This is a genomic window from Enterobacter cloacae complex sp. P24RS, from assembly GCF_014982165.1.
GTDB classification, from domain to species: Bacteria; Pseudomonadota; Gammaproteobacteria; order Enterobacterales; family Enterobacteriaceae; genus Enterobacter; species Enterobacter quasihormaechei.
On record NZ_JADCKU010000001.1, the window covers coordinates 114,071 to 170,615 of the forward strand.

Sequence of the window (56,545 nt, forward strand, 5' to 3'; positions counted from 1 at the left end):
GCGCCAATCCCATAGCCCATCGGTACCGCGGTCTGACGGATACTCATCGCCAGACCGCGCTCCCCCTCCTGAAACCAGGCCATGATCGCCCTGCCGCTGGAGCCGTTTACGCTGCTGCCAAGCAGTCCGATAAACAACACTCCGGTAATAAGCAGGCCGTATGCGGGAATAAAACCGTTATGCGGCGCGGCAAAGGCCGCCATCAGCAGCAACATCGCGCCGGTACTTAACAAGCCGGTCAGCAGGATCGGGCGGTCGCCCCAGCGGTCGGTCAAAAGCCCCCAGGGCAGCTCGCTAATCGCGATCCCCAATCCCAGCATCCCAAGCACGAACCCCAGCTCGGCATTGCTGATGTTGTAATCGGCACGCATAAAGACCGCCGTCGCCGGCAAGCCTCCTACCACCATTGAGAAACAGGCGTTGGCCGCTACGCCAATACCCAACACTTTCCAGCGGTGGCGCGCGCCGCGCAGCAGAGTCGTTGCAACTTCTGTCATCAGAGGGCCTCCTGAGTGGCATTAAACGTCCGGCGAGCCGGGAAAAGATCGGCGGTTTTTCGCCGTTCAGCGGTACTGCCAATCACCTCCAGAGCCGCCAGATGTTTCACGTTATTCACCGCCGCAACGGCATCTTCCAGCACTACGACGTGAAAACCGCGATCGTGGGCGCTCATCGCCGTCGCCAGCACCACAAACTCGGTAGAAACACCGGCCAGCACCAGCGTGTCCACGCCCATGCTTCGCAGCGTCAATTCAAGGCTGGTCTGGTAAAACGGATCAACCCGATGCTTGCGGACAATGCTCTCCTCCGGCAGCGGTGCCAGCGCTTCGACGATATCCGTCGACCAGGTGTCAAAACGCAAAAGCCGGTTGCGACGTGCGATATCAAAAACCTCGGAGCCGGTTGGGCATTCAACGTAGTTTTCAGAAAAACCAACTACCACATGCACCACCGGAGTATGAGCGGCACGCGCCCCTGCCAGCGCCTGAGCAGCCTGTTTAATCACCCCTTTTTCCCGCACCTGCTGGTAGTAACCCATCTGCGCGTATACGCCATCGGGATGGACTATCTCATTGAGAAAATCCAACATCAGTAACGCCATTTTTTTCATCGTCTTTATTCCTGCTTAAGATCGGCAGCGGGTAGCGCCGTTAAGATGTGTTCTGCAATGGCATCCGCATCGCAGATAAAATCAGTCCAATAGCCCGGGCGGCTGCTGCCAGCGGACATAAACCAGCGCGTGTGTTCGCTGGGAATACCAATAACGTAAAGCTGGGGAACCGCCTTCCCCTGCTGGTTAAGGGGATGATATGGCGCGCGGGTAACCGCCACGCCGCCGGTCTGAAAGCGGGTATCGGCATCTTCCACGGTGAAGTTTTGCCAGAGACCACGCTGGCGCAGCGCCTGAGTCAGCGGCGATAGATCCCGCGTCAGATCCTGCCCCGGCACCCTGGCGTCCAGCAGCGTCTCTACGCGCCACACGGCCCCTTCTACCTGTGGGGAAGAGAGCTCAAAAGCAGCGCTTTCCACGCCGCAGGTGATCTGCATACGCGGCCCGACGACCGCCAGAATGCCGGCGTCAATCAGAGCGAGCATTTGTCGGGTTCGGTAGCGCGGCGGCCCGGCGGAAAGCAGCGCACTCACCGGGGAGTAGCGGGAGAGAAACGCATCGCGAAACGAGGCCGGAGCCAGACCGCCGAAATCCACCACTCTGCGCACCAGCCCGCGAGTATCGCGCAGCGTATCCAGCGCTGCCTTAAGCGGGTTATCCACGTTACCTCCCTCCGCGTGTTCACTATCGCGAACCAGCTCTTCGCGCAGCGCGGCGTGGAAATGGCTCGCGGAGATGAACCGGCGCTCACGAAAGGGATCGCCGAGCTGATAAATATCCAGTGCAGGCACATCGGTGAGGCCAAAGCGCGCGGCGATGTCCGGCAGGCTATCAAACGCCTCAACCTCCAGCGCCTGCGCGCAGGCACGAAATTCCAGCTCGGCGGAAAGGCCAAAACGCTGGCGCAGCGTGGTGGCGTACCAGGTCAGGTTGACCTCTGCCATCAGCAGCGGCAGCACGTCGCGATCAAAATCGAGTTGTCCGCGGGCGGCCAGGGCCTCGGCACGCTCCTGGGTAAAAAGCACGCTTTGATAGCGGAAGTTAGCGGGCTTCTGGTTACGCCCACGGCCGGGGATGGGCAGACTACTGCGTGAACCGGCCACCAGACGCGGCTCGCGCCCGGAGGGTTGATAGCGCAGTGAGCCATCGGCCTGCTCAATAAACTGGCCGCCGCGCCCGGTGGTTAACGCCGCCATGACATCCAGAAACGACAGCCCCAGTCCTAAAATGCCGACGGCGCTGCCGGGGGCGATCTCCTCCAGCGGCATATCGGCGGCTGAATCGCCAGGCACCCAGCGCAGCGACGGATGAGTGTCTGCATAGGCCTGCCAGCGCTGCTCCTGTTCGCTCAGGCTGTTACGGGGATGGCCGCTGGCAATAACCACGCGGTCTACCGTGAGGGTTTCACCATCGCGAAATAACAGCACCGCCCGGCTATTGTTCAACGGCACTATGTCTGTTACCTCCGCCTGTCGAGGGCAAAAGCGCTGCGCCGGGCTAAACGAGGCTTTGATGCAGTTCAGAACGAAGTGCATATATTCGCCATACAGCGCACGCGGCGCCCAGGCATTCTCGCCAGGGAAGTCGTCCCGCGTGGCACGCCACCAGGCGGCGAGCGAAGGGCCGCAGCCTGGACGAGCCGTTGCCACGTCGCCTTCGCCGGAAAAGGCGGAGACTTCTTCCGCTACGGTATTCATGACGAAAGCGGCATCCTGTTCCTGGCGCCAGATACGGCCCGTTCCGGGGTGCTGTTTATCGATATAGTGGATTTCCACCCCGGCGTCCGGCTGGTCCTGTAAACGCGCGGCGAGGCGTTCAAGTACCGAAAGCGCCCGAGGGCCATTGCCAATAATGGCGATTCGAAGCGCTTCGCTCATGACGCCACCTGCTTTAGCGGATACGGGCAGTCAGCGAGCGCCTGGCTGATGCTATCCAGCGCGGCGATAAGCGTGTCAGTCGCCCCGGCAAACGACAGGCGAATCGCGCTGGATTCCTCCTTGCCGAATGCGGTACCCGGCGTGACGGCAACATGGGCGTGAGTCAGCAGCCAGTGTGTTACAGCCCGGGCGTCCCCCATACCCAGGCCGCTGATGTCGGCGTAAACGTACAGTCCTCCCTCCGGCGCCCGGCAGGCGATCCCCGGAATGGCGTTTAGCCGGTTTACCACCAGATCCCTGCGCTGACGGTAGTGCGCCACCATATCCAGCATCGGCTGACGGTCACCAATCAGCGCGGCCAACCCGCCCTGCTGCACGAAGGAGCCGGCGCATCCCACGCTGTGCTGCTGAACTTTAAGAATTTCATTGAGCAGAGTTTCCGGCGCGCTGAGGTAGCCGAGCCGCCAGCCGGTCATCGCCCAGGCTTTGGAGAAACCGCTGATAGTGACGGTACGCTCAAACATGCCGGGTTCCGCCGCGAGGCTACGATGGCGTCCCGGCAGATAGCGGATATGTTCGTAAATTTCATCCATCACCACGAACAGGTCATGCTTCTGCGCGACCTGGCAGACCGCGTCGATCTCCTCTGTTGTTAACACCCGCCCGGTGGGGTTGTTCGGGTTATTAAGCAACAGCACGCGGGTTTTCGCGGTGATGCAACTTTCTAGCGCCTGACGGGTGAGGAAGAACTGATTCTCTTTTGCCAGCGGCAGGGTCACCGGCTTCGCCCCGGCCATTTCCGCCATTGCGATATAGCTCACCCAGCAGGGGGTGGGGATCACGATTTCATCGCCAGGATTCAGCAGCGTCATCAGCGTAATAAACAGCGCGTGTTTCGCCGAAGGCGTCACAATAATATTTTTATTCCACTGAACCGGCAGCTGGTTTTCTTCAAAGAGCTGGCTGGCGATGGCTTTTAATAATCCAGGCGTACCTTTACTGGCGGTGTAATGGGTCATGCCATTTTTCATCGCCGTTATAGTGTAATTAGTAATATGATTTGGTGTGGCGAAATCAGGCTCGCCGCCGCCTAAATCATAAATAAATTTCCCTTCCGCCTGCATGGTTTTAACTTTATCGAGAATGGCATAGGTTTCTGATAACCCTATACGCTTTACGCGATCGGCGACGTTTCTCATCGTACATGTTCCGTTAAATAAAGAAATAAATTTTGCGAAGCGGACTAATCTTCAACCCGGCCAAAAATACCGTTATGCCAGTGTTCCTGATATTTCTCGGCAGTTTGCCGATCGCGGAATGCATAGGTTTTTAATAGCCAGCGGCGCGCGGCATTCTCTTTATCCTTAATTTCAATTTTTTCCCGGTTGTGCAATCCATCCTGGTTGGCGAAGGTTAAAAGGTCGCCCTGCAAAATCCGGTGGCGCTGTTTATCCGCTTTGGTCATCGCCTGCATAAAAGCAATCAGGGCGTCTTTTGCCTCATTGGGCGCCTCTGGCGCAACGTGAGTCAACGTATCCAGGTAACGAATGCTATGGTGATTTTTCAAAATGGCGTGATCCGGCGAGCTCACCTGACGGCGGTTGGTTTCACGGGAGTAAACGTCAAACTGGGTGCGATACCACGGCTGGCGAAGCGCCGCCTGCTGGTCGTCCGTCAGGTGCGCCAGAATGGCTTTGCCGTCAATATAGCCGGTAAAAATCAGCTCCTCGTCCGGGCTGCGTAGACCCAAAAGCGTGACGAAATCAGCGCGTACCGCGTGAGCGGTACGGTCGTTATGGTAGACCAGTTCACTATCGCTAAAACCCGTTAATTGCCCGCTGTATTTGCGAATAGCAATAACATCGGTAAAGAAATCTCCATTATTACGGCTGCCGTAGGCTAATAACGGTGTATCGGTTAGCAGCGAAAAACATTCCAGCAGTACCTCGCCGATAAATGTTTTTTTCTTTTTATATTTATCGCTAATGGGATTTTCCGGATCCAACTCAGGCAAGTCGATATCCCGTGGGCAATTGCGTAATACATGAATATCACTTACGCCCGACTCGCGTTCATTTTTAATTGCGGTACAAATATCGACAAAAAAGCCTGGTACGCCTCTAAAATAACAAATCTCAGCAACCGCAAGCTTAAACGCCTGATAATCCGTATAAGGATTAACAACAATTTGCTGGAAGAAGCGGGTTAATTCTTTGTTTTCTTCATCCGAAAAATGATAAAACGGTTTCATGATGTCTTGCACCCTGTTAATGAGCTGATTGTAAGTAAGTAGAATTAACGGTACTGACGTTTTAAATCATTAAATGAGGTTATTTCACCCTTTATTGCGCTGGCGACCACCGTCGAAGGGCTGCCTAGCCAGACTTTCCCCGGACCTGAGCGGCCAGGAAAATTTCGATTAATGGCGCTGATAGTGACCTGCCCAGCATCCACCGACGATCCGGGGCCGCAGTTTGCGCAGGCACCGCAGGCAGGTTTGAGCAGTATCGCCCCAGCCTGATGGAACGTCTCCAGATACCCTTGCTCGCGACAGTAGTCGTAGACATCCATGGTGCCAAACTGTAGGTAGAGCGTCACATCCGGCGGCAGTTGTTTACCCCTGGATAAAGCCCAATCCAGCACCGCATGATATTCATCAAAATCATCCCGCTTGCCCGCAGTACATGAACCGCCGTAGGCAATATCAATTTTAACCGGCTCGCTCAAAGACGACAGCGCCAGTCCATTACCCGGATCGCCCGGCAGTGCAATCATTGGCGCAAGATCGATGCAGTCAATCACCATTGTTGAGGCGTAATGCGCGCCCTCATCGCTACGCATCCACGCTTCAATGGTGAAATCGATTCCGCGACGGGCCTTCAGGAAGGCAACAGTCTGCGCATCGGGCGCCACCAGTCCTGAAACGCCACCCAACTCTGCCACCATATTGGTGAGCGTGGCGCGTTCGTCCACCGATAATCCCTCGACGGCCTCACCACAAAATTCAAAGATTTTGCCAATACCACCTCCCTGACGGATCCACTCCGTTGCCAGCAGGTGCAGTACCATATCTTTCGCGCCAGTGCCTTCCGGCAGCGTACCGGTGAACACTACTTTCACCGTTTCCGGCGGCGTCATACGAAAAGCGCCGGTAACCATGCTGCCTGCCATATCGGTGCTGCCGACGCCCACAGCCAAACAGCCCAGCGCACCACAGTGTGGGGTGTGGGAATCGGTGCCGATGATAAGCTGCCCAGGCAGGGCGTGGCGCTCCGCCATCAGCGCATGGGAGATACCTTCTGCACCCTCGCCGTCCGGGTTGTATCGGTGTGCCGTCAATCCCCACGTTTGGGTAAACGCCCGGTGAGCCGCCAGCAGGTGTTCCAGGTCGCCGGTAAGCTGCCCGTCAATATGCACTTTGCTTTGATGCATGTACGGCAGGTGATCTTCAAAGGTGATGATCGAATCCGGCTGCCACAGGGTCAGCTCGCGGCCAAAAGTCCGTTTCAGCATATGGCCACACATGGCGGTGTAATACTCATGGATAAAGCGCCAGTCCGGGCGCAGCAGTAGCGCGGTGCCGGGGAAATCTCCCTGCTCCAGACGATGGCGGGCAATGATTTTCTCCCCCAGCGTCATCGGTTTCGGCTCGCTCGTGGCGGCTAAAGGCGGCAGACCGCTTTTCTCCATCTGTCCTTTCCACCAGGCCAGCAGCCCGCCGGACTGGATAACGCGTCGGGCGCTCTCTTCCCGGTCAGCAACAATCTCTTCAAGGGTGAGCGCTTCTCCGCGCGCCAGTTTGTCCACCAGCGCCATGTTAGTGGAGGTGAGCAAACCTATGTTATCGGCGTTTTGCCGGTAGATCCGTTCAAAACTTTCGGCGATGACCAGCTGTACGCCAGCTGCCTTCTCCGCAACCGGGCTATGCTCGCGGGATGAGCCTTTACCGTAGCGCAGTCCGCCAACCACGACGTTCATCCCTGCCTCAACGATGGCATTTTTTCCTATCGGATTTTCAGCGCCGCACTTCAGGCCCGTCCAAGCGAATGCTCCCAGTCGTTCGTCGTAGTAGGCTAGCGCCGGGATAGGGGTGATTTCATCGGTGGAAATGTTATCGCGCAGCGGCCTGGCCTGCGCCAGCGAAAGAGATTCGCCACGAAGCTGAGCCGTAATTTTGTTCGGGTCTGCCGCCAGGAATAATATTCTGGCCTGAGTTAGCATCAGTTTCATGCGGCGACATCCGTAAGAGCGGCTTCAACGCGGCCGCCCCAGACTGCATAGATGAGCGCGCCCTGCGGCGTTCGCCAGGCGTGCTCGCTGCCTGGTGCGTAGCAGATTAGCTCACCGGGGTGGTAAACACCGTTATCGTCTTCAAAGGTGCCATCCAGAATCAGAAACGTTTCATGCCCCGTATGGAGATGAGATTTTGCAGATGCCCCCGGCGCGCAATGCACTAGCGCGATGCGCTGCCCTGAATCATCCTGAAAAAGTTCGAAAATGCGCGCATCCTTGCGATCAAGCGTGCTGTGGGCTTCCCAGGCGACGCTATCAATATTCTTCAACACCGAAAACAAGTTCAGGGTAACGGGCAGACCGTTATTCATTCTCTCTTCTCCCAAAAGCCAGGCGGTATTTATTTGAGCATTGCGATCACTCCAGCAATAGCTTGTTTGTAATACGCTTCGGACTGGGTTGCCCTGGCGATAACAAACGCCCCCTGCATGACTGAAATGAGCGTTAATGCCGTTTGTTTTACATCCAGATCGGCAGAAAATTCACCGGAGGTTTTTCCCTCTTCCAGCACTTTTTCCAGCTCGCCGATCAGCCATTCAAAATTGTTCGCAATGGGTTCACGTAGCGTGTCGTCGCGAATCACTTCGCTATCCTGCGCTAATCCGCCCATCCTGCACCCAGCCAGTACTTCACGTTCACGCAGCAGATAGTCCTTAATTCGCTCACGTGCATTTTTCTCAGCATGCAAAATGGTGGAAATCTCTTTTTGTAGCTCCTCGGCGTTAAGCAGGATCGTCTGTCGGGCCAGATCCGCCTTGCCTTTGAAGTGGTGATACATGCTTCCTTGCCCAACGCCAGAAACCTGTTGTATCTCTTTCGGGCTAGTGTTGGAGTAACCACGGGTCCATAAAAGTTCCTGCATGGTTTTAATCAGTGCGTCTTTGGTTTTCATTTTTGTACCTATTAGTATGTAAAATGGCAATCACTAAATTAGCAAAAAGTTGTTAATATCGACCCTCTCAAATGTTACAGATGTTAATTTTATGTATATGCAATATTCCGATATAAAAATTCCATCACCCCTTTTTGCTCTGCAATAACCACAATAAATGTAGTAAATTCGTTGGGTTACGCTAAAAGTGCATAAGAAAAGCACAGACGAGGCGGTAGTAAAAGCCCTGAAACATGTTGTTTGATCAATATCACCTTCTGGTTTGCCCGATTGTTCTTAATCATCAGGCAAAAGCATAGTGCGATGGCGCTAAATAATATTGTAGTGATAGTAAACAAAACCGGAGGCGGGAAAGAAAAAAGCGAGGAGAGGAGAGACGGCGAGCGGTAAATCCCGCCCGCCGCAGGAAAATTATTTTGCGTCGGTGGCAGTACCGTTCGCATGCCAGTCAAACACGCCGAACTCGAAGCCCTTCAGGTCGCCCTTCTCATCCCATGAGAGCGGCCCCATCACGGTTTCTACCGAATTCGCTTTCAGCCAGGTGGCAATCTCCGCCGGATCGGCTGACTGGTTCAGGCCCGCTTGCAGAGACTGCAATGCTGCGTAGGTGGTCCACACGAACGCACCGCTTGGATCCTGTTTCTTCGCCTTGATGGCATCCACCACTGGTTTGTTCGCAGGTACCTGGTCGTAGTTCTTCGGCTTGGTCACCAGCAGGCCTTCGGCAGATTCACCCGCGATGTTAGACAGGGAAACGTTCGCCACGCCTTCTGGCCCCATGAACTGAGTCTTCAGACCCGCCGCACGCGCCTGACGCAGGATCTGCCCCATTTCCGGGTGATAGCCGCCGTAGTAAACGAAGTCGATATTCTCTTTCTTCAGACGCGCCACCAGGGTAGAGAAATCTTTCTCGCCGGCGGTGATACCGTCAAAGAACACCACGTTGGCGTTCGCTTTTTTCAGGTTGTCCTGCACCGCGCGCGCCAGGCCTTCACCGTACTGCTGTTTATCATGAACAATCGCGATGCGCTGCGGCTTCACTTTCTCCACGATGTATTTCGCGGCGGTTGGGCCCTGATCGGAATCCAGACCGGTGGTGCGCAGGATCAGCTTGTAGCCGCGCGCGGTCAGCTCGGGTGCCGTCGCTGCCGGGGTGATCATCAGAATGCCTTCGTCTTCGTAGATATCAGATGCGGGCTGCGTGGAGGAGGAGCACAGGTGACCGATAACATATTTGATGCCGTCGTTCACCACTTTGTTCGCCACCGCGACCGCCTGTTTCGGGTCACAGGCATCGTCATATTTTACGATTTGCAGCTTTTCGCCTTTGATACCGCCCTTAGCATTAATGTCTGCAACCGCCTGTTCTGCGCCCGTAAATTCCTGGTCGCCGTACTGTGCTACCGGACCGGACATCGCGCCCACCACGGCCACTTTAATATCGGCCTGCGCCATGGTGCTGAATGCCAACGCGATACATCCTGCCAGTAACGCTTTACCCTTCATATTCATCCTGAGATTCCCCATTATTATGGTTATAACGATTGTTGTGATGTTGTTGTGTAGCGCTTTATTTCAGTTATAGGCCTGCTGCTCGCGCTTTTTCAGCATACTCTGCTAAAACATACCCCATTTTTATGATTTTGGAATAGCTAATTTGAAATGAAAATATGATAGGCCCGACCGTTATTTCAGCCGGGCGTTTGGCTTTATCGTGTCAGCGAGGCGGAAATAATATCCAGCGCTTTACGGAACTGTGCTTCGGGGATGGTGAGCGGATAGAGAAAACGGATCACATTGCCGTAAACGCCGCAGCTCAGGAGCAGCAGCCCTTCCGTCAGCGCGCGCTCCTGAACCTGGCGGGTAAATTCCGGCGACGGCTGCCCGGTTTGCGGATCGCTAAATTCAACCGCCACCATTGAGCCCTGCGCGCGGATATCGGCGATATACGGACAACTATCCTTCGCTTTGTTCAGCACCTCGACCAGATGATGGCCGAGATGAGACGCGCGCGTGCAGAGGTTGTCTTCGTCAATCACGTCCAGCACCGCATGGGCCGCGGCGATCGCCAGCGGGTTGCCCGCGTAGGTACCGCCCAGCCCGCCAGGCGCAGGCGCATCCATCACCTCGGCACGGCCCGATACCGCTGAGAGCGGCATCCCGCCCGCCAGGCTTTTCGCCATGGTGATGAGGTCCGGCTTCACGCAGTGGTTTTCCATTGAGAACAGCTTGCCGGTGCGGGCGAAACCGGTTTGTACTTCATCGGCAATCAGCAAAATACCGTGCGTGTCGCACAGGGCACGCAGCGCCTGCATGAAATCAGCGGGCGCGACGTTGAACCCGCCTTCCCCCTGAACCGGTTCAATAATGATGGCCGCCACCTGATCGGGCGCGATGTCGGCTTTGAAAATGCGCTCCAGGCTTTTTAGCGCTTCGGCGGTACTGACCTCGTGCAGGTCGTTGGGGAATTGCGCGTGGTATACCGAGCCGGGGAACGGGCCGAAGCCGATCTTATAGGGCGCCACTTTGCCGGTCAGCGCCATGGTCATAAAGGTACGACCATGGAACGCGCCGCCGAAGGTGATGAGGCCGGGGCGTCTGGTGTACGCACGGGCAATTTTCACCGCGTTTTCGACCGCTTCTGCACCGGTTGAGAAAAAGGCGGTTTTGGCCGGCCCCTCTATCGGCACGCGCTGGTTGATGCGCTCGGCAAGCGCCACATAGCCTTCGTAGGGGACGATTTGATAAGCGGTATGGGTAAAGGCGTGAAGCTGTTTTTCGATGGCAGCGATAACTTTTGGATGGCGATGGCCGGTATTCAGCACGGCGATCCCGGCGGCAAAATCAATATACTCGTTACCTTCCACGTCCCACACCGTGGCGTTTTCGGCTTTATCGGCATAGAAGTGACACATGACGCCGATACCGCGCGGCGTTGCCTGCATACGTCGGTCATTCAGTTCGTTATTTTTCACCCTGCCCCCCTGAGAATGTCGCCTGCTTAGCGCATCAGTAAGTGTTTGCCAGGGGGGAGAAATTCGCCAGAGCGGGCGCTAAAAAAACAGAACCCCCGAATTTGCATTCGAGGGTTATCGGGGACTTCGCCTGAATTACGCTTCGATAGCGGCGCGAAGTTTTTTCATGGCGTTCTTCTCAAGCTGACGCACACGTTCAGCGGAGACGCCGTAGCGGTCGGCCAGCTCCTGCAAGGTGGACTTGTTATCTTCGTCCAGCCAGCGGGCACGGATGATATCCTGGCTACGCTCGTCGAGGCCTTCCATCGCGAAGGTCAGCTTGTTTGCCGCCTGGTCTTCCCAGTTATCCTCTTCAATGCCGTCAGCAAAGTTAGAGGTTTTATCCTGAAGATACAGGACCGGGGCCATCGGCTGGCTGTCGGACGCATCGTCGTCGGCAGACATATCAAACGTCATGTCCTGCGCGGCCATACGTGATTCCATCTCGCGGACGTCTTTGCTGGAAACGCCCAGCTCGCGCGCGACCATTTCCACTTCATCCTGATTGAACCAGCCCAGACGCTGCTTGGTTTTACGCAGGTTGAAGAACAGTTTGCGCTGCGCTTTCGTCGTGGCGACCTTCACAATACGCCAGTTACGCAGAACGTATTCGTGAATTTCCGCTTTGATCCAGTGCACGGCGAAGGAGACCAGTCGCACACCCACTTCCGGGTTAAAGCGACGCACCGCTTTCATCAGGCCAATGTTACCTTCCTGAATCAAGTCCGCCTGCGGCAGGCCGTAGCCCGCGTAATTACGAGCAACGTGAACAACAAAGCGCAGGTGAGACAGGATCAGCGTTTTAGCTGCTTCCAGATCGCCCTGGTAATGCAGCTTTTCAGCAAGCTCCTTTTCTTCCTCAGCCGTTAACATCGGCCAGGTGTTCGCAGCCCGGATGTAAGATTCCAGGTTACCAACAGGGGCTAAAGCTAAAGTTTGCATTTCTTTGGTCATTCATTCCTCTCAATGTTTCTTCTGGTCCAGGTTGTCCCCGTCAGGCAACAACCATGCCAAAGCGTTTGAGCAACGAGATTAGCATTCACTCTTTTATCAGACAGTGATTTTATCCACAAGTTCCAGGTGCAACCGTGAATAAATTACGCACAAAATGTGACATGAAGATGATTACAGGGGAAGAGACGACAGGGACGCTTTCCCTGCAAGCGAACATCTCGGTGCAGGGAAAGATTATATCACGCTTTTATTAGTCGGGAGTAAAGTGGCGTAAATGTTGAACTGTTGCCAGCCATGCCGCTATCCAGCCGATCATGGAGCAGACCAGCAGCAAAAGCAGGCACTCATCGAAGCCTAAGCCACTGATATCAAACTTCGTTCCGAAAACCTGCGCCACTTCGGTGACGGCAGACGAAAGCCGCATCACCAAAATTTCTGACAATATCAGTGAAAGAAATGCGCCGGAAAAACCGAGCAGCGCGCCACCGTAAAGGAACGGACGCAGGATGAAACCGTCCGTTGCGCCAATCAGCTTCTGCACGTTGATGGTATCGCGACGGGCGAAGATGCTCAGGCGAACGCTGTTACCGATGACGAGGAAGACCGCCGCCACCATCAGCACGCCAATCATCGCCGACACGCGTCCTACCAGCCCGGTCAGGGCGGCAAGACGGGCAAACCAGCTGTCGTCCATGCGCACTTCATCAATCCCGTTGATGCGGGTAATGCGGTCGCGCAGGGTGTTGAGCGAATCCGTGCCCTGGAAATCCAGCTTCGGGATCACCACCGCCACCGCAGGCAGCGGGTTCTCTTCGAGCATATCCAGCGCCCCGCCGAAACCGGACCAGTTGCGGAACTCGCCCAGCGCTTCATCGCGAGAAAGATAGTTCACCTTCTCCACGCCCTGTTCAGCCTGAATCTGCCCGACCACCTGCGCCGCCGCGTTATCGTCGAGCGCTTTATCCAGATAAACGGTGATCTGCGGCGACGGATAATACTGTGACGCCGCCTGGTTAACGTTTTTGTAAACCATGTAGCAGACGCTCGGCAGCGTCAGGGAGATGGCAATCACCATCACCGTCAGGAACGTCGCCAGCGGTTTGCTTTTCAGATCCTGCAACGCGCCCTGGAAGGCGTAGCGCACCTGTTCGTTAAAGACGTTGGTTTTGCGGGAGTTCGGCTTCGGTGTCGCTTTGGCACGCTTAGGCGCATGGCGATTGCCGTCCCCGCCGCCCTGAGGCTTGCGGAAACGGTCAAACCGGTTGCTGAACTGCCGAATCTGGTTCATTGCATCACGCTTATTCACCGTGGCCTCCGTGCAAATGTCCGTCGCTCAGGGTCAGCATGCGGTACGAACGGCGGGAGATCAGCCCCATATCGTGCGTCGCCATCAGTACCGTTACCCCCACGCGGTTAAATTCCTCAAACAGACGCAGGATGCCTTCGGAGAGGGCATCGTCCAGGTTACCGGTCGGTTCATCCGCCAGCAAAACGGCTGGCTTGTTCACCACCGCACGGGCAATGCCCACGCGCTGCTGCTCACCGCCGGACAGCTGGATAGGGAAGTTCTTCGCTTTGTCCAGCAGCCCGACCTTATCCAGCGCCGCAGAGACGCGACGGCGGATATCATCGTAACTGGCGCCAGCAATAATCAGCGGGATCGCGACGTTATCGAAAACCGTGCGATCCATCAGCAGGTGGTGATCCTGGAAAATCATGCCGATCTGACGACGCAGAAACGGCACTTCACGGTTCTTAAGACGGCTAATGTCATGGCCGCTGAACCAGATTTTCCCGGCGCTTGGCCGCTCGATCCCACAGATCAGCTTGAGCAGGGTACTTTTCCCCGCGCCGGAATGGCCGGTCAGGAATGCCATCTCGCCTGGCTGGAGATGAAATGTCACCCCCTGTAGCGCTTGTCTCCCACCGAGATAGGCCTTGCTGACGTGTTCAAAGCGAATCATTGTTAGTCCTCTCGGGCAAAAAGTGCCTCAATAAAGTCGTCCGCTTTAAACGGACGTAAATCCTCAATACGCTCGCCCACACCGATGTAACGGATAGGAATGCCGAACTGGTCGGCCACGGAGAAGATCACCCCGCCTTTCGCGGTGCCGTCCAGCTTGGTCAGCGTGATCCCGGTCAGTCCTACCGCTTCATGGAACAGCTTCGCCTGGCTAATGGCGTTCTGTCCGGTGCTGGCGTCGATAGTCAGCATAATTTCATGCGGTGCCTCTTCGTCCAGCTTCTTCATGACGCGAACGATTTTCTTCAGTTCTTCCATCAGGTGCGATTTGTTCTGCAAACGCCCTGCGGTATCCGCAATCAGCACGTCCACGTTACGCGACTTCGCCGCCTGGATGGCATCGAAAATCACGGACGCAGAATCCGCGCCGGTGTGCTGGGCAATCACCGGAATGTTGTTGCGCTGGCCCCACACCTGGAGCTGCTCCACCGCTGCCGCACGGAAGGTATCGCCCGCCGCCAGCATCACCGATTTGCCCTGCTGCTCAAACTGGCGCGCCAGCTTGCCGATGGTGGTGGTTTTACCCACGCCGTTGACGCCAACCATCAGAATAACAAAGGGCATTTTGCCTTCAATATTAAGCGGTTCGTCAACTTTTGCGAGAATTTCGCCCATCTCGTCTTTCAGCAGGCCGTACAGCGCCTCGGCGTCACGCAGCTGCTTGCGGCTCGCCCCTTCGGTCAGGTTGGTGATAATCTTCCGAGTGGTTTCCACGCCCACGTCCGCGATCAGCAGCTGTTCTTCCAGCTCCTCAAACAGATCGTCGTCGATTTTTTTGCCGCGGAACAGACTGATAAATCCGGAACCTAAGTTTTCTTTGGTTTTTAACAGGCTGCGTTTCAGGCGCGCGAAGAAACCTTCTTTGGTTGGTTTTTCCTGCTCCTGAGCGATCTCGTCTTCGGCCTGCTCTTCTACCGGCACAACAATGACCGCTTCTTCAGCGGCTTCCGCCGCCAGCGCCTGGGCTTCCAGCTCTTCGTCGGTCAGTTCAGGCTCAAGGGCCGCTTCTTCTTCCACCGCCTCAACAATTTCAACGGTTTCCGCTTCGGCCTGCCACTCTTCGGCAGATACTTCTTCGGTGTTCACCTCTTCCGGCAGCGGCAGCGCTTCGTGTTCGATAGCGGCCTGCGGCGCTTCGGTAAGGGTTTCTACGATAACCGGCTCTGGTTTTTCGCTCTCCTGAACCTGTTCAGTAACCTCAACCACCTCTTCAGCAAAGGATTCAATCTCTTCTTTGCTGTGCGCTGGTTCTTCCGCTTCGACAATCGCAGCGGTTTCGACAGGCGTTTCAGGCTGTGACTGCTCTTCTACAACCTGTTGTTCTTCGGTTTTCTGTTCTGTTTCTTGCTCTTTTTCACCGAAACCCAACCAGGAAAAGAAGCCACGTTTTTTTTGTTTTGCCATCTGCGACTACACTCCTCGCGGCGCTATATACAGGGAAGCTAAAAAAATGATGAAATAGTCTAACACTTTACTTAATTGACATCACCGCCCGCAATCGCAGGGCATTGTTAACAGAGCTTTCCTGAGATGAAGAAACCCACCCGCGCCCCGGCCGGTCAAATTCGAATTATCGGCGGTCAGTGGCGAGGCCGGAAATTACCGGTGCCGGACAGCCCCGGTTTACGCCCTACCACGGACCGCGTACGCGAGACGCTGTTTAACTGGCTTGCCCCGTCAATGGTAGACGCCAACTGCCTGGACTGCTTCGCCGGAAGCGGCGCACTGGGGCTGGAAGCGCTGTCTCGCTATGCCGCCAGCGCCACGCTGCTGGAGATGGAGCGCGGCGTCGCGCAGACGTTACAGCAAAATTTGGCTACGCTGAAGGCAACCAACGCGAAGGTAGTGAACACCAACACGCTGAGCTTCCTTGCGCAAAAGGGGACGCCGTTCAACGTGGTGTTTGTCGATCCGCCGTTCCGTAAAGGGCTGCTGGAAGAGACGTTATCGTTGCTGGAAAAAAATGGCTGGCTGGCAGACGACGCGCTGATTTACGTTGAAAGCGAAGTGGAAAATGGCCTGCCGCCCGTTCCCGTTCACTGGGATCTGCACCGCGAAAAGGTCGCCGGTCAGGTGGCTTATCGTCTGTATCACCGTCAGGCACAAGGAGGATCCGATGCCAGTACTGATTAACGTGGGGCGCTTGCTGATGCTGGGCGTCTGGGCATTTTTGATTTTGAATCTGGTGCACCCATTCCCGCGCCCGCTGAATATCTTTGTTAACGTGGCGCTGATTTTTACCGCGTTCATGCATGCCTTACAGATGGTGATGCTGAAAAACGGTCTGCCGAAAGATGGCCCACCGATGACCGGCTGGCAGCAGCTGCGGGTGTTTATTTTCGGCGTGTTTGAGCTGCTGGTGTGGATGAAGAAGTTTAAGGCGCAGGTGAAGAAGTAAGGTGCGGTGTGATGCCCGGTGGCGCGCAGCGATCCGGGCCTACAAAACCCCGTAGGCCGGGCAAACGCAGTGCCGCCCGGCGTCACAGCTCCGGTTCAAACCCTTCAAACCGCGACCCTTTGTAGCTCAACGTACCTTTCTCTCCCACCGTCAGCTGGTGATACTGCTGCGCCTCCAGGCGGAAGGTCATCTCCAGCCCGCCGGTTTCCGGCTTAAAGCTTGCTTCATAGCGCATCGTTGTCCCCGCAGGCGTCACCTGCTGCTGGCGAGAGCGGCGGTCATTAAGCGGTTTCTCGCGTTTGTTCGCCACCACCACGCGCTTGTGCAACAGCGGCGCGGCATCGTTGTCGGCCTTCTCACGGCGCTGCTGCACGAAGCGAAACGAGGCGGCAATGACGATAATCGCCACCACGATGATGAAAAACAGCGGCATCTTGCTCATTGAAAAATCCCATCAGATTATGCGGAATTCAGGATACCTCGCCTGCCCCGGCATTGCCAAACGCCCGCTCGCGTCACTACACTGGATCAGAAACTGATTATTCAGCCTCAACAGTTACAGGGAGTTAATATGCTTTGGTCATTTATCGCTGTCTGTTTTTCCGCATGGCTTTATGTCGATGCGTCCTACCGTGGCCCAGCCTGGCAGCGCTGGTTGTTTAAACCCGTCACGCTATTGCTCCTGCTGTTGCTTGCCTGGCAGGCCCCCATGTTCAACGCCATCAGCTATCTGGTCCTCGCCGGGCTGTGTGCCTCCCTGATTGGCGATGCCTTAACCCTGCTGCCGCGCCAGCGCCTGCTGTACGCCGTGGGGGCGTTCTTCCTGTCGCATCTGCTTTACACCATCTATTTTGCCAGCCAGATGACGCTCTCCATCTTCTGGCCGCTGCCGCTGGTGCTGCTGGTGATTGGCGCCCTGCTGATCGCGGTGATCTGGTCGCGTCTGGAGGAGATGCGTCTGCCGGTGTGTACCTTTATCGCCATGACGCTGGTGATGGTGTGGCTGGCCGGTGAGCTGTGGTTCTTCCGCCCAACCTCACAGGCAATGTCTGCCTTCTTCGGGGCCGCGCTGCTGCTGCTCGGCAATATCGTCTGGCTGGGTAGCCACTATCGCCGCCGCTTCCGCGCGGATAATGCGATTTCCGCCGCCTGTTACTTCGCCGGGCACTTCCTGATTGTGCGTTCGCTGTATATCTAAATAACGCTTGACTCTGGAGTCGACTCCAGAGTGTATGCTGCGGTTAATGAGAAAATTATCATTACCGGAGACTGCCATGTCGACTCCAGAAACACCTAAAAAAGTTCCACAGTTCTCGGCACTTAAGCTCAGCCCGGTTCCGGCAAAAGACGACTGCTGCTGCGAAGGGACGTGCGAAACACCAATCCAAACGCTTCCTGAAAGCGGCAACCGCTACAGCTGGGTAGTCAACGGTATGGACTGCGCGGCCTGCGCCCGCAAAGTGGAAAATGCGGTGAAGCAGGTAGCGGGCGTGAACCACGTTCAGGTCCTGTTTGCCACCGAAAAGCTGATGGTCAGCGCCGAAAAAGACGTCAGCAAGCAGGTTGAAGCCGCCGTCAGCAAGGCGGGCTATACCCTGCGCAGCGAAACGGCGCCTGCCGAAAAAACCTCTCCCCTGAAAGAAAACCTGCCGCTCATTACCCTCATCATCATGATGGCCCTGAGCTGGGGGCTGGAACAGGTTAACCACCCGTTCGGCAACCTGGCGTTTATCGCCACCACGCTGGTCGGCCTGTTCCCCATTGCCCGACAGGCGCTACGCCTGATGCGGAGCGGAAGCTGGTTTGCCATCGAAACGCTGATGAGCGTGGCGGCCATCGGCGCGCTGTTCATTGGCGCGACGGCGGAAGCGGCGATGGTGCTGCTGCTGTTCTTAATCGGCGAACGCCTTGAAGGCTGGGCGGCGAGTCGGGCGCGTAAGGGGGTGAGCGCGCTGATGGCGCTGAAGCCGGAAACCGCCACGCGCGTGATAGACGGTACTCGTGAAACGGTCGCCATTAACGCCCTGCGCCCGGGCGACGTGATTGAAGTGCCCGCAGGTGGGCGCCTGCCGGCCGATGGGGCGCTCGTTACCGCCACCGCGAGCTTTGATGAAAGCGCCCTGACCGGGGAATCCATTCCTGTAGAGCGTGCGGCGGGTGAAAAAGTCCCTGCCGGAGCCACCAGCGTTGACCGTCTGGTGCAGCTTACGGTGCTTTCTGAACCGGGCGACAGCGCCATCGACCGCATCCTGAAGCTGATTGAAGAAGCCGAGGAGCGCCGCGCGCCGGTCGAACGCTTTATCGACCGCTTCAGCCGGATTTACACGCCCGCCATCATGCTGGTGGCGCTGCTGGTCACCGTCGTTCCACCGCTGTTCTTCGGCGCGCCGTGGGAGGGCTGGATTTATAAAGGGCTGACCCTGCTGCTGATCGGCTGCCCGTGCGCACTGGTGATTTCCACCCCGGCGGCGATTACCTCCGGGCTGGCAGCGGCGGCACGCCGCGGGGCGCTGATTAAGGGCGGCGCGGCGCTGGAACAGCTGAGCCAGATCCAGCACATCGCCTTCGATAAAACCGGTACGCTGACCGTCGGCAAACCGCAGGTGACCGGGGTGTATCCGCAGGACATCAGCGAAAAAGAACTGCTTACTCTGGCCGCCGCCGTGGAGCAGGGCTCCACCCACCCGCTTGCGCAGGCGATCGTGCGTGAAGCGCAGGCGCGCGGGCTGGCTATCCCTTCGGCAACCGCTCAGCGAGCGCTGGTCGGTTCAGGGATTGAAGCCGTGGTCGAGGACAAAAAAGTGCTGATTGTCGCGGCGGGCACGCGCTCTACGCCACAGGTTGAGGCGCTGGAGCAGGCCGGTCAGACGGTCGTTGCCGTGATGCAGGACGGCGTACCGATGGGCATGCTGGCCCTGCGCGACACCCTGCGTGACGATGCGAGAGACGCCGTCGAGGCGCTGCACAGGCTGGGCGTGCAGGGCGTGATCCTGACCGGCGATAACCCGCGCGCGGCGGCCGCAATTGCCGATGAGCTGGGGCTGGCGTTTAAGGCCGGATTACTGCCTGCGGACAAGGTCAGCGCGGTAACTGAACTGAACAGCCGCGCCCCGCTGGCGATGGTCGGTGACGGGATAAACGATGCCCCGGCGATGAAAGCCTCAACCATTGGCATTGCCATGGGCAGCGGCACCGACGTGGCGCTGGAGACCGCCGACGCGGCGCTAACGCACAACCGCCTGACCGGGCTGGCGCAGATGATAGATCTTGCGCGGGCGACGCGGACCAACATTCGCCAGAACATCGGCATTGCGCTGGGGCTGAAGGGCATTTTTCTGGTCACGACCCTGCTCGGCATGACCGGACTGTGGCTGGCGGTGCTGGCGGATACCGGAGCGACGGTGCTGGTCACGGCGAACGCATTGAGGTTATTACGACGCCACTAAAAACGCCCGGTGGCGGCTGCACCTTACCGGGCCTACAACGGCTCTGAACCGTAGGCCGGGTAAGGCGCAGCCGCCACCCGGCAAAAAACGGCGCTACTGCATCCCTAACATCCTCGGCAGCCACAATGATATCGCCGGGATATACGTCACCATCCCCAGCACCACCAGCAGGATGCCGTAGAACGGCAGCATCGCCCGCACCACGGTTTCAATCTTCTGCTTGCTTACCGCGCTCGCCACAAACAGCACCGACCCGACCGGCGGGGTGATCAGCCCGATCCCCAGGTTAACCATCATGATCATCCCGAAGTGCACCGGGTCGATCCCCAGCGCGTTGGTCACCGGCAGCAGCACCGGCGTCAGGATCAGAATGATCGGCGCCATGTCCATCAGCGTGCCAATCAGCAGCAGCATGACGTTGAGATACATCAGGATCACGTACTTGTTATCGGACAGCGACGTGAAGAACTCGGTGATGCGCATCGGCAGCTGCATGTAGGTCATTACCGCGCCAAACGCCGCGGCAAAGCCGATTAAAATCATCACGATGGTGACGGTTTTCACCGTGCGGCACATCAGCTTCGGCAGTTCGCTCCATTTGTAATCGCGGTAGATAAACATGGTGACGAAAAACGCCCACAGGCAGGCCACGGCGGCAGATTCGGTGGCGGTAAAAATCCCGGACAAGATCCCGCCGAGGATAATCACCACCGTCATCAGCCCCCACAGGGCATCGAGCATGATTTTCAGCGCCTGCCTGAACGGGATTTTGTCCCCCTTCGGGTAGCCGCGCTTGCGGGCGAAGCACAGACAGAGCACCATCAGGCTCACGCCCAGCAGCAGGCCCGGCAAAACGCCCGCGATAAACAGCGTGGCGATGGAGACCGTGCCCCCCGCCGCCAGGGAATAAATCACCGAGTTGTGGCTGGGCGGGATTAAAATCGCCTGTACCGATCCGCTGGCCGTGACCGCCGCCGCGTATTCGCGCGGGTAGCCCTTCTTCTCCATCTCCGGGATCATCACGCTGCCGATGGACGCCGTATCCGCCACCGACGAGCCGGAAATCGCGCCGAAGAACGTTGAAGCCACGATGTTCACCAGCGACAGCCCGCCGCGAATAAAGCCGACAAAGACGTACGCGAAGTTAACCAGCCGTCGGGCAATGCCCCCTTCCGCCATGATCGCCCCGGCAAGGATGAAGAACGGGATCGCCAGCAGCGTGAATTTGTTCACCCCGCTGGTGATCTGGATCATCAGCGCCTCCAGCGGCAGGTCAATCCACAGCGCGCCCGCGACGGCGCTCAGGCCCACGGCGAAGGCCACCGGCATCCCCAGCGCCAGCAAAATGGCGAGGGTGAATAACAAAATAAAAGCATCCATTGTTCACCCCTTAACTGTGGTTGCCGATCAGCACGACCGGACGGTTTTCCTGCGAGCCAAACAGCAGGCGTTCAAGCACAAACAGGATCAAAATCGCCGATCCGACAGGCAGCGGCAGATAGCTCTCGCCGGAGGTCAGGAGCGGAAACTCCGCCACCGGCTGCTCCCACAGCTCGACGCACAGCCAGTAGCTGTACCAGCACATCAGGCCAGAGATCAGCAGCATCAGCAGGTCCACCGTCCGCGCGCACAGCCTTTGCAGCGATACGGGCAGACGGTCGGTGAGCATGTTGACCGCAATATGCGATCCGGCGCGGTAGCTCACCGCCGCGCCGATAAAGGTAAACGTCACCATGCAGATAATGGCGACGGGCTCCGGCCAGGATTCGCCGCGGTTGAGCACATAGCGTGAGAAGATGCCGATGGGGATGACAATCGTCATCACCAGCAGCGAGACACCCGCCACCGCCATGGCGAGCAGGTACAGACGGTCCATCCACTTCAGGTAGAGTTCGGACATACGTACTCCGGATCACTGAACGTCGGCGATGGCTTTCATCAGATCCTGATGCTTGTCGCCATACTGCGCGCGCACCGGCTCTGTCGCCTTGATAAACACCGTTTTATCAATATCGTGGAACTGCACGCCGCCGGCCTTCATTTTCGCCAGCGCCTGGTCGTTATAGGCATTCCACAGCTTGCGCTGCTCTAACTGCGCTTCACGGGCCAGGGTCAGGATCTTCTGCTGCTCGTCAGCGCTCAGTTTGTCCCATTTCACTTTGGAGTAGAGCAGCATTTCCGGGGTGATGAAGTGGCCGCTCAGCGTGTAGTTTTTCGCAACCGGCATGTAGTTGTGGGCGACAAAGGTTGGCGGGTTGTTCTCCGCACCGTCAATCACCCCGGTCTGCATGCCGCTGTAAACCTCACTGACGCCCATCGCGATTGCGTTTGCCCCCATCGCTTTCAGCGTGGCCAGCGCCACCGGGCTACCCTGCACGCGGATTTTCTTCCCTTTCAGATCGTCCGGCTTAACGATCGGCTCTTTGGTGATCAGGTTGCGGGTGCCGGAGTCCATCCAGCCGAGGAACACCAGGCGCGATTTCGGGTTGGCGGTGAGCTTGTCGCCGATCTGCTTGCCGATATCCCCGTCGATCACCTTGTGCATGTGGTCCTCATCGCGGAACACGTAGGGCAGCGTAAACACTTCGATATCCGGCAGGATGGCGGCAACCGGCGCCATGGAGACGCGGATCATATCAATCGCCCCCATCTGCGCCTGCTCAATCATCTGCTTTTCATCCCCCAGCACGCCGCCGGGAAAGACCTTAATCTCCAGCTTGCCGTCGGTTTGTTGTTTGAGTTTTTCACCCATCTGCTGAACCGCCACCACGTTCGGGTAGCCTTCAGGATGCACATCGGCGGCTTTAATGGTTTGCGCGGAAACGGTGCAGGCAAAAGCAGACAGGCACAGAGCGGCCAGTAACGGCTTGAGGGTCGTTTTCATTCAGTCAACTCCAGGGTAGTGAGATAAGCGTTAAAACGGTGTTTTAGTTTTTGACGTTTAAAAATTAGACTACGGCTGGAAAAGGGAGGGTGAAGCGCCTCACAAAAGCGCGAAATTTTGAAACGATGGTTCGAAATTGTGATGGGTACTTGTCGGGTGGCGGCTGCGCCTTACCCGACCTACTACACCCGTAGGCCCGTGCAAGCGAAGCGCCGCCGGGCATCAGGCCGCACTTACCCCTTACGAATCACATACCGGTACGGCAGGGTTTCCGTTTGCTGCGCCACCAGCTCGTGTTCCATAAAGGTACAAAAGCCGGGGATATCGCGGGTGGTGGCCGGATCGTCAGCGACGATCAGCAGCGTTTCGCCGCTCTGCATGTTACGTACGGTTTTACGCACCATCATTACCGGCTCCGGGCAACGGAGGCCCTGGGCGTCAAGCGTGTGGTCTGGGCTGGAAAACAGATCGGTCATTTTCTTCTCGTTCAGGTAAAAACGGCTGTAGTTTACGCCCCGCTATCGTCAATGCAAACCAGGTTAACGATTGCGTGAAAATTAGCCATTGCAAAGTGCGGTCAAAGCAGTATCATGCGGCGGCTTTATTGGGTTCCCTCACCCCAAATATTAATCAAAAAGGTACAATATGAACTCCTTTACACAATCGCAGCGCGTCAAAGCGTTGTTCTGGCTTTCGCTATTTCATCTGCTGGTGATCATCTCCAGTAACTATCTGGTACAGCTCCCTATCTCCATTTTTGGTTTCCATACCACCTGGGGCGCATTCAGTTTTCCGTTTATTTTCCTCGCGACCGATTTAACCGTGCGTATTTTTGGCGCACCGCTGGCGCGGCGGATTATTTTTGCGGTGATGATCCCGGCGCTGTTCGTCTCCTACGCCATCTCCTCCCTGTTTTATACGGGTAGCTGGCAGGGCGTTGAAGCGCTGACGCATTTTAACCTGTTCGTCGCGCGTATTGCCGCCGCCAGCTTTATGGCCTATGCCCTGGGGCAGATCCTCGATGTTCACGTCTTTAACCGCCTGCGTCAGAACCATCGCTGGTGGATGGCACCGACGGCGTCGACGCTGTTCGGTAACGTGAGCGATACGCTGGCCTTCTTCTTCATTGCCTTCTGGCGCAGCCCGGACGCCTTCATGGCAGAACACTGGATGGAAATCGCCCTCGTGGACTACGCCTTTAAGGTGCTTATCAGCCTGGTTTTCTTCCTGCCGATGTACGGCGTGCTGTTGAATATGCTGCTGAAAAGGCTGGCAGATAAATCTGAAATCGCCGCATTACAGGCAGGTTAAGGGTTCGCTTTATCAGTTGTGATAAGATGAACGAATGAGCCGCTATGGCCGTTTATCGAAAGGAAGAAGTCAATGCGCAATCTGGTTAAATATGTCGGGATTGGCCTGCTGGTTGTTGGCCTTGCAGCCTGTGATAACAGCGACACCAAAACGCCTGCTCAGGGCGCGTCAGCAGAAAGCAACGCCACCGGTCAGCCGGTGAGCCTGATGGATGGCAAACTCAGTTTCTCTCTGCCCGCGGATATGACCGATCAGAGCGGTAAGCTGGGCACCCAGGCGAACAACATGCACGTCTATTCCGATGCCACCGGCCAAAAAGCGGTCATTGTGATTGTCGGTGACGATACCAGCGAAGATCTGGGCGTGCTGGCCAAACGTCTGGAAGACCAGCAGCGCAGCCGCGACCCGCAGCTTCAGGTGGTCACCAACAAGTCGATTGAATTGAAAGGCCACACGCTGCAACAGCTGGACAGCATCATCTCCGCCAAAGGCCAGACCGCGTACTCCTCCGTGGTGCTCGGCAAGGTGGATAATAAACTGCTGACCATGCAGATCACCCTGCCGGCAGACAATCAGCAGAAAGCGCAGAGCGCCGCTGAAAACATCATTAACACTCTCGTGATCCAGTAATCGTTCACCGGGATACCGTGGCCTCCGTCGCTTGCGCCGGGGGCCATTTTTTTTGCCACGACTTTCAGACTAACGCTCCAGACGAAGCACTTCCGGCGCACTACAATTAACGAGCCCCCCGGAAAAAGGAATTCTTATGACTGCCAGCCCGCCCGATAAAGCCGGACTTCATATTTTACTCAAACTCGCCTGCCTGGTGGTTATCCTTGCGGGTATCCACGCGGCGGCGGATATCATTGTTCAGCTTCTGCTGGCGCTGTTTTTCGCCATCGTCCTCAACCCGCTGGTGACATGGTTTTTACGCCGGGGCATCAGCCGCCCGGTCGCCATCACCATTGTGGTTATCGTAATGCTGATTGTGCTGACGGCGCTGTTCGGCGTGCTCGCCGCCTCGCTGAGTGAATTTTCCACTATGCTGCCGCAGTACAATAAAGAGCTGACGCGCAAGCTGGTCGATCTCCAGCGAATGATGCCGTTCGTTAATCTGCATATTTCACCGGAGCGAATGCTGCGCCGGATGGATTCCGAGAAGGTCATGACCTACGCCACCACGTTAATGACCGGGCTTTCCGGGGCGATGGCCAGCATTCTGCTGCTGGTGATGACGGTGGTGTTTATGCTGTTCGAAGTGCGCCACGTGCCGTACAAGCTGCGTTTTGCCCTGAACAATCCGCAGATCCACATTGCCGGCTTGCACCGCGCGCTGAAGGGCGTGTCCAAATATCTGGCGCTGAAAACCCTGCTTAGCCTGTGGACCGGCGTGATTGTCTGGCTGGGGCTGGTACTGCTGGACGTGCAGTTCGCGCTGATGTGGGGCGTGCTGGCGTTTTTACTGAACTACGTGCCCAATATCGGCGCGGTGCTTTCTGCCGTCCCGCCGATGATCCAGGCGTTCCTGTTTAACGGTTTTTATGAGTGCATGCTGGTGGGGGCGCTGTTCCTCGTCGTGCATATGGTACTGGGCAATATTCTCGAACCGCGCATGATGGGCCACCGCCTGGGCATGTCGACGATGGTGGTGTTTTTATCATTACTGATCTGGGGATGGCTCCTGGGACCGGTGGGCATGTTGCTCTCCGTACCGCTCACCAGCGTCTGTAAAATCTGGATGGAAACCACCAAAGGAGGCAGTAAACTCGCCATTCTGCTGGGGCCGGGTCGGCCAAAAAGCCGTTTGCCGGGATAACCGGATGAGCAATGTGGCGCTTTAGATTATATTATGGGGGAAGCCCGCCCGATAGATTGCGAATTTATACAGAGCAATAACTTTGCCTTTGGCGGCATCAATACCTCGATAATCATTAAACGCTGGGCGTAACTATGTACCAGTTTGTACTGGGAAAGATCTCCACCCTTAGCGCGGACCCGCTGGCGTCAACGCTCGCAGACATGGCACCTCAGGGTGCGCGACACGCTTCCTGGCTTGCAGGCCGGACCCTGCTCGCCAGAACCTTATCCTCTTCTCCGCTTCCCGAGATAATCTACGGCGAGCAGGGAAAACCGGCCTTCGCTAACGGTCATCCGCTGTGGTTTAACCTGAGCCACAGCGGGGACGACATTGCCCTGCTGCTGAGCGATGAAGGTGAAGTTGGCTGCGATATTGAAGCGATTCGGCCGCGTGCGAACTGGCAGGCGCTGGCGAATGCCGTCTTCAGCCTTACCGAACATGCCGAGCTGGAGCGTGAAGCGCCGGAAGAACAGCTTTCCGCCTTCTGGCGCATCTGGACGCGCAAAGAGGCCATCGTCAAGCAGCGTGGCGGCAGCGCGTGGCAGATTGTCAGCATTGACAGCACCGCCCAGTCGCTTCCGGTCAGCCAGCTACGCTTCGGCTCGCTGAGCCTGGCGGTCTGTACCCCTACCCCCTTCACCCTGACGGCAGAATCAATCGCTTATTGCGGTACCTCTGCGGCATAAAAAAACGGCCATTCCGGTTAATTCCGAAATGGCCGATGTGCATTTAACGCGTTGCGAAGCTTATTTCAAATTTTCAGGGAAGTTTGCTGGCAGCTCGCTGGCCGCACATGCAATCACGGTGTCATCGTTAGCACCACAGTCGCGAACGAAGGTGATGGTGGCAAATTCATCAATTACTTCAGTCGGATAGGCCGGACCGGCATCACGGTAGCTGTTCATCAGCGGAATGTGATCGTTCTGGAAGCAGACAGTTTTTTCCGGATTGTTCATGACCCAGCGCGGGAAGAAAATGGTGCCGTGGAACAGGCTGTCGCCCAGGTTCACAATCAGGCTGACGTCGGTACCGGTTGGCTCGGTCCAGGAAATTTTATAGATGCTCTCCCCGACGCGGACGATGTACGCCTGCTGATCTTTCACCCAACGATTACCTACCAGACCGCTGTGAATACGGTAGTCGAGCGTGTTCTCGTTTTTGACGTAAATTTCGTAGTTCCAGCCGTTATCGTAGGTATAAACCAGATGTTTGCCGACGAAGCCGCTTAAGTCATGTTTGTCGAAGGTGTTCATAAGATGTCTCCTTTGTTTTGATGAAACTATCGTACCCCTTCAAAAAATGAATGAATAACGCTATGTTTGAATCAAATTCATCCAAAATTTAGATTGATCATGCATAAGACGACGCTAGAACAATGGGCCCTGCTGGAGAGAGTAGTCGAGGCTGGTAGCTTTGCCAGAGCAGCAGAAGAGACGCACCGCAGCCAGTCCTCGGTTAGCTATAACCTGTCGCTGTTGCAGGAACGGCTTGGCGTGGCGCTCTTAATGACGGAAGGCAGGCGGGCCGTGCTGACCCCGGCGGGTGAGCTATTGCTGAATCAGGTGAAGCCGCTGCTGAAAGCCTTCGCCTATGTTGAAACCCGCGCTGCGACCCTGCGCAGCGGGATGCGAACCCGTATTGATTTGATGGTAGACAGTATTTTTCCGCGCAGCCGGCTGTTCGCTATTTTGCGGCAGTTTCAGCAGCGGTATCCGCAAACGCAGGTGCGGCTTACCGAGGTGCTGGAAAACAGCCGCGCGGATGCGCTCAATGATGAAGCCGACGTAATGGTCTTAACCCGCCGCCAGGACGTCACCGGGCTGGGCGAATGGCTGATGAATATCGATTTTGTTGCCGTTGCGCATCACGCGCACCCGCTGTTCGCGCTGGATACACCGCTTAATGACGAGACGTTACGCCCGTGGCCGCGCATTCAGATCGCAGACAGCCAGCCCACCGTTCGCCCCGCCGGGGAGTCGTGGACCTTCTCAACCATTGATGCCGCGATCGAAGCGGTGATGTATCAGGTTGGATACGGCTGGCTACCGGAAGAACGCATTCAGGCCCCGCTCCAGCAAGGCATCCTCAAAACCCTGCCGCTCAGCCACGGCGTACGTCGCGCTACGCCGCTGCACCTCATCGTCAAACGCTCCCTCAGCCCGCTGGACGAGCAGGTTGAGACGTTGTTGCGCCTTTTTAAGCAGGAGCCGCCATCGTCACCTGCTACGCTTTAAGTTTTGAACCAGAAGACGACAAGGAGCGAACGATGAAAATCGACTTAACGGGAAAAGTGGCGCTGGTGACCGCGTCCACCGGCGGTATAGGGTTTGCCATCGCCCGCGGGCTGGCGGAGAGCGGTGCGGAAGTGATAGTGAACGGGCGCAGCATCGACTCGGTGAACAAAGGCATTCAGGCCTTACAGCAGGTGGTGCCTGGCGTACAGGTCCGTGCCGCCATCGCCGATCTGAGCTCGCAGGAGGGCGTTGACGAACTGCTCAGGGTTGCCACGCACGTCGATATTCTGGTGAATAACGCCGGGATTTATGGTCAGCAGGATTTTTATTCCACCGACGACGAGACCTGGGAACGCTACTGGCAAACCAACGTGATGTCCGGCGTGCGCCTCTCACGCGCCCTGCTGCCCGGCATGGTGCAAAAAGGCTGGGGTCGGGTGGTGTTTATCTCGTCAGAATCGGCCTGCAATATTCCGGCGGATATGATCCACTATGGCGTGACGAAAACAGCCCAGCTTTCGCTGGCGCGCGGTCTGGCGAAGTTTGTGGCGGGCAGCGGCGTCACGGTGAACAGCGTGCTGCCGGGCCCGACGATGTCGGACGGCTTTGCCGCGATGATGAAAGACGAGATCGAGAGAACCGGCAAATCGCTGGAGCAGCTGGCGAAAGCGTTCGTGATGGAGAATCGCCCCAGCTCGGTGATTCAGCGCGCCGCCACGGTGGAAGAAGTGGCCAACATGGTAGTTTACGTCTGTTCGATGCAGGCCTCCGCGACTTCCGGCGCGGCGCTGCGCGTTGACGGTGGCGTAGTGGATGACATCGTTTGACCCGTCAGCCCACAGGTTCGAGAAAAAATGAGATCGGATAGAAGGACTGCGAAGGTAAAGCAGGTAAACTAGTGAACAGAATGTGTATTTCAGCTAAGACGTATTTATGACCAATATGATTGCCGACGAAGCCGTGGCGAAGTCCAGCGTGCTCTCTGTCTTTGACTTTGATGGTACGTTGACGCACCACGACAGCTTTATTCCTTTCCTGCGCTTTGCCTTTGGCAAGCGCTACTTTGCTGGCCGGCTGGTGCGCATGGCTCTGCCTACGCTGCACTGCGTGCGCCGCAAGCTGACGCGCGATGAGCTGAAAGAGGTGCTGATCAAAACCTTCCTGACGGGCGTGGATGAACACTGGTTACGTCAGCAGGCGGAAGCCTTCTGTGAAAAATACTGGAGCAAGCTGATGCGCCCGGAAGGGGTCATGGCCGTTGCCAACGAAGTCAATTCTGGTGCGGAAGTGACGATTTGCTCCGCCTCCCCGGCGCTGGTATTGCAGCCGTGGGCCGATAAGCTCGGCATTAAGCTGATTGGCACGCAGCTGGAAGTGAAGGACGGTAAGCTGACCGGGCGGATCACCGGCCATAACTGCCGTTGTGCGCAGAAGGTGGCGAGGCTGGAGAAGGTGTATGGGGATTTGAACGCGTATCACCTGCGCGCCTGGGGCGACACCCGTGGCGACCACGAGCTGCTGGCGGCGGCGCAGGATCCGCACTGGCGCCATTTCCATCATCCGAGCAAGCGCCGGAATTCACCAATAAGGTAGCCTTTTGCCGGGTGGCGGCTGCGCCTTACCCGGCCTACAACCCAATCGTAGGCCCGGTAAGCGAAGCGCCACCGGGCGGTACATCAGGCCTCACGTTTTCCCGGGAACATCACGCTCGCAATAATCCCCAGCGCCAGTACCCCCAGCACCACAAACAGGCTTGCCGTGGCACCGATGTTATAACCGTGATGCCAGAAGTGGTCGGTCGCATTAAGCCCCAGCTTGAACGCCACGAAGAACAGCAGCAGCACGACCGCTTTCTCCAGATGCACCAGATACTGCTTCAGCGCCTCCAACACGAAGTAGAGGGTACGCAGGCCGAGGATCGCGAACATCATTGCGCTGTAGATAATCAGCGGCTCGCGGCTGACGGCAATGATGGCGGGAACAGAGTCGAACGCGAACATCACGTCGGACAGCTCTACCACCGCCACGCAGAGCAGCAGCGGCGTCGCGTAGCGCTTCGCCTTCTTCACGCGGCCTACCATCACATCCTTGTTTTCTGGCTTCTCCAGCTCGGCATCCACCTCTTTCTGGGTCAGGATAAACGCGTGGCTGCTGATTTTTGGCCAGACCGGATAGAAGCGTTTTACCAGGCGGTACGCCAGATGGTTCGAGTAATCTTCGACTTCATCACTCTCTTCATTGCGTTTCAGCATCATCACCGCCGTCCAGCCGACGACCAGCGCAAAAATGACCTCAACGTACGGCCCGAGGCTCAGGAGGCTGGTGCCGATGGCCACAAAAATCCCGCGGAAAACAATCGCCCCCAGCACGCCCCAGTAGAGCACGCGGTGGCGATACTTATCCGGCACGCCGAACCAGGCGAAGATCGCCATCATCACGAACAGATTGTCGACGGAGAGCACCTCTTCCAGCGCATAGCCGGTAAGGAACAGACTCGCCATCTCTGCGCCGTGGTGCACGTATAAGAAGCCGGCAAACGCCATGGCCATCATGACCCAGAAGATGGACCACATAGCCGCGCTTTTCAGCGAGATAGGTTTATCGTGACGGTGCATGAAGAGGTCGATAAACATCGCCCCAACGGCCATCACCACAAAGACAACAACGGTTTCCGTCGGGAAACCGAGATGAGCAGCAGACATAGACAACCCTTTTAAGAAGACAAAACACAACACCATGCAGGCTGGCGTAGACCAGAAGTGAGAATGGGGGAACGTGTTATCCGCATATACCCCACTAAACCGCAGCTCTGTGGCTGCGCAAGGTGTGTACTTTACCTCACAACGTAGGGTGGCGCATCTGTCGTTTAGGCGCATTTAGCAGAGCGCGTTATCTGTGAGTCACGTCTTATTTACATCATTTATACCTTCCATTAACTGGATAAAAAGAACGCGCCGACGCTATAGTGGTTTTGTTTAATAAAACCGAGTTGTACCTGATAAAACCAAGAACAGACCCTGCGAGGAACTCATGACAGAACATATTCGTAATGGCGTTGCCGCCACTGAGGACATAGAACGAAAGACTATGCGCAAGGTGATCTGGCGTATTCTCCCGTTTCTGATAGTCAGTTACCTGGTCTCTATTATCGATCGCGGCAATATTGGCATGGCTTCGCTACAGATGAATGAGGATCTCGGCCTCAGCAAAGCGGCGTTTGGCTTCGCCAGCAGTCTCTATTTCGTGGCGTATTTTCTGTTTGAAGTTCCAAGCAATCTGGCGATGCAGAAGGTGGGCGCACGTCTGTGGATCCCCCGCATTATGATCAGCTGGGGGGTGGTATCCATGTGCATGGCACTGGTACAAAACACCACGTCGCTTTATATCGTGCGTTTTCTGCTGGGAGCCGCTGAAGCGGGCTTTTTCCCCGGTGTCGTACTTTTTTTGACCTGGTGGATCCCTGCCCGCTACCGTGCGCGAATTATCGCGTCCTTTATGGTCGCGATCCCGCTGGCCAATTTTATCGGCTCGCCGCTGTCGGGGTTGATTCTGTCACTGGACGGCTGGTTAGGTCTGCGCGGCTGGCATCTGCTGTTTATCATTGAAGGCTTACCCGCGGTTCTGCTGGGTATTGCCGCCTGGTTTGTTCTTCGCGATCGCCCGCACCAGGCTAACTGGCTTAACACGGAGCAGAAAAAATGGCTGGAAACAACGCTTGAAAGCGAGCGTCAGCAGCAAAAAAATATTGGCCACCAGACAACGTGGCAGCTGCTCCGGCATCGTCAAATCTGGCTGCTGGCGCTGATTTACGCAGGCGCGTCCTCAGCAGGCACCACCATCAGCGTCTGGTCACCGCAGCTGCTGAAATCGTTCCACCTTGATAATCTGGAGACGGGTCTGCTCAACGCCATTCCTTACGGCCTGGCATCCGTACTGATGATTGTCTGGGGACGGAGTTCTGACCGAACCAACGAACGCCGCTGGCATACCGCGCTGACGCTATTCATGATTGCCGCAGGCGTAGTTGCCGCATTTGTCAGCGTCTCTCTTTCTGCCACCCTTATTATTTTGAGCATCATGCTGATAGGCGCGTATTCAATGAAGGGGCCGTTCTGGGCGCTGGCGTCAGGCTGGATGAGCAGCACGTCGGCTGCTGCGGGGCTGGCCGCGATTGGCGCCATCGCTAACCTTATCGGCGGCGCGGTGATGGTCAACGCTTACGGCATCATTAACGAGCGGACGGGTAGCCACACGCTGGCCATGCTTCCTCTGGCTGCGCTGTGCGTCGCGGGGGGTGTCGCAGTGTTGGTGATGGGACGCCAGGCCCGCAATGCGCATCTGCATGAAAAGCAGGTCACCCATTAGACATAAAACAGCGGGACGCCCGTCCCGCTTTATGCTCAGAGGCTCTCTTCCGCAGCGTCTTGCGTTTCCCCATAAAACTGCTGGCAGAAAGCCTTACTCGCCCCCATTTTCTGCGACAGGCGACTGGCGGTGGCGTGCATCAGCTGGCTGATCCCCTGTTCACGGCGATCTTCAGTCAGTCTGGAGATGGGCCCGGTCAGCGCCAGCGCCGCAATCAGCTTGTCATTGACGCCGAAGACGGGCATCGCAAACGCCGCGGTATGCGGGTCTCGGGCACCTGCGGTATAGAGCGGAACAGCGGGCTCCCCCTCTGGTAGCGCATCATTAAGGCCCCAGTGGCGAAGCACTTTACTGATGGCAGAATCGTCCAGCGGAAACTGAGTACCCGGCAGATTACTGTGGCGTAGCCCGTGGGAGGCTTCCGCACGGAACAGGCACAAACGTTGCCCGCCTTCTAACACATACCAGCTGGCGCTCTCCTGAGAGGCCTGAGATAACGCCTGAAGCTCAGGCTGCACCACCCGGGAAAGATGAAAAGATTGCTCATAAAGCTTACCGAGGTAAAGCAGACGTGGGCCAAGCGCGTAATTGCCGTCATCGTGCCTGACGACATAGTTCATTCGTTCAAGCGAATTCATTAACCGGTAAACCGTGGTTTTGTGATAACCCGATAGCTGCGCCAGCGCGGTCAGCGTCAGGCTCTCATCGCCGGGACGGAAGCAATCCAGTAAAGCCAGCGCTTTTTCGACCGCCACAACGCCTTCATTACCCATCATCATCTCCTTTTCTGCTCGGCAGTGAGTGTACCTCAATTTTTGTGAGTCACTTCGTGTTTACATCACAAACGCCGTTGCAGATCTGGCTAAAGGGAAAGCTACACCGCTATAGTTGTTTTGTATTGTACACCTGCATTGTACACAGTAAAACAATATGGAGGCATTCATGTCCGTTTCAGAAAAACCATTTATTAACCGTCAGTTCGAACGCGTGTCGACCGAAGAGGTTCGCCAGGCCGCTGAGTATCAGGCCGCTATCCTCGCGGATGTTGCCGGCCGCCGCGGTACGCTCCATGGTCGTATCAAACCGCTCGCACCTCAGATGGCCGTTGCGGGCCCGGCTGTCACCGTGGAGGTGCGCCCGGGAGATAATCTGGCCATCCATGCCGCAATGGCCGTCGCCCAGCCTGGCGATGTGCTGGTTATTGACGGCAAAGGCGACCTGACCTGTGCGCTGCTCGGCGAGATTATGGCGACTCAGGCCCAGGCAAGTGGGATCGCGGGCATCATCATTGACGGAGCGGTACGTGATGCCGATACCCTGAGTAAAGGGCATTACCCCGTCTTCGCCGCCGGTCTAAACCCCTGTGGCCCGACAAAATCCATTCCTGGCCGGGTTAATCACCCCATCTCTATCGCTGGCGCGACGGTCCGGGCCGGGGATCTGATTGTTGCGGATATCGACGGCGTGGTGGCGATCCCGCGTGATGAAGTACAGGCCGTTATCGCCATGGCCAAAGGAAAACTCGAAACAGAGACCCGACGTCTTGCCGCTATTCGTGAGGGCGATTTGCGTCCACACTGGCTTAACGACGCGCTGCGCAAGGCGGGCATGTTATCTGACGGGGAGACGCTGTAATGACAGGCAAACGCGTTGTACTGGTTACCGGATGCGACCTGGCAGACCAGGCTGTAAACATGCTCCGAGACTTTGACGTGGTGTATGCAGGACGTCAGCCCACAGAAAATGAGCTGGTTACGCTGTGCGAGCGGCACAATCCTGTGGCCATCCTGGTGCGTTACGGCAGGATAACCGCACGGATTATGGATGCTGCCCCCGCATTACAGGTTATATCAAAACACGGAAGCGGCATTGACGTGATAGACCAGCCAGCGGCAGCGGCGCGTAATATCGCCGTACGTTCCGCCCCCGGTGCCAATGCGGCAGCGGTTGCGGAACATACCTGGGCATTAATTCTTGCCTGTGCCAAATCCGTGGTTGCCCTTGATAAGCGCCTGCGCGACGGGCACTGGGATAAAGCCACGCACAAATCGATCGAGCTGGAAGGCATGACGCTGGGGCTTATCGGCCTGGGGGCGATTGGCTCGCGGGTGGCGAACGTGGGGCTGGCATTCGGCATGCAGGTTGTGGCGTACGATCCTTACGCTAAAACGATGCCTTCAGGCTGTGATCGGGCAAACACCTTAGCCGACCTGCTTTCCCGTGCCGATGTTATCTCCCTGCATTGCCCGCTCACTGACGACAACAGAGGAATGATTAACGCAGACACGCTCGCCCACTGTAAGCCGAACGCTATTCTGGTGAACACGGCGCGCGGCGGATTGATTAACGATGACGGCTTGCTCAGGGCGCTCAAGGATGGAACCTTGCACAGCGCGGCACTCGACAGCTTTACCAGCGAGCCTCTGACCGCCCCGCACAGGTGGCAGACCGTCGATAACGTCATCATCTCGCCGCATATTGGCGGCGTCAGCGAGGCGTCATACATCAGGATGGGAACCGTGGCCGCCAGCAATATTCTGGACGTTGTGCGCGTGGCTGACGATGCCACCGTCAGCCCGTGAAGCGCATTGATAAATGACAGCGCCCGCTTGTCACTTATCCTCAGCGAGTGCCTGCGCGCATGCCCAGGCACTGGCCCACGCCCACTGGAAGTTATACCCGCCGAGCCAGCCGGTCACGTCCATCACTTCGCCAATGAAATAGAGACCCGGCACGTTGCGGGCCTCCATCGTGCGGGATGAGAGTTCGTTTGTATCCACGCCGCCCAGCGTCACTTCCGCCGTGCGGTAGCCCTCGGTGCCGTTTGGCTGTACGCGCCAGTTCGTCAGCGTCTCCACCAGCGTTTCCTGCTCGCGGCTGTTCAGCTGCTTAAGCGATACGTCCGGGATCTGCCCCAGCGCCTGCAAACATTCCACCAGACGCTTCGGCAGCTGCATTGCCAGGGTATTTTTCAGGCTTTGATTCGGGTGCGCAGCGCGCTGTTCGTTCAGGAACGCGTCCAGATCGCAGTCCGGTACCAGGTTCACGGAGACAAACTCTCCCGGCTGCCAGTAGCTGGAGATCTGCAACACCGCCGGCCCCGAAAGGCCGCGATGGGTAAAGAGCAGGTTTTCGCGGAATACCGTGCCGTCTTCGGCCGTAATAACCGACGGCACAGACACGCCAGAGAGCGTCTGAAGCTGTTCCAGCAGCGGCTTATGCAGCGTGAACGGTACCAGCCCGGCGCGGGTGGGCAGCACCTTCAGGCCAAACTGCTCGGCGATTTTGTAGCCGAACGGTGAAGCGCCAAGACCCGGCATTGAAAGGCCGCCGCTGGCGATCACCAGATTGTCGGCGCTGACGGTTTCACCGTTGAGTTGCAGCGTGTAGCCCTGCTCGTCGCGGGCGACCTCGAGCACTTCCGTCCGCAGGCGCATGACCACGCCGCCTTTCTCGCACTCGGCCACCAGCATATCAACGATTTGCTGGGCGGAGTCATCGCAGAACAGCTGTCCCAGCGTCTTCTCATGCCACGCGATACCGTGTTTACCCACCAGTTCGATAAAATCCCACTGGGTGTAGCGCGCCAGCGCAGATTTACAAAAATGACGGTTCTGGCTCAGATAGGCCGCCGGTTCGACATAGAGATTGGTAAAGTTGCAGCGCCCGCCGCCGGACATCAGGATCTTGCGGCCAGGCTTTTTTCCGTTATCCAGCAGCAGCACGCGACGACCCGCTTGTCCGGCCATTGCCGCACAAAACATACCCGCCGCACCGGCGCCAATTACTACGGCATCAAACCTTTCCACGTCAAAATCCTCTTCGTTAACTGCCGCGGATTGTAAAGTTTCCTCAGTGGTCGCACCAGCGTAAAAAGATATTACAAAGCCATTTCATTGATATTTAAAGATTATCCTTTCAGGCACATTTCTCAAATCAGGTGGTATGTCAAAAAAAGTCTATATTTCACTTTGCCCGTTGCGCATTTGTCCTGGATAATGCGCCGCGTTCATGTCCTCAAAATGGCGTAACGTCCTATGCTACATTTGTTTGCCGGCCTGGATTTACATACCGGGCTTTTATTATTGCTTGCTCTGGTTTTTGTGCTGTTTTACGAAGCGATCAACGGCTTCCACGACACTGCAAACGCAGTTGCAACGGTTATCTACACTCGCGCAATGCGATCGCAGCTTGCGGTCGTTATGGCGGCGGTATTTAACTTTTTTGGTGTCCTCCTGGGCGGACTGAGCGTTGCGTATGCCATTGTGCATATGCTGCCAACGGATCTGCTTCTTAACGTGAGTTCCGGTCATGGCCTGGCCATGGTGTTCTCAATGCTGCTTGCTGCCATTATCTGGAACCTCGGTACCTGGTATTTTGGCCTGCCTGCATCCAGCTCTCACACCCTTATCGGCGCGATTATCGGTATTGGGTTAACCAACGCCCTGATGACCGGTACCTCGGTTGTTGATGCGCTGAACCTGCCTAAAGTACTGGGCATTTTCGGCTCTCTGATCATCTCTCCTATCGTCGGTCTGGTGGTGGCGGGTGGCTTGATTTTCATCCTGCGTCGCTACTGGAGCAACACGAAGAAACGTGCGCGTATCCACCTGACGCCAGCAGAGCGTGAAAAGAAAGACGGCAAGAAAAAGCCGCCGTTCTGGACGCGTATCGCACTGATCGTTTCCGCTATCGGCGTGGCCTTCTCTCATGGCGCGAACGATGGTCAGAAAGGCATTGGTCTGGTGATGCTGGTTCTGATTGGCGTCGCACCGGCGGGCTTCGTGGTTAACATGAACGCCTCTGGCTACGAGATCACCCGTACCCGTGATGCGGTAAACAACGTTGAAACGTACTTCCAGCAGCATCCTCAGCTGCTGAAGAAAGCGACCGGCGTAGACCAGCTGATCCCTTCTCCTGACTCTGGCGCACTGACTGCACCGGGCGAGTTCCATTGCCACCCGGCAAACGCGATTAACGCGCTGGAACGTGCGAAAGGCATGCTGGCCGATATCGAAAGCTACGACAAACTGGCTGTTGAACAGCGTGGTCAGCTGCGTCGCATCATGCTCTGCATCTCCGACGTGACCGATAAAGTCGCGAAGCTGCCAGAGGTGACTGCCGACGACAAACGTCTGCTGAAGAAACTGAAAGGCGATATGCTCAACACCATTGAGTACGCGCCAATCTGGATCATCATGGCGGTCGCGCTGGCGCTGGGTATCGGTACGATGATTGGCTGGCGTCGTGTGGCAACCACCATCGGCGAGAAGATCGGTAAGAAAGGCATGACCTATGCACAGGGTATGTCCGCGCAGATGACGGCGGCGGTGTCTATCGGTCTGGCGAGCTACACCGGTATGCCAGTATCAACCACCCACGTACTCTCTTCGTCCGTGGCAGGTACCATGATTGTTGACGGCGGCGGTTTACAGCGTAAAACCGTGACCAACATTCTGATGGCCTGGGTGTTCACCCTCCCGGCGTCCATCCTACTGTCCGGCGGTCTGTACTGGATTTCGCTGAAGCTGATTTAACCGGCTGAAGGCGACAAAAAAGCGGGTCAGGAAACTGGCCCGCTTTTTTTATGTGCAATTTCTGATTAATTACTAATTTCATTGGGAAAATCTGAACACTTTTTGCTCAGATAATCTGTTTGCGAGAAACTATCATGCCGGGCAGGATGAATAACGCCTACTGGAGAATGTATGGCTTCCGTTCCAACGCCTGGCCCAGGTTCAATTGTAATAGCTAACAACATGCGTGAAGCGCGCCAAAATGGAATGTCACGCAATATGGCCACAGCCTATACATATTACTGGTTCTATCAAAAAGTCCGAAATGGCGGCCCATGGGATTATAAAAAGTTCGATCCGTATTTCGCAGCATTTGGCAATTTTAACTTCGGTTCCGCAGGGACCGCGGCTGGGATTCCTGCGAAGATCCTCCTCATGGGCGCGGGTTGGGCTCAGAGTCGCGCAGGGACCTCAAAAGCCAAATGGGGTAAATGGTACGATAAACCGCCTTACGGTGATGACCCGACGGATCAGCGCAATATCAGAGAAGGAATAGATTATGCCATTCAGAATGGTTATTAGCTGGCTCCATCGGCTCGTCACGCTTGTACTGCTCTTCGTGGTTGTCGGTTTTGCCTGGCTAAATCATCAGCCCGACTCCCGTCGTTACGACGAGTTGCAGCGCGTTTATCACGTTTCAGATAGCGTCTGGCTGTACATGACGGTGAATCATGGCGGTGGCGCAACCGTACCGACCATTTATCGATACTATCTCTCGAATAAGCTAGAAGGGAAAAACGCCGACATTCTCAGGCAACTCTCCACGAAATCTCCCGTCATTGAGGGTACTGGCACGATTACAAATGCCAGCCTGGTCAAAAACGGGGCTGTGAGCATTTCTTACAGTGGAAAAGTGATATCAATTCTGGACACGATCTCTGACCTCCGATTCACGGCTCCCCCCTAAATCGAATGGTAAGAAGGCGAGGCTGGCCTCGCCTTCATCATGCTCAGTGCCAAATCATCAGTGCAATCATACTCACCACAACCAAGCCACACAGGGCGCTGGTCAAAATGAACTGACGACGCAGGCGCTCGCAGCGACGGATAAACTCTTCATCGTGGTGATCGCGGTAGCGCTGGTAATAGATGTACCCCACCAGACGCATCTGTTTGCTGGGCTGTCCATGCGAGGTGAAGAACCCTCCACCGTCCACGTACTGATAAAGCAGCGGATCGCAACCACGAAGTACCACTAACAGCGCACGTAACGATGAGAAGTAGCGCGCCATATTCACTATGCAAACTACGCATAACGCCCAAAACAATGCGACGGTGCTAATCATACATCCTCCCCGGCGTCCGCCCATGAAGCAAGGCTCCTGAGCTACCGCACCCCAATGCCCTGACAGACAGTTCAGTGAAAGAATGACTAAAAGTCGATCCGGTTCGCGTTTTAATATCCGAACGGCTCATTAAATAGTGTAGGAGATCCGTTAATTTTTTTGCCACAAGGTTAATCGTTATCAACACCAAAGCTTGAAAAATATGTTTAACTGGGTCGTAATGAAAGCATCAGACGACGCTTTCCCATTTAGTCATCGATAACTTAAGGAAGGAGTAACACTATGGCTTACAAACACATTCTTATCGCGGTAGACCTCTCCCCGGAGAGTAAAGTGCTGGTCGACAAAGCAGTATCCATGGCACGTCCCTACAACGCGAAAGTTTCGCTGATTCACGTTGATGTGAATTACTCCGACCTCTACACCGGTCTGATCGACGTGAATCTCGGCGATATGCAGAAACGCATCTCCGAAGAGACTCACCACGCGCTGAGCGAGCTCTCTACCAACGCGGGCTATCCGATCACTGAAACCCTGAGCGGTAGCGGCGATCTGGGTCAGGTGTTGGTTGATGCGATTAAGAAATACGATATGGATCTGGTGGTCTGCGGACATCACCAGGACTTCTGGAGCAAGCTGATGTCCTCAGCGCGCCAGCTGATTAATACCGTTCACGTGGATATGCTGATTGTTCCACTGCGTGACGAAGAAGACGAGTAAGTGCAAAAAAAGCGGCACTGAATGTAGGCCGGGTAAGGCGAAGCCGCCACCCGGCTTTTTTTATTCCGGCGTCCCCGCATAAATATCAAACCGGTGCCCTTTGGTGGTCACCGCGTTGGTCGTGGCAACGTCCGCCAGCGGCGGCGCGTAGTCCGGACGCTTCACCACCACCCGCTTCGTCGCGAGCTGACGAGCAGGCTCCAGCAGGCCATCTGCATCCAGATCCGGCCCCACCAGCGACTGAAACACCCGCATCTCTTTCTTCACCAGCGCGCTTTTCTGCTTGTGCGGGAACATCGGGTCGAGGTAGACCACCTGCGGGCGCGGAGTGATATCCGTCAGCGCCGTCAGGCTTGACGCGTGGATCAGCTGCAAACGTTCCTGCAACCACGGGCCGATTTCCGGGTCCGCATAGCCTCGCGTCAGCCCGTCGTCGAGCAGCGCGGCGACAACCGGATTACGCTCCAGCATCCGCACCCGGCAGCCCACCGACGCCAGCACAAACGCATCGCGCCCCAGCCCCGCCGTGGCATCCACCACGTCAGGCAGATAGCTTCCCTTAATGCCGACCGCTTTGGCCACCGCTTCGCCGCGACCGCCGCCGAACTTACGCCGGTGCGCCATCGCGCCGCCGACAAAATCGACAAAAATCCCGCCGAGCTTCGGCTCGTCGCGCTTGCGAAGCTCCAGATGTTCCGGCGTCATCACCAGCGCCATCAGGTTGTTTTCATCATGTTCCAGCCCCCAGCGGGCCGCCAGAACAGATAAGGCGCCGTTCCCGGCGCCCGTTTCATCCACTAAGCAGATCTTCACGTAGCAATCAGCCTTTGATTCCGTAATGCTCCAGCATCGCATCCAGCTGCGGCTCGCGGCCACGGAAGCGTTTGAACAGCTCCATAGGCTCTTCTGAACCCCCGCGCGTCAGGATGTTATCGAGGAACGACTGACCGGTTTCGCGGTTGAAAATCCCCTCTTCTTCGAAGCGAGAGAAGGCGTCCGCCGCCAGCACGTCGGCCCACAGGTAGCTGTAGTAGCCCGCCGCGTAGCCGCCCGCGAAGATATGGCTGAACGCGTGCGGGAAGCGTCCCCAGGTTGGGCCTGGAATAACGGCGACCTGCTTTTTAATCTCGGCCAGCGTTTCGAGGATTTTCGCCCCCTGCTCCGGGTTGAACTCGGCGTGCAGGCGGAAATCGAACAGGCCGAACTCCAGCTGACGCAGAATAAACATCGCCGCCTGGTAGTTTTTCGCCGCCAGCATTTTATCCAGCAACTCTTTAGGCAGCGGTTCGCCGGTCTCATAGTGGCCGGAGATAAACGCCAGCGCGTCCGGCTCCCAGCACCAGTTTTCCATAAACTGGCTTGGCAGCTCGACCGCATCCCATGGCACCCCGCTGATACCGGCGACGCCGGCGGTTTCGATGCGGGTCAGCATGTGGTGCAGGCCGTGACCGAACTCGTGGAACAGGGTGATCACTTCATCGTGGGTGAACAGCGCCGGTTTGCCGCTTACCGGACGGTTGAAGTTACAGGTCAGATAGGCGACCGGTTTTTGCAGGGAACCATCCGCTTTACGCATCTGGCCCACGCAGTCGTCCATCCACGCCCCGCCGCGTTTGTTTTCACGCGCGTAAAGATCCAGATAGAAGCTGCCGCGCAGCTCATTTTTCTCGTCATACAGCTCAAAGAAGCGCACGTCCGGATGCCAGACGTCGATATCGGTACGCTCTTTAGCGGTAATGCCGTAAATGCGTTTCACCACTTCAAACAGACCGTTGACGGCTTTGTTTTCCGGGAAGTACGGACGCAGCTGTTCGTCGCTGATGCTGTAGAGGTGCTGCTTCTGTTTTTCGCTGTAGTACGCGATATCCCACGGCTGAAGCTCGTCCACGCCAAATTCGGCTTTCGCAAAGGCGCGCAGCTGGGCCAGCTCTTTCTCCCCCTGAGGACGGGCGCGTTTCGCCAGATCGGTCAGGAAGTCGAGCACCTGCTGCGGGTTCTCGGCCATTTTGGTGGCGAGGGATTTATCCGCGTAGCTGTCGAAGCCCAGCAGCTGTGCCAGCTCGTGGCGCAGGGCGAGGATCTCCGCCATCACCGGGCTGTTATCCCATTTACCCGCATTCGGCCCCTGATCGGAGGCGCGGGTGCTGTAGGCGCGGTACATCTCTTCACGCAGGGCCTGGTTGTCGCAGTAGGTCATCACCGGCAGATAGCTCGGGATATCCAGCGTTAACAGGAAGCCTTCCTGCTCTTTCGCTTCGGCCTGGGCTTTCGCCGCCGCCAGCGCGCTTTCCGGCATACCCGCCAGCTCGGCTTCGTCGGTAATCAGCTTCGTCCAGCCCATGGTGGCGTCGAGGACGTTGTTGCTGTACTGGTTGCCAAGCTCAGACAGGCGCGCGGCGATTTCGCCGTAGCGAACCTGCTTCTCTTTTGGCAGACCGATACCGGACAGCTCAAAGTCACGCAGGGCGTTATCAACCGATTTTTTCTGCGCCGTGTTCAGTTCGGCATAATGGTCGCCGTCGCGCAGGTCGCGGTAGGCTTTGTACAGCCCTTCGTGCTGGCCGACCCAGGTGCTGTACTCAGAGAGCAGCGGCAGGGTTTGTTCGTAGGCTTCACGCAGTTCCGGGCTGTTTTTCACCGAGTTCAGGTGGCTCACCGGGGAGAAGATACGCCCCAGCACGTCGTCCACTTCGGCCAGCGGCTGACACAGATTCTCCCAGGTGTACGGCGCGCCCTGCGCAACCACGCTTTCTACCGCCGCGCGGCAGTTGTCCAGCGACTGGGTAACGGCTGGAACCACATGCTCAGGGAGGATTTTAGAAAACGGTGGCAACGAAAAAGGCGTCAGTAATGGATTGGTCATAAACGCTGTCCTGTTGAAATAGATGAATGAAGCGCGCATCCGGCGCTGTGCATATTGTTCAGTAATGGGGTTAAGTGTAGAGGATTTCAATGCCGGACGTTGTCGAAAAGAGCCCGGTGGCGCTGCGCTTACCGGGCCTGCGGGTAATCTTTGTCGTTCTGCTGTAAACTGTGGCAAATCGTCACTTCAGCGGAATATCATTACCCATGCTCAGTTATCGCCACAGCTTTCACGCTGGCAACCATGCCGACGTCCTTAAACACACCGTTCAGAGCCTGATCATCGAATCGCTCAAAGAGAAGGATAAACCGTTTCTCTATCTGGACACCCACGCGGGCGCGGGCCGTTATCAGCTGAGCGGCGAGCATGCCGAGCGTACCGGTGAATATCTGGAAGGGATTGCGCGTATCTGGCAGCAGGACGATCTGCCTGCCGAGCTGGAGCCGTACATCGGCGTGGTGAATCACTTTAACCGCAACGGCCAGCTGCGTTACTACCCGGGCTCTCCGCTGATTGCCCGCCAGCTGCTGCGCGAGCAGGACAGCCTCCAGCTGACCGAACTGCACCCGAGCGATTTCCCGCTGCTGCGCTCTGAGTTTCAGAAAGATAACCGCGCCCGCGTGGACAAAGCCGACGGTTACCAGCAGCTGAAAGCCAAGCTGCCGCCGGTTTCCCGTCGCGGTCTGGTGCTGATCGACCCGCCGTACGAAATCAAAACCGACTATCAGGCGGTGGTGACCGGCATCAACGAAGGTTATAAACGCTTTGCGACCGGAACCTATGCCCTGTGGTATCCGGTGGTGCTGCGCGCGCAGATCAAACGCATGATTAAGGATCTGGAAGCGACCGGCATTCGTAAAATCCTGCAAATTGAGCTGGCGGTACGCCCCGACAGCGACCAGCGCGGCATGACCGCTTCCGGCATGATTGTGATTAACCCGCCGTGGAAGCTGGAAGCACAGATGAACAATGTGCTGCCGTGGCTGCACAAAACGCTGGTGCCTGCCGGAACAGGACACGCCACCGTAAGCTGGATCGTGCCGGAGTAATTGCAGCCATCGGTGGAAACTATTGATTTCAGGTATACAATCGCGGCAATTCACGATTAAGGACAAAAACTATGACCAGGCATTATGACTACATCGCAATCGGCGGCGGCAGCGGCGGCATCGCCTCCATTAACCGTGCGGCCATGTACGGCCAGAAGTGTGCGCTGATTGAAGCCAAAGCGCTCGGCGGCACCTGCGTGAACGTCGGTTGTGTACCGAAGAAAGTGATGTGGCATGCCGCGCAAATCCGTGAAGCTATTCATATGTATGGCCCGGACTACGGTTTTGACACCACCATCAACCACTTCGACTGGGACAAGCTGATCGCCAGCCGTACCGCCTACATCGACCGTATTCATACCTCGTACGACAACGTGCTGGGCAAGAATAACGTTGACGTGATCCGCGGCTTCGCCCGTTTCGTGGATGCGAAAACGATCGAAGTGAACGGCGAGACGATCACTGCCGATCACATCCTGATCGCCACCGGCGGCCGTCCGAGCCACCCGAACATTCCGGGCGCGGAATACGGTATCGACTCCGACGGGTTCTTCGAGCTGCCAGCTCTGCCTGAGCGCGTGGCCATTGTGGGCGCAGGTTACATCGCGGTTGAGCTGGCTGGCGTGATTAACGGCCTGGGCGCAGAGGCGCACCTGTTCGTGCGTAAACACGCGCCGCTGCGCAGCTTCGACCAGCTGATCGTCGAGACGCTGGTTGAGGTGATGAATGCCGAAGGCCCAACGCTGCACACCAACGCCGTGCCAAAAGCGGTCGTTAAAAATGCAGACGGCAGCCTGACGCTGGAGCTGGAAGATGGCCGCAGCCAGACCGTTGACTGCCTGATCTGGGCGATTGGTCGTGAACCGGAAACCGACAACTTCAACCTGGCCGCAACTGGCGTGAAAACCAATGAAAAAGGGTATATCGTCGTTGATAAGTTCCAGAACACCAGCGTACCGGGCATTTATGCCGTCGGGGATAACACCGGTGCCGTCGAACTGACGCCGGTTGCCGTTGCCGCGGGCCGTCGCCTCTCCGAGCGCCTGTTTAACAACAAGCCGGACGAGCACCTGGATTACAGCAACATCCCGACCGTGGTATTCAGCCACCCGCCCATCGGCACCGTCGGCTTAACCGAGCCGCAGGCGCGCGAGCAGTACGGCGATGACCAGGTGAAAGTGTACAAATCGGCGTTTACCGCAATGTATACCGCAGTCACCTCGCACCGTCAGCCGTGCCGCATGAAGCTGGTCTGCGTGGGCCCGGACGAGAAGATCGTCGGTATTCACGGCATTGGCTTCGGCATGGACGAGATCCTGCAAGGCTTCGCGGTGGCGCTGAAGATGGGCGCCACCAAGAAAGACTTCGATAACACCGTCGCGATCCACCCGACGGCGGCAGAAGAATTTGTGACCATGCGTTAAGCCTGATGCCCCTCCCCGGAGGGGCATTTTTCATTAACATTCACAAATCGTTGCAAAACGAATGCTCCGAAAATAGTGATCTACCGCACATATCCCCCCACATCTACCGAAGCGAATGTCTACGCTTATAGGACGCCCGGAAAAACCAGTCTTTGAGAACACATAACCGGAGGTCTTTATCACCATGTTCAACCAGAAACTACAGACTGCCGAGGAAATCGAGTTCGAAATTGCAGAAGAGCTGCGCTACGAAACCGATCCCTGTGAGTTAAAACTGGATGAGATGATCGAGGCAGAGCCGGAACCGGAAATGATTGAAGGGCTGCCGGCGTCCGATGCCCTCACGCCCGCAGACCGCTACCTTGAACTGTTTGAACACGTCCAGTCGTCACGGCTGTTTGCGGACAGCAAAACCTTCCCCGACTGTGCGCCGAAGATGGATCCGCTGGATATCCTGATTCGCTACCGCAAGGTGCGTCGTCACCGTGATTTCGACCTGGCGCGCTTTGTGGAGAATCACTTCTGGCTGCCGGAGGACTACAGCAAAGAGTACGTCTCCGATCCCGGCTTCTCCCTGAAAGAACACATTGATAACCTGTGGCCGGTGCTGACGCGCGAGCCGCAGGATCACATCCCGTGGTCGTCGCTGCTGGCGCTGCCGCAGGCCTATATTGTGCCCGGCGGACGCTTCAGCGAGACCTACTACTGGGACTCCTACTTCTCCATGCTGGGCCTGGCGGAAAGCGGTCGTAACGATTTGCTGAAATGTATGGCCGATAACTTCGCCTGGCTGATTGAGCGCTATGGCCATATCCCGAACGGCAACCGTACCTACTACCTCAGCCGCTCCCAGCCGCCGGTTTTTGCGCTGATGGTGGAGCTGTTTGAAGAGGACGGCGTGCGCGGGGCGAAGCGCTATCTTGAACACCTCAAGATGGAGTACGCCTTCTGGATGGACGGGGCAGAATCGCTGCTGCTCAATCAGGCCTATCGCAGTGCGGTCTGCATGCCGGACGGCTCCCTGCTTAACCGTTACTGGGACGATCGCGATACGCCGCGGGATGAATCCTGGATTGAGGACGTTGAAACCGCCCGTCATTCGGGTCGTCCGCCGAACGAGGTGTATCGCGACCTGCGCGCCGGGGCAGCCTCCGGCTGGGATTACTCGTCCCGCTGGCTGCGCGATCCGGCGCGGCTGGCCAGCATCCGCACGACGCAATTTATCCCCATCGATTTGAACGCGTTCCTGTTCAAGCTGGAGAGCGCTATTGCCAATATCTCAGCATCGAAAGGGGATAAAGAGACCGCCGATCTGTTCCGTCAGAAAGCCAGCGACCGCCGCGCGGCGGTGAACCGCTATCTGTGGGACGACGAGAACGGCTGTTATCGCGATTACGACTGGCGACGTGAAGCGCTGGCGCTCTTCTCTGCGGCCAGCATTGTGCCGCTGTACGTGGGCATGGCGACGCATGAGCAGGCGGAGCGGCTGTCCGATGCCGTTAAAGCCCGTCTGCTCACACCGGGCGGGATCCTCGCCACCGAATATGAAACAGGCGAACAGTGGGATAAGCCGAACGGCTGGGCGCCGCTGCAATGGATGGCCATTCAGGGGTTCAAACAGTACGGCAACGACTCGCTGGGAGATGAGATCGCCTGGAGCTGGCTGCACACGGTGAACCATTACTATAAAACCCATCATAAGCTGATTGAGAAGTACCACATCGCCAGCAGCACGCCACGCGAAGGTGGCGGGGGGGAGTATCCGTTGCAGGATGGCTTCGGCTGGACCAATGGCGTGGTGCGGCGGTTGATTGGGTTGTATGGGGAGCCCTGAGCCTCGCCCCTCACCCTGATCCTCTCCCCTGAAGGGAGAGGGGGAAAAATAATCAGCGGATCACCTCATAAATGGCAGTCTGGATGGACTGCCATTTTTTTGTGGTGGCATCCGGCTGAGATTTAGCGCGGCGCGTGGCCATATCCGCATCATGCTGTTGGCGTTTCACCACTGCCGGGACGGTACAGAACGCTTTCAGGTACTGCTTGCGCATAGACGTCAGCGATTCGCCGTTCGCCATCGCATGGCTAAGCGTGTTAATAAAGCGTCGGCAGGGCTTTTGCTCTGTCATTTGCAGGCGGTAGCGCAGCATCACTTCCAGCACGTCGTCGTAGCCTGCCGACAACGCCTCTTCTGTCCATGACACTTTCCAGTCCATCCCGCCCTGCAAGAACAGGAGCGCCACGCGGGTATCGTTGCGGCTGATAGCTGAACGGAAGTTGTTTTCATCCCAGGTCACACCCATACGCGTCAGCGTTTCTCGCGAGGAAGGCGTTTCGCGCATCTCCTGCACCGGCGCGGGAGATGCCGAACTGGCTAAAGCCGGCTGCGGTTTACTGCTGGTTACCAGCCAGGCTCCCCCCACGATAATCGCGATAACCATCACGCCAACCGCTCCCCACAGCACGCCGGAAATCAGCTGTTCGCGCTGCTCGGGCGTTCGCGCGGCGCGCTGGGTCGGTTTCTCGATGCTGTCGCGCACTTCAAAAAGATCGCCACCCGTGGTGCGATCCCTTTTCTGCGCCTTTTCCCAGAACGCGTGCAGCTCGCTTTCCTCCACCGCCATGAGCGCCGCCGGGTTAATGCGTGTTCGCCCTTCCTCAAACGCGCGCTGAACGGAGCGGGTTATCTGCGTGTAATAGCTGTCGAGTAGCTGGATTTGCGCCCCGCTTAACGGCTGCTGCACGGTGATGCTGTTGCGGATTTGACGGATATCTTCGAGGAAGGTTTGCAGCGTTTTGCGTGGCTCTACCAGCAGCGTCAGCATGTCCGGGTCGTTAAACAGCGACGCGTAATAGCGGCTAAATTCTTTTTTATCCACCAGCAGCTGGGCCAGCTCGCTGAACAACATGCCGCTCAGCACATCGTTAATTTCACCGTTTTTCAGCCAGCGACGCACGCGATCGGCGTTAAACAAGGTCTTAAGATGATTATTCAGCCGCGTCGGATCGGGCCACGCCTGCTGTATCAGCCCTTTTATCATTAGCTCGATGGCTCGCACCTGTTTCTGCGCCTGAAGCTGGCTCGCCTGCTCTGGCACCATCCCGGTATCGTAGGTCAGGAGGGGCTGTTGCAAACGCAGATATTCAAGGGCGGTTACAAAGCGCATCGCCGCAATCAGCTGGTTTTCGCTGACGTCCTGCCCGCTTTCATACTGGGGGACGCGCTGCTGAAGCAAGCGTAATTGCAGCGTAAAGGCCGTCATTTCTGCATCATTCAGGTTTAGCTTCCTGGCAACGGCGCCCCACCCACCCAGCCCCAGGCGGGCGCTGTCCAGCTGCTCCAGAAACCAGCGTGGATCTTTGCCTTCACTAACAGGTACATTCAACAGAAGTAAGATTTCGACAGACGCCTGACGGATCGCCGCCAGGCAGTGTTCAAACTGCTCGCGGGTATGATGCGATGAGCTCATCATCTTTGTTTTCCTTGAGAGACAACAAATACCGCTAAAGCGGCATTAAAGGTGATTTTTCTTTTTATTTATACGAGGTTAAACATACCTGACTTTCTGTTGAAATAAAGTGACAACCCTATAATCATTTACAATGTCTCAGGAGAATCTGAATGCCCGCCTTTACGACCGCACGCCTCACCTGCTCGCCGCTTCAGGAGCAAGACTGGTCCTTTTTTCTGTCGCTTCAGCAACATCCTGACGTGATGCGTTTTGTCGCCGAGGCGCGTAGCGAGGCGGACATTCGGGATGCCTTTGAGTCTCGACTGTTGCCGTGGACGCCGGGCAGCGCACACTGGCTCTGCCTTGTGGTGCGTGATACGGCCAGCCAGACGCCGCTGGGCGTAACCGGCTATGTACACCGGGAAGCAGATTGTGCCGAAGTTGGTTTTCTCTTTGCGCCCTCTGCGCAGGGGAAAGGTTATGGCTTTGAATCGCTGCGGGCCGTGTGTGATTTCGCGTTGACTCAGGGCAATATTCGTCGGCTCACCGCCACCGTTACCGCGGGAAATATCGCCTCAAGGCGGCTGCTGGAAAAAACAGGTTTTCAGCTGGAAGGTGAGTTGCGCGAGAGTTATTTCCTTTCAGGGCAATGGCATAACGACTGGCTGTTCGGATTATTGAAAAAGGAATACCCGTTCAGTAAAACCTGATCAACAGCCATTTGGCGGATATTCCCCGGCCGTCGTTTCCTCTATAGTCGCGCCATTAAGAGGAAACGCTTATGACGGGTTATGCAATGCAGATAACGTCTGCTGCAATCGCATTAATTAAAAAGCAGCAGGGACTTTCCCTGGAAAAATATCGTGACGAAAAGGGAATATGGGTTATAGGTTACGGTCACGTGATTCGCCAGTGGGAGAAATTTAACGGCCTCATTACGCCGGCTGAGGCGGAGTATTTGCTTTTCAATGATATTCAATTATGTGAGACGCTGCTGCGGGAAACCAACCGACGCCCATTAACCCAACAGCAGCATGATGCCCTGGTATTAACTCTCTTCAGTTTTGGGGAAGACTCCCCTCTGCCAGAGAAGATCCTTCAGGCCGTCGCCCGGGTGTAGTACATCGCGGCCTGCGTCCGGTTTTTGACGTCAAGACGGCGGAAAAGCGTCTCAAGATGCGCTTTTACCGTTGCCGCACTGATGTTGAGATTACGCCCAATCTCTTTATTCGACTCTCCGGCCGCCAGTAACTTCAACACCTCACGCTGGCGCTCGCTTAACAATGACAACTCATCATGAGAGGAGTGCTGCTTCAGCCACTCGCCGGGAAAACAGACCATTCCTCGCGATACCGAATCCAGCACTGCGGAAAAGCGTTCGGGATTCGCATTGCGGGGGATTATCGCCACCACGTTGCGCTGTAGCATTTGCTCAACCCAGCGAGGCTCTTTTTTCGTTAATACCAACACCACGCGCGCCGCTGGAAAACGTTCCGTAATCTCTTCCAGTAAAGCCACACCATTATCATGAATTAAATATCCATCTATCATGACGATAGCGCAGGGTGACGCGGATAATTGCGCCCATAATTCATCAGTCTGACGAGTCCCTGTCAAATCTATTTCAGGAATTAACTTCTGCAAACTGCACATCGCTCCATGAATAAATAGTGACTGCCTGTCAAACATGATTACTCGCATCGTTTTACTCCTCTGAGAATAGCGAAGGGGGATTCTACAGAGGCATTTTTTAAGAAAAAACTCAATGAACGGAGAGGTTACAATTCATCCGGCTCTCTTTATATTTTCCCGCATTTAGACATACCTGAATTAAGGATTTCCTTAAGAGGGTTCCCTCCCCTTAAGACCGAACATTACAGGAACATACCGCCTGAGACTTCAATACGTTGCGCATTCATCCAGCCCAGTTTGTCGCTGAGCAGGGCCGCAATGGCGTCACCAATATCATCGGGCAGGCCCACGCGTCCCAGCGCAGTTTGCGACGCCAGCAGCTGGTTAAGCTCCGCATTATCCCGCACGCGTCCGCCACCAAAGTCGGTTTCAATGGCGCCGGGCGCGATGATATTGACGGAAATACCGCGCGCGCCCAGCTCTTTTGCCTGATAGCGGGTCAGCACTTCCATCGCCCCTTTCATGGCAGCGTAGGTGCCTGAGCCTGGCTGAGTAAAACGGGCCAGTCCGCTGGAGACGTTCAGGATCCGTCCTCCGTCTTTTATTAACGGCAGCAGCTGCTGCGTGAGGAAAAACGGGCCTTTGAAATGAATGTTCACCGCATCGTCAAACTGCGCCTCCGTCGTCTCGGTATAGGGGGCGTATAAGCCTGTGCCGGCGTTGTTCACTAAATAGTCAAAGGCGTCACGTTGCCAGACGTTCTGAAGGGTGTCCTTCACCTGTTGAGCAAAACGCGGAAAACTTGCCGTATCGCCGACGTTAAGCTGCAATGCGGCCGCTTTTCCGCCTTTTGCCTCTATTTCGCGCACAACGTCATGCGCCTCCTGCTGGCTGCTGTTCCAGGTCAGGATGATGCCTGTCCCTTCCGCAGCCAGCTTCAGAACGGCGTTTTTACCCAGGCCGCGGCTACCGCCGGTCACTAATGCAATACGTTCACGCATAATTCACCTCGTTTCGTCTGTGATGAAGATTGAGAAAGAGCTTATTAGATGGTAGAAAATCAATAAATACTCCTGCTAACGCTTCACTGTTTCATTCATAACAACAATGACTAACATCTATGGATAAAATACACGCAATGCAGCTTTTCCTTCGCGTCGCGGAACTGGAGAGTTTTACCCGCGCCGCGGAGACGTTAAGCCTGCCGAAAGGGAGCGTATCGCGGCAGATCCAGGCTCTGGAAAACGCGCTGGGTACGCAGCTGCTGCACCGCACTACCCGTCGCGTCAGCCTGACGCAGGACGGCATGGTTTATTACGAACGTGCAAAAGATCTGCTGATGAATCTGGACGAGCTGGACGGCATGTTCCTGCACGACCCTTCCTCCATCAGCGGTCGGCTACGCGTGGATATGCCCGTTGCCATTGCGCGAAATGTCGTCATTCCAAAACTGCCTGCCTTTTTACAGCAGTACCCCGGCATTGAGCTGGAGCTGAGCAGCAGCGACCGCCTGGTGGACGTCATCCGCGAAGGATTTGACTGCGTGGTGCGCGTGGGTAACCTGAAGGACTCCGGGCTTATCGCCCGTCCGCTTGGGAAGCTTTCGGTGATTAACTGCGCCAGCCCGGACTATCTGACGCGATTCGGCTACCCTGAGACGCTGGACGATTTGGCCTCACACGCCCTCATTCACTACTCCGCCACGCTGGGCACCCGCCCGCTGGGTTTTGAGTATTTCAACGGCAGCGCAACCCAGTGGGTGAAAACGGGAGGCGTACTAACGGTCAACAGCACGGAAACCTACCAGGCCGCCTGTATCGCCGGGCTTGGCATTATTCAGGTCCCACGCGTCGGGGTGCGTGATGCCCTGCGCACGAAAAAACTCGTGGAGATCCTGCCGCAGTACCGGGCTGAACCGATGCCCGTCTCCCTCATTTATCCCCACCGCCGTAACCTCTCCCGCCGGGTGAATGTGTTTATGGCGTGGCTTACCGAACTCACAAAAAGTTACGTGGACTAGTCGCAAGCTATAATTCAGTAACATCCAGCTCAACGAAAAGGAAAATGCGCGTGACGCCGGAAAATAACCCGCAACGACCGACTCAACATTTAGATTATGAACCCATCAAAAAGATGGATAACGAACCTGAAGCGCCGAAAGAGCCTGGAACGGCCAGCAAAGCGCTGGGCACCGTAACCGGTATAGCTGAAAAAATTCAGCAGATACCCGCGATTGCCCACCTGATACGCGCCGCTGAGCGCTTCAATGACCGCATGGGAAATCAGTTCGGCGCGGCGATCACCTACTTCTCTTTCCTGTCGATGATCCCCATCCTGATGGTGTCGTTTGCCGCCGCCGGTTTTGTGCTGGCGTCTCACCCGACGCTATTGCAGGACATCTTCAATAAGATCCTGAACAACGTTAGCGACCAGACGCTCGCCACGACGCTTAAAAGCACCATCAATACCGCCGTGCAGCAGCGTACCACCGTGGGTATCGTCGGGTTGCTCATTGCGCTCTACTCCGGGGTGAACTGGATGGGCAACCTGCGTGAGGCCATTCGCGCCCAGTCGCGTGACGTCTGGGAGCGTACGCCGCAGGACCAGGAGAAGATATGGGTGAAGTATCTGCGCGACTTTATTTCGCTGATTGGGCTGCTGGTGGCGCTGGTCATCACGCTCTCTATCACCTCGGTCGCCGGTTCCGCGCAGCAGATGATTATCTCCGCGCTGTATCTGGATTACATTGAATGGCTTAAGCCGGCCTGGCGCGGTATAGGGCTTGCCATCTCCATCTTTGCTAACTACCTGCTGTTCTTCTGGATCTTCTGGCGTTTGCCCCGCCATCGCCCGCGCAAGAAGGCGCTGATCCGCGGGACGTTGATTGCCGCTATTGGTTTTGAGGTGATCAAAATTGTGATGACCTATACGCTGCCGTCGCTGGTCAAGTCTCCCTCCGGCGCGGCCTTTGGTTCAGTGCTGGGGCTGATGGCCTTCTTCTATTTCTTCGCGCGCCTGACGCTGTTCTGCGCCGCGTGGATCGCCACCGCAGAGTATAAAGACGACCCGCGCATGCCGGGAAAAACCCACCACTGATGTTCTGTCGGGCTGATATTTCAGCCCGATTCATCATTTCAGCATATAAATCCAGACCGTAACTTTTATTTAACTCAAAACCAGTTTTAATGACTTATATTTATAATGTGTGAAGCATTTCATGGAAGTGTTTTCGCTGGCCTGAAAATTATCCGCTTTTTGTTGCTTTTATGACCATGCCACGCCTTTGTTACAGATTGAAATGTCGCTTTTGCTATGCCTAATATGGCCCTTCGTTCGTCCAAAAATAAGAAAATATTATGCAAGCAACAGCCACCACACTTAACGAAGGGGCGGAACACGTTCCGGTCAACTCCCGCAATAAAGTCGTCGTCGCATCGCTGATTGGCACCGCCATTGAGTTCTTCGACTTTTACATTTATGCCACCGCTGCGGTCATTGTCTTTCCGCATATTTTCTTCCCACAGGGCGACCCGACGGCAGCCACGCTACAGTCTTTAGCCACCTTTGCTATCGCCTTCGTTGCGCGTCCGATTGGTTCAGCGGTCTTTGGGCATTTTGGCGATCGCGTTGGCCGTAAAGTGACGCTGGTTGCCTCGCTGCTGACCATGGGGATCTCTACGGTTGCCATCGGCCTGCTGCCGACCTATGAAACTATCGGCATTCTGGCGCCCGTGCTGCTGGCGCTGGCGCGCTTTGGTCAGGGTTTAGGCCTGGGCGGGGAATGGGGCGGCGCGGCGCTGCTGGCGACCGAAAACGCCCCGGCGCGCAAGCGTGCCCTGTATGGCTCTTTCCCGCAGCTGGGCGCACCGATTGGCTTCTTCTTCGCTAACGGCACCTTCCTGCTCCTCTCCTGGCTGCTGACCGATGAACAGTTCATGAGCTGGGGCTGGCGTATTCCGTTCGTCTTCTCAGCCGTGCTGGTGCTGATTGGCCTGTACGTGCGCGTGTCCCTGCACGAAACGCCGGTCTTCGCGAAAGTCGCCGCGGCGAAAAAACAGGTTAAAGTTCCGCTGGGCACGCTGCTGACCAAACACCTTCGCGTAACCGTGCTGGGCACTTTCATAATGCTGGCGACCTATACGCTGTTCTACATCATGACCGTTTACTCCATGACCTACAGCACCGCCGCCGTACCGGTCGGGCTGGGCCTGCCGCGTAACGAAGTGCTGTGGATGCTGATGATGGCGGTTATTGGATTTGGCGTGATGGTGCCCATCGCGGGCCTGCTGGCGGATAAATTTGGCCGTCGTTCAAGCATGATCGTCATCACCTCGCTGATCATCCTGTTCGCGCTGTTTGTCTTCCCGCCGCTGCTGGGTTCAGGTAGCCCTGCGCTGGTGTTGGCGTATCTGCTGATTGGCCTGAGCCTGATGGGACTGACCTTTGGCCCGATGGGCGCGCTGCTGCCGGAGCTGTTCCCGACTGAAGTGCGTTATACCGGCGCGTCGTTCTCCTATAACGTTTCGTCTATTCTGGGCGCCTCGGTCGCCCCGTATATCGCCACCTGGCTTCAGGCAAACTATGGCCTGTTCTATGTGGGCGTCTATCTGGCGGCAATGGCAGCGCTGACGCTGATTGCGCTGCTGCTGACGCACGAAACTAAACATCAGTCACTGTAAGATGATGCCGGGTGGCGCTACGCCTTACCCGGCCTACGATTCACATGCAGGCCGGGTAAGCGCAGCGCCACCCGGCAAGAACGGGCCACACCTTACTTCTTCATCTGCGACAAAATCGTCCGACACTGATTCGCTTCGCCTTCTGACGGCGAAATCAACGCCAGCAGCGCCGCCGCAGGGGTGACCAGCGTGGCGAGTGCGGCGGCAACTGCACCGCGCGCAATCAGCGGCCCGGCCTTCACGCCCGCCTGCGGCTCTTTGAAGGTCCCGCGCACGTAGAGCGGCGAACGCAGGGTAATGATACGAATACCTTTACTTTCCGGATCGATGGTCAAATCCAGCTGCTCGGACGCCATGCTGGCGGTACCGGTGATGTTGATAACCGCGTTTTCCGTGTCGAAGGCGAAGATCTGCGGACGCGCCACGCCGTTGACCAGATCCACGTTTGCTGCCGCGCAGTTCACGCGCACTTCGTCGTCACCGAAGATTTGCCCGATGATAAAGTTCCCGACGTTCAGCCCCAGGATCTCCATCAGGTTACGGCTCACCAGACCGTCGTTCATCAGCAGCTTCAGGTTGCCGTTTCCGCTGCCCAGCAGCGCCGCCACGGAGTTGCCCGTGCCGCGAATGTCCGCGTCGCCGTTCATCTCACCGAGGGTCTTCTGCATCAGCTCCACGTCCGGCATCAGCTCTTTCAGCTTCAGCCGGCGCGCCTGGATCTCCGCCCGTCCCTGCATCGGCTTTTTATCCCCCTCCAGGTGGATATTCGATGAAATGGTTCCGCCCGCCATGCCAAACTTCAGCGGTTGCAGGCGCAGGTCGGCGTTTTTCAGGATGATATGGGTTGAGAGATTGCTCAACGGCAGCGTGCTGCCATGCTCAATTTTACGTCCTTTGAAGCGCACGTCCGCATCCATCACGTCCCACTTGTCGGTTTCGAAGCGGTCATAGGGCAGTACTTTGCCCGCAGGCTGGACGTCCTTTTTGACCTCTTTTGACTTCGTGCCTTTACCCGAATCTACGCCAATCAGCGGCCCGAGATCGGCCAGACGCAGCTGGCGGGATTCAACGTCACCCTCCAGTTTCGGGCGTGGTTTTCCGGTGGTGTAGGTCAGCGTACCGTGAATATCGCTGTCGCCGATGCGGCCGTTGAACCCACGGTAGTCAAAGACGGACGATTTTTCAGCGTCGATTTTTGCGACCAGGC

The 56,545-nt window shown here is 56.6% G+C and carries 56 protein-coding genes and 1 pseudogene (2 of these 57 cut by a window edge); 27 read left to right on the plus strand and 30 right to left on the minus strand.

The window, feature by feature from the left end; translation table 11 throughout:
* From INF58_RS00525 to ftsY, 14 genes are all read right to left on the minus strand, one after another.
* Positions 1-497, minus strand: the 5' end (the start) of a protein-coding gene (locus tag INF58_RS00525; RefSeq protein ID WP_107534115.1) for an MFS transporter. It extends 775 nt beyond the left edge of the window; only the first 497 of its 1,272 coding nucleotides appear in the window; the start codon lies at positions 495-497; the stop codon falls past the left edge of the window.
* Positions 497-1,111: a cysteine hydrolase family protein gene (locus INF58_RS00530; RefSeq protein WP_107534116.1), complete on the minus strand. Its 615-nt coding sequence runs from the start codon at positions 1,109-1,111 to the stop codon at positions 497-499. Before INF58_RS00530 ends, INF58_RS00525 begins: the two co-directional genes overlap by 1 nt.
* Positions 1,112-1,116: 5 nt before the next feature.
* Entirely contained in the window at positions 1,117-2,988 is a 1,872-nt protein-coding gene (locus INF58_RS00535; protein ID WP_112792215.1) for an FAD/NAD(P)-binding protein, read from the minus strand.
* Positions 2,985-4,187, minus strand: coding sequence for a pyridoxal phosphate-dependent aminotransferase (locus INF58_RS00540; protein ID WP_193526784.1), 1,203 nt, complete (start codon positions 4,185-4,187; stop codon positions 2,985-2,987). Before INF58_RS00540 ends, INF58_RS00535 begins: the two co-directional genes overlap by 4 nt.
* Positions 4,188-4,231: 44 nt before the next feature.
* Entirely contained in the window at positions 4,232-5,239 is a 1,008-nt protein-coding gene (locus INF58_RS00545; protein WP_193036033.1) for a TauD/TfdA family dioxygenase, read from the minus strand.
* A 44-nt stretch (positions 5,240-5,283) separates the two neighbouring features.
* Positions 5,284-7,218, minus strand: coding sequence for an aconitase family protein (locus tag INF58_RS00550; protein ID WP_193526785.1), 1,935 nt, complete (start codon positions 7,216-7,218; stop codon positions 5,284-5,286).
* Positions 7,215-7,592: a cupin domain-containing protein gene (locus INF58_RS00555; RefSeq protein WP_107534122.1), complete on the minus strand. Its 378-nt coding sequence runs from the start codon at positions 7,590-7,592 to the stop codon at positions 7,215-7,217. The genes INF58_RS00550 and INF58_RS00555 overlap by 4 nt, the downstream gene beginning before the upstream one ends.
* Before the next feature lie 29 nt (positions 7,593-7,621).
* Positions 7,622-8,173 carry a TetR/AcrR family transcriptional regulator gene (locus INF58_RS00560; RefSeq protein WP_107534124.1) on the minus strand — a complete coding sequence of 184 codons (552 nt, stop codon included), beginning with the start codon at positions 8,171-8,173 and terminating at the stop codon, positions 7,622-7,624.
* A 411-nt stretch (positions 8,174-8,584) separates the two neighbouring features.
* Entirely contained in the window at positions 8,585-9,685 is a 1,101-nt protein-coding gene (gene livJ, locus INF58_RS00565) for a branched chain amino acid ABC transporter substrate-binding protein LivJ (RefSeq protein WP_015571474.1), read from the minus strand.
* Positions 9,686-9,882: 197 nt separating this feature from the next.
* On the minus strand, positions 9,883-11,148 hold the full coding sequence (locus tag INF58_RS00570) for a 4-aminobutyrate--2-oxoglutarate transaminase (protein ID WP_193526786.1): 1,266 nt from the start codon (positions 11,146-11,148) through the stop codon (positions 9,883-9,885).
* Between the two features lie 135 nt (positions 11,149-11,283).
* Complete coding sequence (gene rpoH, locus INF58_RS00575; RefSeq protein ID WP_000159624.1) at positions 11,284-12,141, minus strand: RNA polymerase sigma factor RpoH; 858 nt, start codon at positions 12,139-12,141, stop codon at positions 11,284-11,286.
* 250 nt (positions 12,142-12,391) lie between these two features.
* Entirely contained in the window at positions 12,392-13,447 is a 1,056-nt protein-coding gene (ftsX, locus tag INF58_RS00580; RefSeq protein ID WP_063449549.1) for a permease-like cell division protein FtsX, read from the minus strand.
* Positions 13,440-14,105 (minus strand): cell division ATP-binding protein FtsE, encoded by a 666-nt coding sequence (gene ftsE / locus INF58_RS00585; RefSeq protein ID WP_063449550.1) that lies wholly within the window; start codon positions 14,103-14,105, stop codon positions 13,440-13,442. Before ftsE ends, ftsX begins: the two co-directional genes overlap by 8 nt.
* Positions 14,106-14,107: 2 nt before the next feature.
* Positions 14,108-15,568, minus strand: a complete 1,461-nt coding sequence (ftsY, locus tag INF58_RS00590) for a signal recognition particle-docking protein FtsY (RefSeq protein ID WP_063865374.1) — start codon at positions 15,566-15,568, stop codon at positions 14,108-14,110.
* Between the two features lie 126 nt (positions 15,569-15,694).
* Here ftsY and rsmD point away from each other — a divergent pair, with 126 nt between their 5' ends.
* Positions 15,695-16,297: a 16S rRNA (guanine(966)-N(2))-methyltransferase gene (gene rsmD / locus INF58_RS00595; protein ID WP_063449552.1), complete on the plus strand. Its 603-nt coding sequence runs from the start codon at positions 15,695-15,697 to the stop codon at positions 16,295-16,297.
* The gene (locus INF58_RS00600) at positions 16,281-16,562 is read left to right on the plus strand and encodes a DUF1145 family protein (RefSeq protein WP_063449553.1); all 282 of its coding nucleotides are present in this window, start codon (positions 16,281-16,283) and stop codon (positions 16,560-16,562) included. The genes rsmD and INF58_RS00600 overlap by 17 nt, the downstream gene beginning before the upstream one ends.
* An 82-nt stretch (positions 16,563-16,644) precedes the next feature.
* Here the strand turns inward: INF58_RS00600 and INF58_RS00605 are convergent, their stop codons facing one another.
* The gene (locus INF58_RS00605) at positions 16,645-17,004 is read right to left on the minus strand and encodes a DUF2500 domain-containing protein (protein ID WP_063865367.1); all 360 of its coding nucleotides are present in this window, start codon (positions 17,002-17,004) and stop codon (positions 16,645-16,647) included.
* 129 nt (positions 17,005-17,133) lie between these two features.
* Between INF58_RS00605 and INF58_RS00610 the strand changes: the two genes are divergently transcribed.
* A complete protein-coding gene (locus tag INF58_RS00610) occupies positions 17,134-17,760 on the plus strand; it encodes a lysoplasmalogenase (RefSeq protein ID WP_063865366.1) in 627 nt (208 codons plus the stop codon).
* A 76-nt stretch (positions 17,761-17,836) separates the two neighbouring features.
* Entirely contained in the window at positions 17,837-20,008 is a 2,172-nt protein-coding gene (zntA, locus tag INF58_RS00615; protein ID WP_193526787.1) for a Zn(II)/Cd(II)/Pb(II) translocating P-type ATPase ZntA, read from the plus strand.
* 93 nt (positions 20,009-20,101) lie between these two features.
* On the opposite strand, the gene INF58_RS00620 is transcribed toward zntA, so the two are convergent.
* The 4 genes from INF58_RS00620 to tusA all read right to left on the minus strand — a co-directional run bounded on the left by INF58_RS00620 (position 20,102) and on the right by tusA (position 23,368).
* On the minus strand, positions 20,102-21,388 hold the full coding sequence (locus tag INF58_RS00620) for a TRAP transporter large permease (protein ID WP_063449991.1): 1,287 nt from the start codon (positions 21,386-21,388) through the stop codon (positions 20,102-20,104).
* Positions 21,389-21,398: 10 nt separating this feature from the next.
* Positions 21,399-21,908: a TRAP transporter small permease gene (locus tag INF58_RS00625; protein ID WP_063865364.1), complete on the minus strand. Its 510-nt coding sequence runs from the start codon at positions 21,906-21,908 to the stop codon at positions 21,399-21,401.
* A 12-nt stretch (positions 21,909-21,920) separates the two neighbouring features.
* The gene (locus tag INF58_RS00630) at positions 21,921-22,892 is read right to left on the minus strand and encodes a TRAP transporter substrate-binding protein (protein WP_063865363.1); all 972 of its coding nucleotides are present in this window, start codon (positions 22,890-22,892) and stop codon (positions 21,921-21,923) included.
* A gap of 233 nt (positions 22,893-23,125) precedes the next feature.
* Positions 23,126-23,368, minus strand: a complete 243-nt coding sequence (gene tusA / locus INF58_RS00635) for a sulfurtransferase TusA (RefSeq protein WP_023307136.1) — start codon at positions 23,366-23,368, stop codon at positions 23,126-23,128.
* Positions 23,369-23,537: 169 nt separating this feature from the next.
* On the opposite strand from tusA, the gene INF58_RS00640 reads away from it, so the two are divergent.
* The 5 genes and pseudogenes from INF58_RS00640 to acpT all read left to right on the plus strand — a co-directional run bounded on the left by INF58_RS00640 (position 23,538) and on the right by acpT (position 26,747).
* Positions 23,538-24,203: a 7-cyano-7-deazaguanine/7-aminomethyl-7-deazaguanine transporter gene (locus INF58_RS00640; RefSeq protein ID WP_193526788.1), complete on the plus strand. Its 666-nt coding sequence runs from the start codon at positions 23,538-23,540 to the stop codon at positions 24,201-24,203.
* 72 nt (positions 24,204-24,275) lie between these two features.
* Positions 24,276-24,833, plus strand: a complete 558-nt coding sequence (locus tag INF58_RS00645) for a DcrB family lipoprotein (RefSeq protein ID WP_063865362.1) — start codon at positions 24,276-24,278, stop codon at positions 24,831-24,833.
* 136 nt (positions 24,834-24,969) lie between these two features.
* On the plus strand, positions 24,970-26,019 hold the full coding sequence (locus INF58_RS00650) for an AI-2E family transporter (RefSeq protein ID WP_063865361.1): 1,050 nt from the start codon (positions 24,970-24,972) through the stop codon (positions 26,017-26,019).
* Positions 26,020-26,151: pseudogene (locus tag INF58_RS00655) on the plus strand (beta-ketoacyl-ACP synthase); the annotation flags it as partial.
* A gap of 2 nt (positions 26,152-26,153) precedes the next feature.
* A complete protein-coding gene (gene acpT, locus INF58_RS00660; RefSeq protein WP_193526789.1) occupies positions 26,154-26,747 on the plus strand; it encodes a 4'-phosphopantetheinyl transferase AcpT in 594 nt (197 codons plus the stop codon).
* Between the two features lie 60 nt (positions 26,748-26,807).
* On the opposite strand, the gene INF58_RS00665 is transcribed toward acpT, so the two are convergent.
* Positions 26,808-27,314 (minus strand): phenolic acid decarboxylase, encoded by a 507-nt coding sequence (locus INF58_RS00665; protein WP_063449998.1) that lies wholly within the window; start codon positions 27,312-27,314, stop codon positions 26,808-26,810.
* 99 nt (positions 27,315-27,413) lie between these two features.
* Here INF58_RS00665 and INF58_RS00670 point away from each other — a divergent pair, with 99 nt between their 5' ends.
* The 3 genes from INF58_RS00670 to INF58_RS00680 all read left to right on the plus strand — a co-directional run bounded on the left by INF58_RS00670 (position 27,414) and on the right by INF58_RS00680 (position 29,888).
* Complete coding sequence (locus INF58_RS00670; RefSeq protein WP_193526790.1) at positions 27,414-28,295, plus strand: LysR family transcriptional regulator; 882 nt, start codon at positions 27,414-27,416, stop codon at positions 28,293-28,295.
* Between the two features lie 32 nt (positions 28,296-28,327).
* On the plus strand, positions 28,328-29,122 hold the full coding sequence (locus INF58_RS00675; protein WP_063450000.1) for an SDR family NAD(P)-dependent oxidoreductase: 795 nt from the start codon (positions 28,328-28,330) through the stop codon (positions 29,120-29,122).
* 106 nt (positions 29,123-29,228) lie between these two features.
* Entirely contained in the window at positions 29,229-29,888 is a 660-nt protein-coding gene (locus INF58_RS00680; RefSeq protein ID WP_074177577.1) for an HAD family hydrolase, read from the plus strand.
* A gap of 83 nt (positions 29,889-29,971) precedes the next feature.
* On the opposite strand, the gene INF58_RS00685 is transcribed toward INF58_RS00680, so the two are convergent.
* Positions 29,972-30,997: a TerC/Alx family metal homeostasis membrane protein gene (locus INF58_RS00685; RefSeq protein ID WP_023298822.1), complete on the minus strand. Its 1,026-nt coding sequence runs from the start codon at positions 30,995-30,997 to the stop codon at positions 29,972-29,974.
* Positions 30,998-31,325: 328 nt separating this feature from the next.
* Here INF58_RS00685 and INF58_RS00690 point away from each other — a divergent pair, with 328 nt between their 5' ends.
* Positions 31,326-32,660 carry an MFS transporter gene (locus INF58_RS00690; RefSeq protein ID WP_193526791.1) on the plus strand — a complete coding sequence of 445 codons (1,335 nt, stop codon included), beginning with the start codon at positions 31,326-31,328 and terminating at the stop codon, positions 32,658-32,660.
* A 35-nt stretch (positions 32,661-32,695) separates the two neighbouring features.
* Here INF58_RS00690 and INF58_RS00695 read toward each other — a convergent pair whose 3' ends face one another.
* A complete protein-coding gene (locus INF58_RS00695) occupies positions 32,696-33,433 on the minus strand; it encodes an IclR family transcriptional regulator (RefSeq protein ID WP_107534145.1) in 738 nt (245 codons plus the stop codon).
* Positions 33,434-33,602: 169 nt separating this feature from the next.
* Between INF58_RS00695 and INF58_RS00700 the strand changes: the two genes are divergently transcribed.
* Together INF58_RS00700 and INF58_RS00705 are read left to right on the plus strand one after the other, a co-directional pair.
* The gene (locus INF58_RS00700; protein ID WP_193526792.1) at positions 33,603-34,295 is read left to right on the plus strand and encodes an RraA family protein; all 693 of its coding nucleotides are present in this window, start codon (positions 33,603-33,605) and stop codon (positions 34,293-34,295) included.
* Positions 34,295-35,242 (plus strand): hydroxyacid dehydrogenase, encoded by a 948-nt coding sequence (locus INF58_RS00705; protein WP_193526793.1) that lies wholly within the window; start codon positions 34,295-34,297, stop codon positions 35,240-35,242. Before INF58_RS00700 ends, INF58_RS00705 begins: the two co-directional genes overlap by 1 nt.
* Before the next feature lie 30 nt (positions 35,243-35,272).
* On the opposite strand, the gene INF58_RS00710 is transcribed toward INF58_RS00705, so the two are convergent.
* Complete coding sequence (locus INF58_RS00710) at positions 35,273-36,469, minus strand: NAD(P)/FAD-dependent oxidoreductase (protein ID WP_131637049.1); 1,197 nt, start codon at positions 36,467-36,469, stop codon at positions 35,273-35,275.
* A gap of 228 nt (positions 36,470-36,697) precedes the next feature.
* Here INF58_RS00710 and pitA point away from each other — a divergent pair, with 228 nt between their 5' ends.
* From pitA to INF58_RS00725, 3 genes are all read left to right on the plus strand, one after another.
* Positions 36,698-38,197 carry an inorganic phosphate transporter PitA gene (gene pitA, locus INF58_RS00715; RefSeq protein ID WP_063450006.1) on the plus strand — a complete coding sequence of 500 codons (1,500 nt, stop codon included), beginning with the start codon at positions 36,698-36,700 and terminating at the stop codon, positions 38,195-38,197.
* A gap of 171 nt (positions 38,198-38,368) precedes the next feature.
* Positions 38,369-38,758 carry a polymorphic toxin type 44 domain-containing protein gene (locus INF58_RS00720; protein WP_207388506.1) on the plus strand — a complete coding sequence of 130 codons (390 nt, stop codon included), beginning with the start codon at positions 38,369-38,371 and terminating at the stop codon, positions 38,756-38,758.
* Positions 38,736-39,143: a hypothetical protein gene (locus INF58_RS00725; protein WP_193526794.1), complete on the plus strand. Its 408-nt coding sequence runs from the start codon at positions 38,736-38,738 to the stop codon at positions 39,141-39,143. Before INF58_RS00720 ends, INF58_RS00725 begins: the two co-directional genes overlap by 23 nt.
* A gap of 43 nt (positions 39,144-39,186) precedes the next feature.
* Here INF58_RS00725 and uspB read toward each other — a convergent pair whose 3' ends face one another.
* Positions 39,187-39,522, minus strand: a complete 336-nt coding sequence (gene uspB / locus INF58_RS00730; protein WP_003861224.1) for a universal stress protein UspB — start codon at positions 39,520-39,522, stop codon at positions 39,187-39,189.
* 282 nt (positions 39,523-39,804) lie between these two features.
* Here uspB and uspA point away from each other — a divergent pair, with 282 nt between their 5' ends.
* A complete protein-coding gene (gene uspA, locus INF58_RS00735) occupies positions 39,805-40,242 on the plus strand; it encodes a universal stress protein UspA (protein ID WP_003861223.1) in 438 nt (145 codons plus the stop codon).
* 60 nt (positions 40,243-40,302) lie between these two features.
* Here the strand turns inward: uspA and rsmJ are convergent, their stop codons facing one another.
* Together rsmJ and prlC are read right to left on the minus strand one after the other, a co-directional pair.
* Complete coding sequence (gene rsmJ, locus INF58_RS00740; RefSeq protein ID WP_131637051.1) at positions 40,303-41,055, minus strand: 16S rRNA (guanine(1516)-N(2))-methyltransferase RsmJ; 753 nt, start codon at positions 41,053-41,055, stop codon at positions 40,303-40,305.
* A gap of 7 nt (positions 41,056-41,062) precedes the next feature.
* Positions 41,063-43,105 (minus strand): oligopeptidase A, encoded by a 2,043-nt coding sequence (gene prlC / locus INF58_RS00745; protein ID WP_193526795.1) that lies wholly within the window; start codon positions 43,103-43,105, stop codon positions 41,063-41,065.
* Between the two features lie 206 nt (positions 43,106-43,311).
* Here prlC and INF58_RS00750 point away from each other — a divergent pair, with 206 nt between their 5' ends.
* From INF58_RS00750 to INF58_RS00760, 3 genes are all read left to right on the plus strand, one after another.
* A complete protein-coding gene (locus tag INF58_RS00750; protein WP_006808562.1) occupies positions 43,312-44,154 on the plus strand; it encodes a 23S rRNA (adenine(2030)-N(6))-methyltransferase RlmJ in 843 nt (280 codons plus the stop codon).
* Positions 44,155-44,225: 71 nt separating this feature from the next.
* Positions 44,226-45,578 (plus strand): glutathione-disulfide reductase, encoded by a 1,353-nt coding sequence (gorA, locus tag INF58_RS00755; RefSeq protein ID WP_193526796.1) that lies wholly within the window; start codon positions 44,226-44,228, stop codon positions 45,576-45,578.
* A gap of 184 nt (positions 45,579-45,762) precedes the next feature.
* Complete coding sequence (locus tag INF58_RS00760) at positions 45,763-47,412, plus strand: alpha,alpha-trehalase (RefSeq protein WP_193526797.1); 1,650 nt, start codon at positions 45,763-45,765, stop codon at positions 47,410-47,412.
* Positions 47,413-47,464: 52 nt separating this feature from the next.
* On the opposite strand, the gene INF58_RS00765 is transcribed toward INF58_RS00760, so the two are convergent.
* Positions 47,465-49,048, minus strand: a complete 1,584-nt coding sequence (locus INF58_RS00765; protein WP_193526798.1) for an STY4199 family HEPN domain-containing protein — start codon at positions 49,046-49,048, stop codon at positions 47,465-47,467.
* A gap of 149 nt (positions 49,049-49,197) precedes the next feature.
* Here INF58_RS00765 and INF58_RS00770 point away from each other — a divergent pair, with 149 nt between their 5' ends.
* Together INF58_RS00770 and INF58_RS00775 are read left to right on the plus strand one after the other, a co-directional pair.
* Positions 49,198-49,737: a GNAT family N-acetyltransferase gene (locus INF58_RS00770; RefSeq protein WP_193526799.1), complete on the plus strand. Its 540-nt coding sequence runs from the start codon at positions 49,198-49,200 to the stop codon at positions 49,735-49,737.
* Between the two features lie 71 nt (positions 49,738-49,808).
* Positions 49,809-50,147 carry a lysozyme gene (locus INF58_RS00775; RefSeq protein ID WP_063865344.1) on the plus strand — a complete coding sequence of 113 codons (339 nt, stop codon included), beginning with the start codon at positions 49,809-49,811 and terminating at the stop codon, positions 50,145-50,147.
* Here INF58_RS00775 and INF58_RS00780 read toward each other — a convergent pair.
* Both INF58_RS00780 and INF58_RS00785 read right to left on the minus strand, forming a co-directional pair.
* Positions 50,126-50,728: a response regulator transcription factor gene (locus INF58_RS00780; RefSeq protein ID WP_193526800.1), complete on the minus strand. Its 603-nt coding sequence runs from the start codon at positions 50,726-50,728 to the stop codon at positions 50,126-50,128. The genes INF58_RS00775 and INF58_RS00780 overlap by 22 nt on opposite strands.
* Before the next feature lie 173 nt (positions 50,729-50,901).
* Positions 50,902-51,660: an SDR family NAD(P)-dependent oxidoreductase gene (locus INF58_RS00785; RefSeq protein ID WP_193526801.1), complete on the minus strand. Its 759-nt coding sequence runs from the start codon at positions 51,658-51,660 to the stop codon at positions 50,902-50,904.
* Between the two features lie 119 nt (positions 51,661-51,779).
* Here INF58_RS00785 and INF58_RS00790 point away from each other — a divergent pair, with 119 nt between their 5' ends.
* From INF58_RS00790 to INF58_RS00800, 3 genes are all read left to right on the plus strand, one after another.
* Positions 51,780-52,679 (plus strand): LysR family transcriptional regulator, encoded by a 900-nt coding sequence (locus tag INF58_RS00790; protein WP_193526802.1) that lies wholly within the window; start codon positions 51,780-51,782, stop codon positions 52,677-52,679.
* Between the two features lie 50 nt (positions 52,680-52,729).
* Entirely contained in the window at positions 52,730-53,755 is a 1,026-nt protein-coding gene (yhjD, locus tag INF58_RS00795) for an inner membrane protein YhjD (protein WP_063450037.1), read from the plus strand.
* Positions 53,756-54,015: 260 nt separating this feature from the next.
* A complete protein-coding gene (locus INF58_RS00800) occupies positions 54,016-55,338 on the plus strand; it encodes an MFS transporter (protein ID WP_193526803.1) in 1,323 nt (440 codons plus the stop codon).
* Between the two features lie 92 nt (positions 55,339-55,430).
* Here the strand turns inward: INF58_RS00800 and INF58_RS00805 are convergent, their stop codons facing one another.
* Positions 55,431-56,545 carry the 3' portion of an AsmA family protein gene (locus INF58_RS00805; RefSeq protein ID WP_063450021.1) on the minus strand. It continues 928 nt past the right edge of the window, so only the last 1,115 of its 2,043 coding nucleotides appear in the window; its start codon lies beyond the right edge, outside the window; the stop codon is at positions 55,431-55,433.

Bases quoted from the DNA above. Each gene is read 5' to 3' on its own strand.
- INF58_RS00675 (WP_063450000.1), top strand. From the start codon at position 28,328: ATGAAAATCGACTTAACGGGAAAAGTGGCGCTGGTGACCGCGTCCACC.
- INF58_RS00610 (WP_063865366.1), top strand. From the start codon at position 17,134: ATGCTTTGGTCATTTATCGCTGTCTGTTTTTCCGCATGGCTTTATGTC.
- INF58_RS00640 (WP_193526788.1), top strand. From the start codon at position 23,538: ATGAACTCCTTTACACAATCGCAGCGCGTCAAAGCGTTGTTCTGGCTT.
- INF58_RS00620 (WP_063449991.1), bottom strand. From the start codon at position 21,388: ATGGATGCTTTTATTTTGTTATTCACCCTCGCCATTTTGCTGGCGCTG.
- INF58_RS00700 (WP_193526792.1), top strand. From the start codon at position 33,603: ATGTCCGTTTCAGAAAAACCATTTATTAACCGTCAGTTCGAACGCGTG.
- INF58_RS00630 (WP_063865363.1), bottom strand. From the start codon at position 22,892: ATGAAAACGACCCTCAAGCCGTTACTGGCCGCTCTGTGCCTGTCTGCT.
- INF58_RS00695 (WP_107534145.1), bottom strand. From the start codon at position 33,433: ATGGGTAATGAAGGCGTTGTGGCGGTCGAAAAAGCGCTGGCTTTACTG.
- INF58_RS00725 (WP_193526794.1), top strand. From the start codon at position 38,736: ATGCCATTCAGAATGGTTATTAGCTGGCTCCATCGGCTCGTCACGCTT.
- INF58_RS00545 (WP_193036033.1), bottom strand. From the start codon at position 5,239: ATGAAACCGTTTTATCATTTTTCGGATGAAGAAAACAAAGAATTAACC.
- INF58_RS00705 (WP_193526793.1), top strand. From the start codon at position 34,295: ATGACAGGCAAACGCGTTGTACTGGTTACCGGATGCGACCTGGCAGAC.
- INF58_RS00625 (WP_063865364.1), bottom strand. From the start codon at position 21,908: ATGTCCGAACTCTACCTGAAGTGGATGGACCGTCTGTACCTGCTCGCC.
- INF58_RS00535 (WP_112792215.1), bottom strand. From the start codon at position 2,988: ATGAGCGAAGCGCTTCGAATCGCCATTATTGGCAATGGCCCTCGGGCG.
- INF58_RS00670 (WP_193526790.1), top strand. From the start codon at position 27,414: ATGCATAAGACGACGCTAGAACAATGGGCCCTGCTGGAGAGAGTAGTC.
- INF58_RS00645 (WP_063865362.1), top strand. From the start codon at position 24,276: ATGCGCAATCTGGTTAAATATGTCGGGATTGGCCTGCTGGTTGTTGGC.
- INF58_RS00765 (WP_193526798.1), bottom strand. From the start codon at position 49,048: ATGATGAGCTCATCGCATCATACCCGCGAGCAGTTTGAACACTGCCTG.
- INF58_RS00760 (WP_193526797.1), top strand. From the start codon at position 45,763: ATGTTCAACCAGAAACTACAGACTGCCGAGGAAATCGAGTTCGAAATT.
- INF58_RS00800 (WP_193526803.1), top strand. From the start codon at position 54,016: ATGCAAGCAACAGCCACCACACTTAACGAAGGGGCGGAACACGTTCCG.
- INF58_RS00560 (WP_107534124.1), bottom strand. From the start codon at position 8,173: ATGAAAACCAAAGACGCACTGATTAAAACCATGCAGGAACTTTTATGG.
- ftsE (WP_063449550.1), bottom strand. From the start codon at position 14,105: ATGATTCGCTTTGAACACGTCAGCAAGGCCTATCTCGGTGGGAGACAA.
- INF58_RS00775 (WP_063865344.1), top strand. From the start codon at position 49,809: ATGACGGGTTATGCAATGCAGATAACGTCTGCTGCAATCGCATTAATT.
- uspA (WP_003861223.1), top strand. From the start codon at position 39,805: ATGGCTTACAAACACATTCTTATCGCGGTAGACCTCTCCCCGGAGAGT.
- prlC (WP_193526795.1), bottom strand. From the start codon at position 43,105: ATGACCAATCCATTACTGACGCCTTTTTCGTTGCCACCGTTTTCTAAA.
- tusA (WP_023307136.1), bottom strand. From the start codon at position 23,368: ATGACCGATCTGTTTTCCAGCCCAGACCACACGCTTGACGCCCAGGGC.
- INF58_RS00650 (WP_063865361.1), top strand. From the start codon at position 24,970: ATGACTGCCAGCCCGCCCGATAAAGCCGGACTTCATATTTTACTCAAA.
- INF58_RS00790 (WP_193526802.1), top strand. From the start codon at position 51,780: ATGGATAAAATACACGCAATGCAGCTTTTCCTTCGCGTCGCGGAACTG.
- INF58_RS00530 (WP_107534116.1), bottom strand. From the start codon at position 1,111: ATGAAAAAAATGGCGTTACTGATGTTGGATTTTCTCAATGAGATAGTC.
- INF58_RS00550 (WP_193526785.1), bottom strand. From the start codon at position 7,218: ATGAAACTGATGCTAACTCAGGCCAGAATATTATTCCTGGCGGCAGAC.
- livJ (WP_015571474.1), bottom strand. From the start codon at position 9,685: ATGAATATGAAGGGTAAAGCGTTACTGGCAGGATGTATCGCGTTGGCA.
- zntA (WP_193526787.1), top strand. From the start codon at position 17,837: ATGTCGACTCCAGAAACACCTAAAAAAGTTCCACAGTTCTCGGCACTT.
- uspB (WP_003861224.1), bottom strand. From the start codon at position 39,522: ATGATTAGCACCGTCGCATTGTTTTGGGCGTTATGCGTAGTTTGCATA.
- INF58_RS00680 (WP_074177577.1), top strand. From the start codon at position 29,229: ATGACCAATATGATTGCCGACGAAGCCGTGGCGAAGTCCAGCGTGCTC.
- rpoH (WP_000159624.1), bottom strand. From the start codon at position 12,141: ATGACCAAAGAAATGCAAACTTTAGCTTTAGCCCCTGTTGGTAACCTG.
- INF58_RS00770 (WP_193526799.1), top strand. From the start codon at position 49,198: ATGCCCGCCTTTACGACCGCACGCCTCACCTGCTCGCCGCTTCAGGAG.
- gorA (WP_193526796.1), top strand. From the start codon at position 44,226: ATGACCAGGCATTATGACTACATCGCAATCGGCGGCGGCAGCGGCGGC.
- pitA (WP_063450006.1), top strand. From the start codon at position 36,698: ATGCTACATTTGTTTGCCGGCCTGGATTTACATACCGGGCTTTTATTA.
- INF58_RS00555 (WP_107534122.1), bottom strand. From the start codon at position 7,592: ATGAATAACGGTCTGCCCGTTACCCTGAACTTGTTTTCGGTGTTGAAG.
- rsmD (WP_063449552.1), top strand. From the start codon at position 15,695: ATGAAGAAACCCACCCGCGCCCCGGCCGGTCAAATTCGAATTATCGGC.
- INF58_RS00750 (WP_006808562.1), top strand. From the start codon at position 43,312: ATGCTCAGTTATCGCCACAGCTTTCACGCTGGCAACCATGCCGACGTC.
- INF58_RS00780 (WP_193526800.1), bottom strand. From the start codon at position 50,728: ATGCGAGTAATCATGTTTGACAGGCAGTCACTATTTATTCATGGAGCG.
- INF58_RS00690 (WP_193526791.1), top strand. From the start codon at position 31,326: ATGACAGAACATATTCGTAATGGCGTTGCCGCCACTGAGGACATAGAA.
- acpT (WP_193526789.1), top strand. From the start codon at position 26,154: ATGTACCAGTTTGTACTGGGAAAGATCTCCACCCTTAGCGCGGACCCG.
- INF58_RS00685 (WP_023298822.1), bottom strand. From the start codon at position 30,997: ATGTCTGCTGCTCATCTCGGTTTCCCGACGGAAACCGTTGTTGTCTTT.
- INF58_RS00785 (WP_193526801.1), bottom strand. From the start codon at position 51,660: ATGCGTGAACGTATTGCATTAGTGACCGGCGGTAGCCGCGGCCTGGGT.
- INF58_RS00540 (WP_193526784.1), bottom strand. From the start codon at position 4,187: ATGAGAAACGTCGCCGATCGCGTAAAGCGTATAGGGTTATCAGAAACC.
- INF58_RS00600 (WP_063449553.1), top strand. From the start codon at position 16,281: ATGCCAGTACTGATTAACGTGGGGCGCTTGCTGATGCTGGGCGTCTGG.
- INF58_RS00605 (WP_063865367.1), bottom strand. From the start codon at position 17,004: ATGAGCAAGATGCCGCTGTTTTTCATCATCGTGGTGGCGATTATCGTC.
- ftsY (WP_063865374.1), bottom strand. From the start codon at position 15,568: ATGGCAAAACAAAAAAAACGTGGCTTCTTTTCCTGGTTGGGTTTCGGT.
- INF58_RS00720 (WP_207388506.1), top strand. From the start codon at position 38,369: ATGGCTTCCGTTCCAACGCCTGGCCCAGGTTCAATTGTAATAGCTAAC.
- INF58_RS00665 (WP_063449998.1), bottom strand. From the start codon at position 27,314: ATGAACACCTTCGACAAACATGACTTAAGCGGCTTCGTCGGCAAACAT.